Annotated in this window: 65 protein-coding genes and 1 tRNA gene (1 of these 66 only partly in view); 27 read left to right on the forward strand and 39 right to left on the reverse strand. The window is 69.8% G+C overall.

All coding sequences use genetic code 11. The features are described from left to right. On the forward strand, positions 1-595 hold a 595-nt coding region (locus VEB62_RS03210; RefSeq protein ID WP_324795292.1), incomplete at its 5' end, for a S1 RNA-binding domain-containing protein. Positions 596-640: 45 nt separating this feature from the next. Here VEB62_RS03210 and VEB62_RS03215 read toward each other — a convergent pair. Next, complete coding sequence (locus tag VEB62_RS03215) at positions 641-1012, reverse strand: VOC family protein (RefSeq protein ID WP_324795293.1); 372 nt, start codon at positions 1010-1012, stop codon at positions 641-643. Between the two features lie 47 nt (positions 1013-1059). Between VEB62_RS03215 and VEB62_RS03220 the strand changes: the two genes are divergently transcribed. From VEB62_RS03220 to VEB62_RS03230, 3 genes are read left to right on the forward strand one after another with little or no spacing between them, the layout of a single operon-like run. After that, on the forward strand, positions 1060-1779 hold the full coding sequence (locus VEB62_RS03220) for an NUDIX hydrolase (RefSeq protein WP_324795295.1): 720 nt from the start codon (positions 1060-1062) through the stop codon (positions 1777-1779). A gap of 3 nt (positions 1780-1782) precedes the next feature. Continuing rightward, positions 1783-2193, forward strand: a complete 411-nt coding sequence (locus VEB62_RS03225; RefSeq protein WP_324795297.1) for a DUF5990 family protein — start codon at positions 1783-1785, stop codon at positions 2191-2193. Positions 2194-2224: 31 nt separating this feature from the next. After that, positions 2225-4069 (forward strand): sulfotransferase, encoded by a 1845-nt coding sequence (locus tag VEB62_RS03230; RefSeq protein WP_324795299.1) that lies wholly within the window; start codon positions 2225-2227, stop codon positions 4067-4069. 1 nt (position 4070) lies between these two features. Here VEB62_RS03230 and VEB62_RS03235 read toward each other — a convergent pair whose 3' ends face one another. Beyond that, positions 4071-4646: a hypothetical protein gene (locus VEB62_RS03235; RefSeq protein ID WP_324795301.1), complete on the reverse strand. Its 576-nt coding sequence runs from the start codon at positions 4644-4646 to the stop codon at positions 4071-4073. 126 nt (positions 4647-4772) lie between these two features. On the opposite strand from VEB62_RS03235, the gene rpmG reads away from it, so the two are divergent. Beyond that, complete coding sequence (gene rpmG, locus VEB62_RS03240) at positions 4773-4940, forward strand: 50S ribosomal protein L33 (RefSeq protein ID WP_003164451.1); 168 nt, start codon at positions 4773-4775, stop codon at positions 4938-4940. Between the two features lie 79 nt (positions 4941-5019). Beyond that, positions 5020-5199, forward strand: a complete 180-nt coding sequence (locus VEB62_RS03245) for a hypothetical protein (RefSeq protein ID WP_324795316.1) — start codon at positions 5020-5022, stop codon at positions 5197-5199. Between the two features lie 3 nt (positions 5200-5202). Here VEB62_RS03245 and VEB62_RS03250 read toward each other — a convergent pair whose 3' ends face one another. Further along, on the reverse strand, positions 5203-6564 hold the full coding sequence (locus tag VEB62_RS03250; RefSeq protein WP_324795317.1) for a PleD family two-component system response regulator: 1362 nt from the start codon (positions 6562-6564) through the stop codon (positions 5203-5205). After that, on the reverse strand, positions 6561-6947 hold the full coding sequence (locus tag VEB62_RS03255) for a response regulator (RefSeq protein WP_324795318.1): 387 nt from the start codon (positions 6945-6947) through the stop codon (positions 6561-6563). Before VEB62_RS03255 ends, VEB62_RS03250 begins: the two co-directional genes overlap by 4 nt. 335 nt (positions 6948-7282) lie before the next feature. Between VEB62_RS03255 and VEB62_RS03260 the strand changes: the two genes are divergently transcribed. The 3 genes from VEB62_RS03260 to VEB62_RS03270 all read left to right on the forward strand — a co-directional run bounded on the left by VEB62_RS03260 (position 7283) and on the right by VEB62_RS03270 (position 10450). Beyond that, positions 7283-8530, forward strand: a complete 1248-nt coding sequence (locus tag VEB62_RS03260; protein ID WP_324795320.1) for a DNA polymerase IV — start codon at positions 7283-7285, stop codon at positions 8528-8530. Positions 8531-8843: 313 nt separating this feature from the next. After that, a complete protein-coding gene (locus VEB62_RS03265) occupies positions 8844-9302 on the forward strand; it encodes a RidA family protein (protein ID WP_324795322.1) in 459 nt (152 codons plus the stop codon). After that, a complete protein-coding gene (locus VEB62_RS03270) occupies positions 9299-10450 on the forward strand; it encodes a GNAT family N-acetyltransferase (protein WP_324795323.1) in 1152 nt (383 codons plus the stop codon). Before VEB62_RS03265 ends, VEB62_RS03270 begins: the two co-directional genes overlap by 4 nt. Before the next feature lies 1 nt (position 10451). Here the strand turns inward: VEB62_RS03270 and VEB62_RS03275 are convergent, their stop codons facing one another. Continuing rightward, a complete protein-coding gene (locus tag VEB62_RS03275; protein WP_324795325.1) occupies positions 10452-10811 on the reverse strand; it encodes a phage holin family protein in 360 nt (119 codons plus the stop codon). Positions 10812-10915: 104 nt separating this feature from the next. On the opposite strand from VEB62_RS03275, the gene VEB62_RS03280 reads away from it, so the two are divergent. The 3 genes from VEB62_RS03280 to VEB62_RS03290 all read left to right on the forward strand — a co-directional run bounded on the left by VEB62_RS03280 (position 10916) and on the right by VEB62_RS03290 (position 11982). Then, a complete protein-coding gene (locus VEB62_RS03280; RefSeq protein ID WP_324795327.1) occupies positions 10916-11353 on the forward strand; it encodes an HIT family protein in 438 nt (145 codons plus the stop codon). 82 nt (positions 11354-11435) lie between these two features. Beyond that, complete coding sequence (locus tag VEB62_RS03285; protein ID WP_324795329.1) at positions 11436-11846, forward strand: DUF1761 domain-containing protein; 411 nt, start codon at positions 11436-11438, stop codon at positions 11844-11846. A gap of 60 nt (positions 11847-11906) precedes the next feature. After that, positions 11907-11982, forward strand: a tRNA-Thr gene (locus VEB62_RS03290). A gap of 155 nt (positions 11983-12137) precedes the next feature. Here the strand turns inward: VEB62_RS03290 and VEB62_RS03295 are convergent. From VEB62_RS03295 to VEB62_RS03305, 3 genes are all read right to left on the reverse strand, one after another. Further along, positions 12138-12641, reverse strand: a complete 504-nt coding sequence (locus tag VEB62_RS03295; RefSeq protein WP_324795332.1) for a hypothetical protein — start codon at positions 12639-12641, stop codon at positions 12138-12140. Positions 12642-12725: 84 nt separating this feature from the next. Beyond that, positions 12726-14597 carry a ferrous iron transporter B gene (feoB, locus tag VEB62_RS03300; RefSeq protein ID WP_324795334.1) on the reverse strand — a complete coding sequence of 624 codons (1872 nt, stop codon included), beginning with the start codon at positions 14595-14597 and terminating at the stop codon, positions 12726-12728. Then, positions 14597-14908 carry a FeoA family protein gene (locus VEB62_RS03305; protein ID WP_324795336.1) on the reverse strand — a complete coding sequence of 104 codons (312 nt, stop codon included), beginning with the start codon at positions 14906-14908 and terminating at the stop codon, positions 14597-14599. Before VEB62_RS03305 ends, feoB begins: the two co-directional genes overlap by 1 nt. Positions 14909-15051: 143 nt before the next feature. Here VEB62_RS03305 and VEB62_RS03310 point away from each other — a divergent pair, with 143 nt between their 5' ends. Continuing rightward, positions 15052-15543 (forward strand): c-type cytochrome, encoded by a 492-nt coding sequence (locus tag VEB62_RS03310; protein WP_324795339.1) that lies wholly within the window; start codon positions 15052-15054, stop codon positions 15541-15543. 1 nt (position 15544) lies between these two features. Here VEB62_RS03310 and VEB62_RS03315 read toward each other — a convergent pair whose 3' ends face one another. The 4 genes from VEB62_RS03315 to VEB62_RS03330 form a co-directional block, all read right to left on the reverse strand. Then, positions 15545-18772, reverse strand: a complete 3228-nt coding sequence (locus VEB62_RS03315) for an efflux RND transporter permease subunit (RefSeq protein ID WP_324795477.1) — start codon at positions 18770-18772, stop codon at positions 15545-15547. After that, a complete protein-coding gene (locus tag VEB62_RS03320) occupies positions 18772-19893 on the reverse strand; it encodes an efflux RND transporter periplasmic adaptor subunit (protein ID WP_324795342.1) in 1122 nt (373 codons plus the stop codon). Before VEB62_RS03320 ends, VEB62_RS03315 begins: the two co-directional genes overlap by 1 nt. 101 nt (positions 19894-19994) lie before the next feature. After that, positions 19995-20771: a hypothetical protein gene (locus VEB62_RS03325; RefSeq protein WP_324795345.1), complete on the reverse strand. Its 777-nt coding sequence runs from the start codon at positions 20769-20771 to the stop codon at positions 19995-19997. After that, positions 20768-21532 carry a class II aldolase/adducin family protein gene (locus VEB62_RS03330; protein ID WP_324795347.1) on the reverse strand — a complete coding sequence of 255 codons (765 nt, stop codon included), beginning with the start codon at positions 21530-21532 and terminating at the stop codon, positions 20768-20770. The genes VEB62_RS03325 and VEB62_RS03330 overlap by 4 nt, the downstream gene beginning before the upstream one ends. Before the next feature lie 143 nt (positions 21533-21675). On the opposite strand from VEB62_RS03330, the gene VEB62_RS03335 reads away from it, so the two are divergent. From VEB62_RS03335 to VEB62_RS03345, 3 genes are read left to right on the forward strand one after another with little or no spacing between them, the layout of a single operon-like run. Further along, complete coding sequence (locus tag VEB62_RS03335) at positions 21676-22782, forward strand: DUF2336 domain-containing protein (protein WP_324795350.1); 1107 nt, start codon at positions 21676-21678, stop codon at positions 22780-22782. Between the two features lie 46 nt (positions 22783-22828). Next, positions 22829-23602 carry an NAD kinase gene (locus tag VEB62_RS03340; protein ID WP_324795353.1) on the forward strand — a complete coding sequence of 258 codons (774 nt, stop codon included), beginning with the start codon at positions 22829-22831 and terminating at the stop codon, positions 23600-23602. 35 nt (positions 23603-23637) lie between these two features. Further along, a complete protein-coding gene (locus tag VEB62_RS03345) occupies positions 23638-24144 on the forward strand; it encodes an Hpt domain-containing protein (protein WP_324795356.1) in 507 nt (168 codons plus the stop codon). A 52-nt stretch (positions 24145-24196) separates the two neighbouring features. Here the strand turns inward: VEB62_RS03345 and spbR are convergent, their stop codons facing one another. Together spbR and VEB62_RS03355 are read right to left on the reverse strand one after the other, a co-directional pair. After that, positions 24197-25342 carry a SpbR family protein gene (spbR, locus tag VEB62_RS03350; RefSeq protein WP_324795358.1) on the reverse strand — a complete coding sequence of 382 codons (1146 nt, stop codon included), beginning with the start codon at positions 25340-25342 and terminating at the stop codon, positions 24197-24199. Between the two features lie 83 nt (positions 25343-25425). Next, positions 25426-26223 carry a transglycosylase SLT domain-containing protein gene (locus tag VEB62_RS03355; protein WP_324795361.1) on the reverse strand — a complete coding sequence of 266 codons (798 nt, stop codon included), beginning with the start codon at positions 26221-26223 and terminating at the stop codon, positions 25426-25428. A 199-nt stretch (positions 26224-26422) separates the two neighbouring features. Here VEB62_RS03355 and VEB62_RS03360 point away from each other — a divergent pair, with 199 nt between their 5' ends. Then, on the forward strand, positions 26423-27151 hold the full coding sequence (locus VEB62_RS03360) for a TonB family protein (RefSeq protein WP_324795364.1): 729 nt from the start codon (positions 26423-26425) through the stop codon (positions 27149-27151). On the opposite strand, the gene VEB62_RS03365 is transcribed toward VEB62_RS03360, so the two are convergent. Further along, the gene (locus tag VEB62_RS03365; protein WP_324795366.1) at positions 27152-28162 is read right to left on the reverse strand and encodes an NAD(P)/FAD-dependent oxidoreductase; all 1011 of its coding nucleotides are present in this window, start codon (positions 28160-28162) and stop codon (positions 27152-27154) included. 66 nt (positions 28163-28228) lie between these two features. Next, a complete protein-coding gene (locus VEB62_RS03370) occupies positions 28229-30076 on the reverse strand; it encodes a phosphoenolpyruvate carboxykinase (GTP) (protein ID WP_324795369.1) in 1848 nt (615 codons plus the stop codon). A gap of 204 nt (positions 30077-30280) precedes the next feature. Between VEB62_RS03370 and VEB62_RS03375 the strand changes: the two genes are divergently transcribed. Genes VEB62_RS03375 through VEB62_RS03385 form a run of 3 tightly spaced genes read left to right on the forward strand, consistent with a single transcriptional unit; the run spans position 30281 to position 32225 of the window. After that, complete coding sequence (locus VEB62_RS03375; protein WP_324795372.1) at positions 30281-30913, forward strand: DUF938 domain-containing protein; 633 nt, start codon at positions 30281-30283, stop codon at positions 30911-30913. Positions 30914-30968: 55 nt separating this feature from the next. After that, complete coding sequence (locus tag VEB62_RS03380) at positions 30969-31430, forward strand: GlcG/HbpS family heme-binding protein (protein ID WP_324795375.1); 462 nt, start codon at positions 30969-30971, stop codon at positions 31428-31430. Between the two features lie 39 nt (positions 31431-31469). Beyond that, positions 31470-32225, forward strand: coding sequence for a pseudouridine synthase (locus tag VEB62_RS03385; RefSeq protein WP_324795378.1), 756 nt, complete (start codon positions 31470-31472; stop codon positions 32223-32225). 305 nt (positions 32226-32530) lie between these two features. Here VEB62_RS03385 and VEB62_RS03390 read toward each other — a convergent pair whose 3' ends face one another. Together VEB62_RS03390 and VEB62_RS03395 are read right to left on the reverse strand one after the other, a co-directional pair. Continuing rightward, positions 32531-33055, reverse strand: coding sequence for a dihydrofolate reductase family protein (locus VEB62_RS03390; RefSeq protein WP_324795380.1), 525 nt, complete (start codon positions 33053-33055; stop codon positions 32531-32533). Between the two features lie 37 nt (positions 33056-33092). After that, complete coding sequence (locus VEB62_RS03395; RefSeq protein ID WP_324795383.1) at positions 33093-33764, reverse strand: glutathione S-transferase family protein; 672 nt, start codon at positions 33762-33764, stop codon at positions 33093-33095. A gap of 51 nt (positions 33765-33815) precedes the next feature. Between VEB62_RS03395 and VEB62_RS03400 the strand changes: the two genes are divergently transcribed. Then, positions 33816-34256: a MarR family winged helix-turn-helix transcriptional regulator gene (locus VEB62_RS03400; RefSeq protein ID WP_324795385.1), complete on the forward strand. Its 441-nt coding sequence runs from the start codon at positions 33816-33818 to the stop codon at positions 34254-34256. Positions 34257-34461: 205 nt separating this feature from the next. On the opposite strand, the gene VEB62_RS03405 is transcribed toward VEB62_RS03400, so the two are convergent. Further along, the gene (locus VEB62_RS03405) at positions 34462-35208 is read right to left on the reverse strand and encodes a MauE/DoxX family redox-associated membrane protein (protein WP_324795388.1); all 747 of its coding nucleotides are present in this window, start codon (positions 35206-35208) and stop codon (positions 34462-34464) included. Between the two features lie 70 nt (positions 35209-35278). On the opposite strand from VEB62_RS03405, the gene VEB62_RS03410 reads away from it, so the two are divergent. Beyond that, positions 35279-35695, forward strand: coding sequence for a MerR family DNA-binding protein (locus VEB62_RS03410; protein WP_324795391.1), 417 nt, complete (start codon positions 35279-35281; stop codon positions 35693-35695). A gap of 87 nt (positions 35696-35782) precedes the next feature. On the opposite strand, the gene VEB62_RS03415 is transcribed toward VEB62_RS03410, so the two are convergent. The 10 genes from VEB62_RS03415 to VEB62_RS03460 form a co-directional block, all read right to left on the reverse strand. After that, positions 35783-36055: a hypothetical protein gene (locus tag VEB62_RS03415; protein ID WP_324795394.1), complete on the reverse strand. Its 273-nt coding sequence runs from the start codon at positions 36053-36055 to the stop codon at positions 35783-35785. A 126-nt stretch (positions 36056-36181) separates the two neighbouring features. Further along, on the reverse strand, positions 36182-36838 hold the full coding sequence (locus tag VEB62_RS03420) for a glutathione S-transferase family protein (RefSeq protein ID WP_324795396.1): 657 nt from the start codon (positions 36836-36838) through the stop codon (positions 36182-36184). Position 36839: 1 nt separating this feature from the next. Next, positions 36840-37403 (reverse strand): DUF5655 domain-containing protein, encoded by a 564-nt coding sequence (locus tag VEB62_RS03425; RefSeq protein WP_324795399.1) that lies wholly within the window; start codon positions 37401-37403, stop codon positions 36840-36842. Between the two features lie 129 nt (positions 37404-37532). Beyond that, on the reverse strand, positions 37533-37874 hold the full coding sequence (locus VEB62_RS03430) for a GIY-YIG nuclease family protein (protein ID WP_324795402.1): 342 nt from the start codon (positions 37872-37874) through the stop codon (positions 37533-37535). Positions 37875-38033: 159 nt separating this feature from the next. Further along, a complete protein-coding gene (locus tag VEB62_RS03435) occupies positions 38034-38189 on the reverse strand; it encodes a hypothetical protein (RefSeq protein ID WP_324795404.1) in 156 nt (51 codons plus the stop codon). A gap of 242 nt (positions 38190-38431) precedes the next feature. Beyond that, positions 38432-38761: a hypothetical protein gene (locus VEB62_RS03440; RefSeq protein ID WP_324795408.1), complete on the reverse strand. Its 330-nt coding sequence runs from the start codon at positions 38759-38761 to the stop codon at positions 38432-38434. Further along, on the reverse strand, positions 38758-40290 hold the full coding sequence (locus tag VEB62_RS03445) for an acyl-CoA carboxylase subunit beta (RefSeq protein WP_324795411.1): 1533 nt from the start codon (positions 40288-40290) through the stop codon (positions 38758-38760). The genes VEB62_RS03440 and VEB62_RS03445 overlap by 4 nt, the downstream gene beginning before the upstream one ends. A 105-nt stretch (positions 40291-40395) precedes the next feature. Continuing rightward, positions 40396-40722 (reverse strand): transcriptional regulator, encoded by a 327-nt coding sequence (locus VEB62_RS03450; protein WP_324795414.1) that lies wholly within the window; start codon positions 40720-40722, stop codon positions 40396-40398. Further along, positions 40719-41177, reverse strand: coding sequence for a hypothetical protein (locus tag VEB62_RS03455; protein WP_324795417.1), 459 nt, complete (start codon positions 41175-41177; stop codon positions 40719-40721). The genes VEB62_RS03450 and VEB62_RS03455 overlap by 4 nt, the downstream gene beginning before the upstream one ends. Positions 41178-41256: 79 nt before the next feature. After that, the gene (locus tag VEB62_RS03460) at positions 41257-42027 is read right to left on the reverse strand and encodes an ATP12 family chaperone protein (RefSeq protein WP_414641976.1); all 771 of its coding nucleotides are present in this window, start codon (positions 42025-42027) and stop codon (positions 41257-41259) included. 84 nt (positions 42028-42111) lie between these two features. Here VEB62_RS03460 and VEB62_RS03465 point away from each other — a divergent pair, with 84 nt between their 5' ends. After that, the gene (locus VEB62_RS03465) at positions 42112-42630 is read left to right on the forward strand and encodes a hypothetical protein (RefSeq protein ID WP_324795420.1); all 519 of its coding nucleotides are present in this window, start codon (positions 42112-42114) and stop codon (positions 42628-42630) included. A gap of 2 nt (positions 42631-42632) precedes the next feature. On the opposite strand, the gene VEB62_RS03470 is transcribed toward VEB62_RS03465, so the two are convergent. The 4 genes from VEB62_RS03470 to crcB all read right to left on the reverse strand — a co-directional run bounded on the left by VEB62_RS03470 (position 42633) and on the right by crcB (position 45402). After that, a complete protein-coding gene (locus VEB62_RS03470; protein WP_324795423.1) occupies positions 42633-43196 on the reverse strand; it encodes a hypothetical protein in 564 nt (187 codons plus the stop codon). Between the two features lie 96 nt (positions 43197-43292). Next, positions 43293-43979, reverse strand: a complete 687-nt coding sequence (locus VEB62_RS03475) for an HAD-IA family hydrolase (RefSeq protein WP_324795426.1) — start codon at positions 43977-43979, stop codon at positions 43293-43295. Beyond that, positions 43976-45010, reverse strand: coding sequence for an RluA family pseudouridine synthase (locus VEB62_RS03480; protein ID WP_324795429.1), 1035 nt, complete (start codon positions 45008-45010; stop codon positions 43976-43978). The genes VEB62_RS03475 and VEB62_RS03480 overlap by 4 nt, the downstream gene beginning before the upstream one ends. Continuing rightward, complete coding sequence (gene crcB / locus VEB62_RS03485; RefSeq protein ID WP_324795431.1) at positions 45007-45402, reverse strand: fluoride efflux transporter CrcB; 396 nt, start codon at positions 45400-45402, stop codon at positions 45007-45009. Before crcB ends, VEB62_RS03480 begins: the two co-directional genes overlap by 4 nt. A gap of 47 nt (positions 45403-45449) precedes the next feature. On the opposite strand from crcB, the gene VEB62_RS03490 reads away from it, so the two are divergent. Both VEB62_RS03490 and VEB62_RS03495 read left to right on the forward strand, forming a co-directional pair. Next, the gene (locus VEB62_RS03490) at positions 45450-45890 is read left to right on the forward strand and encodes a DUF2214 family protein (RefSeq protein WP_324795434.1); all 441 of its coding nucleotides are present in this window, start codon (positions 45450-45452) and stop codon (positions 45888-45890) included. A 144-nt stretch (positions 45891-46034) separates the two neighbouring features. Next, positions 46035-47252: a hypothetical protein gene (locus VEB62_RS03495; RefSeq protein ID WP_324795437.1), complete on the forward strand. Its 1218-nt coding sequence runs from the start codon at positions 46035-46037 to the stop codon at positions 47250-47252. Between the two features lie 3 nt (positions 47253-47255). Here the strand turns inward: VEB62_RS03495 and VEB62_RS03500 are convergent, their stop codons facing one another. The 5 genes from VEB62_RS03500 to VEB62_RS03520 all read right to left on the reverse strand — a co-directional run bounded on the left by VEB62_RS03500 (position 47256) and on the right by VEB62_RS03520 (position 51281). Next, the gene (locus VEB62_RS03500) at positions 47256-47765 is read right to left on the reverse strand and encodes a CC0125/CC1285 family lipoprotein (protein WP_324795440.1); all 510 of its coding nucleotides are present in this window, start codon (positions 47763-47765) and stop codon (positions 47256-47258) included. A 60-nt stretch (positions 47766-47825) separates the two neighbouring features. After that, complete coding sequence (locus VEB62_RS03505) at positions 47826-48551, reverse strand: RluA family pseudouridine synthase (protein ID WP_324795442.1); 726 nt, start codon at positions 48549-48551, stop codon at positions 47826-47828. Positions 48552-48589: 38 nt separating this feature from the next. Then, a complete protein-coding gene (locus tag VEB62_RS03510) occupies positions 48590-49039 on the reverse strand; it encodes a hypothetical protein (RefSeq protein ID WP_324795444.1) in 450 nt (149 codons plus the stop codon). A gap of 48 nt (positions 49040-49087) precedes the next feature. After that, the gene (locus VEB62_RS03515; protein WP_324795446.1) at positions 49088-49810 is read right to left on the reverse strand and encodes a hypothetical protein; all 723 of its coding nucleotides are present in this window, start codon (positions 49808-49810) and stop codon (positions 49088-49090) included. Positions 49811-49976: 166 nt separating this feature from the next. Then, complete coding sequence (locus tag VEB62_RS03520; protein WP_324795449.1) at positions 49977-51281, reverse strand: replication-associated recombination protein A; 1305 nt, start codon at positions 51279-51281, stop codon at positions 49977-49979. A 73-nt stretch (positions 51282-51354) separates the two neighbouring features. On the opposite strand from VEB62_RS03520, the gene VEB62_RS03525 reads away from it, so the two are divergent. Both VEB62_RS03525 and VEB62_RS03530 read left to right on the forward strand, forming a co-directional pair. Further along, a complete protein-coding gene (locus VEB62_RS03525) occupies positions 51355-51777 on the forward strand; it encodes a VOC family protein (RefSeq protein ID WP_324795452.1) in 423 nt (140 codons plus the stop codon). 1 nt (position 51778) lies between these two features. Next, positions 51779-52201: a VOC family protein gene (locus tag VEB62_RS03530; RefSeq protein WP_324795455.1), complete on the forward strand. Its 423-nt coding sequence runs from the start codon at positions 51779-51781 to the stop codon at positions 52199-52201. Here the strand turns inward: VEB62_RS03530 and VEB62_RS03535 are convergent. After that, positions 52198-52707 carry the end of a trypsin-like peptidase domain-containing protein gene (locus VEB62_RS03535; protein WP_324795457.1) on the reverse strand. The gene runs 864 nt beyond the window's last position, so only the last 510 of its 1374 coding nucleotides appear in the window; its start codon lies beyond the right edge, outside the window; its stop codon occupies positions 52198-52200. The two genes, VEB62_RS03530 and VEB62_RS03535, sit on opposite strands and share 4 nt — an antisense overlap.

The following is a 52707-nucleotide window of genomic DNA, read 5'->3' on the forward strand; positions in this document are numbered from 1 at the left end:
CCGCGGCCTGATCCGCGGCCTCGGCCTCGGCAAGGACGGGCTGACCGACCGCGAGATCGCCGAACTGCCGACCATCGCCGAACAGGTGACCATGACCGAGCGCCGCTCCATGGCCGCCGAGCGCGCCGCCATGGACCGCTATATGGCCGCCTTCCTGTCCGAACGGGTCGGGGCCACGTTCACCGGCCGCATCACCGGCGTCACCCGCTTCGGCCTGTTCGTCCGCCTGGACGAGACCGGCGCCGACGGCCTCGTGCCCGTCTCCACCCTGGGCGGCGAGTATTTCCACCACGACGACCGCACCCATGCCCTCGTCGGCGAGCGCAGCGGCCAGCGCTGGACGCTGGGCCGCACCGTCGAGATCAAGCTGGTCGAGGCCACCCCGGTCACAGGCGGCCTGGTCTTCGAAATGCTCTCCGACCCCGCCCCGCGCGATCCCAACGCCCCCGCCGCCCGTCTCGGCGTTCGCGCCCGCGGCCCCGGCGGCGGCGCCTTCCCCAAGCGCGGCGCCAACCGCCCCGGCGGTCCCAAGCCGCCCGGCGGCGGCCGTCCCTCCGGCGGTCTCAAGGGCGTCCGCAAGGGCAAGCGGCGGTAACCGGTCCTCCCCCTTGGGGGAGGAATGTAGCGGGCCAGCCTTCGCCTACCCCGCGAACAGGACCAGGTTGCCGTCGGGATCCGCGACGATGAAGGTCCGCGCGCCCCATTTTTCGGTTCGCAGCGGCTGATGGAAGGCGACGCCGGCGCGCCCGAACTCCTCGAACAGCGCTTCCGCGTCGTCGACCGCGATCGTCGCCGCCAGCACGTCGCCCTCGGTTTCGCGAAAGCCCGTCGCGAACGGCTGGCTGTCGACATGCCGGAGGTTCAGCCGCGCGCCGTCCCGGATGACCTGGGCGTAGAAGGCCGGCTCGCCGTGGGCGAAGGCCAGGCTGAATCCAAGCCGGCGCATATAGTGGTCCAGCGCCGCCCCGAGGTTGGTGACGAACAGCTGGGGTTCGGCGAAAAGCAGGGTCATGGCGGGCTCCCGGTAGGCTCGGCCGCCGCCCATGCTAAAGACAACCGATGCCCGCCGCCATCTCACAGCCCTTCGACGCCGCGCAAGACCTGAAGGACGCCCCTCGCACCGGTTCGGCGCAGCGCCCGAAGGACGCCGCCACCCTGATCCTCACCCGCGTGCGGAAGGGTTCGGCCGAGGTCCTGATGGGCCGCCGCGCGCCGGGGCACGTCTTCATGGCCTCCAAATGGGTCTTTCCCGGCGGCCGGGTGGAGCGGGCCGATCCCGGCGCCGCCTCGGCCAGCGAACTGCCTCCCGTGGACGCCGCCCGCCTGACCCGCGAGGTCTCCCCCCGCCGCGCCCGCGCCCTCGCCCTCGCCGCCGTGCGCGAGACCTTCGAGGAGACCGGCCTGCTGCTGGCCGAACCCGCCCCGCCCGCCTCCGTCGCCGGGCCGTGGCGCGAGTTCCGCGCCGCCGGGGCCCTGCCCGACCTCGCCGCCCTGTCCTACATCGCCCGCGCCATCACTCCGCCCGGCCGCACCCGCCGCTTCGACGCCCGCTTCTTCATGGCCGACGCCTCGGCGCTGCTGCATCCCGACCCCACTGCCGGCTCCGGCGAACTGGACGAGATCGCATGGCTGCCGCTGGAGGAGGCCCGCGCGGTCGACCTGCCCGCCATCACCCGCTTCGTCCTCGCCGAGGTGGCCGAACGCCTCGTCCATCGGGACCGCCCCGTGCCCTTCGTGCGCATGGTGCGCGGTCTGCACAGGGTGGAGCACCAGGACTGAGCCATGGCCGACAGCCCGATCACCCTGCGCCTGACCATCGCCGACCCGGTCGCCGGCGTCCGCTACAGCCTGCAGAAGGACGACGCGCCCTTCGAGCCGGTGACCGCCGCAGACGCACCCCTGTCCTTCGACGTGCCGATCCGCCTGTCGAACGACAACCGTTTCCTCGGCCCCTTCGTCCGCCGCGAGGGGCCCGACCGACGCTTCGTCTACATCCGCATCGGCATTTCGGCCGGCGATCACGCCAGCCCGTGGAGCCGCCGCGCCAAGATCGACATCCACGACATCCCGCCCGCCGTGCTCGATCAGGCCCGGGCCGGCCGCATCCTCGAGGCCACCCTCCCCGGCCGCGGCATGGACGGCTCGCCCGCCTGCGCCACCGTCCGGCCGGTCGCGCCGTGGCGCGCGCTTTGACCCGGACCCCGGCCGCCGGTATGCCCACGGCATGAAACTCGAGGCCCCGTTCATCAAGCTGCCGTTCCGGTTCGACGCCGCGCGGCTGCAGGAAGAGATCGCGGCCCTGCCCGCCGGCGGCTGGGTGCGCCACCCCAACAACCTCGACGGCAACAGCGCCCTGCGCCTGATCACCGTCGGCGGCGGCGAGAACGACGACGTGGCCGGCGCCATGGCCCCGACGCCCCACCTGCTCGCCTCGCCCTATCTGCAGCAGGTGCTGGCCCATTTCGGCGTGGTCTGGAGCCGTTCCCGCCTGATGAAACTGGGCCCCGGCGCCACCGTGCCGATGCACACCGACATCAATTACCACTGGTACCACCGGGTCCGGCTGCACATCCCGATCGTGACCACGCCCGACGTCAAATTCTTCTGCGACGACCAGGTCGTGAACATGGCCGAGGGCGAGTCGTGGATCTTCGACAACTGGCGCACCCACAAGGTCGAGAACAACTCGGACATCGAGCGCGTCCACCTCGTCGCCGACACCACCGGCAACAGCCGCTTCTGGGACATGGTCCACGCCGCCGCCACCAGCGAGATCGCGCCGCAGACCGTGCCGTACCAGCCCGGCGCCCGGGTCGGCATCGCCACCGAGCAGCACAACGTCTACCGCGTCATGCCGCCCTCGGAGGTCGACGATCTGCTGCGTGACCTCGTCGGGGAGACGATCTCGCTCAAACCCGGCGAGGCCGGCCGCGAGGAGATGGGCCGCTACGAACGCATCCTCTACGGTTTCCGCCAGGACTGGCGTCAGCTGTGGTCCCTGTTCGCCGACAGCGACCGTGGCATCCCCCATTACCGCAAGCGGCTCGAGATGCTGCTGCAGCAGGTCCAGAGCCTCGGCGACGATCTGCGGGTTCGCTCGAACCACATGCCGGTCCTGCGCGTCATCGGCCAGCGCATCGGCGCCTATGCCGTGAACCCCGAGGTCACCGGCCTGGGCGGCGCTTCCGCGGCGCCCGTCGCCGCCACCGCGCCCGCTGCCCGTCCGGTCGTGCGCACCCCCGACTACGACCGTCCGGTCATCATCGTCGCCGCGCCCCGCTCGGGCAGCACCGCCCTGTTCGAGACCCTCGCGGTCACCCCCCAGCTGCACAATCCGGGCGGCGAGGCCCACTGGCTGGTCGAGGGCTTCCGCATGTTCCTGCCCGGCGCGCCCGGCGTCGACTCCAACCGCCTCACCGCCGACCGCCTGACCCCCGAGATCGCCCTGGCCATGAAGTCGCGCCTGGCCGGGAAGCTGGTCGACGCCGCCGGCGCACCGGCCGACGCGCCGTCCATCCGCCTGCTCGAAAAGACGCCCAAGAACGCCCTGCGCATCCCCTTCTTCAACGCCCTGTTCCCCGACGCCCGCTTCGTCTTCCTGTGGCGCGAGCCCGAGGAGAACATCTCCAGCATCATCGACGCCTGGCGCGCCGGCGGCTGGGTCACCTATCCGGACCTGCCCGGCTGGGACGGCCCCTGGTCCCTGCTCCTGCCGCCCGGCTGGCAGGCGCTGAAGGGCAAGCCCCTGCCCGAGATCGCGGCCTACCAGTGGGCGACCACCAACCAGACCATCATGGACGATCTGGAGCAGCTGCCGGCCGACCGCCGCCACGTGGTCCGCTACAGCGACTTCCTCGCCGATCCCGCCGCCGTCATCCGCGGCGTCTGCGACTTCGCCGGTCTGGAGTTCGACACGGCGCTGTCGGAGCGCACCGGCGGCGACCTGCCCCCCTCGCGCCACACCCTGACCCCGCCCGAAGCCGGCAAGTGGAAGAAGAACGCCGCCGAGGTCGAACCGCTGATCCCGGGCCTGACGCCGCTGCTGGACCGCCTGCGCGCCTTCCGCTGAGCTAGTCCGCCACCGGCCGGGTCAGGTCGAACTCGACCCGCAGGAAGCGGCCCTCCGGGCGGCGCAGCTCATAGGCGAACATCCGTCCCGGATGCACCTCGACGGCCCAGACGTTGGTCGTCGAGACGGTCGCCCCGCCGGCGACGAACTGGTCGATCGACTCCTGGTCGACGGGGAATTCCTGCCGTTCGGCCGTCCCCTCGCCCGCCGTGTCGCCGCCGTACATGTGATAGCCGTGGATCACGCCCTCGGGGTCGCGATGGTCGTGCTTGAGCCGCAGGCCCGTCGCCGTCCGCGTCACGATCCAGCGCCGCGACCGGTCCTCGCCCACCGCGAACGGAATCCCCACCTCGCCCGCCGAGCAGTCGCGCACATGCATCAGCAGCCGGTTGCTGGCGAAGTTGGCGTCGGCCGGATCGGTCGTGACCACCCGCCCCTCGAACCTCTGTCCGCACAGGGCGTTCAGCCGCGCCATGAAGGCGTCCTGCGGATCGGCCGGCTCCGGCGTGCTTGCGCAACCCGCCAGCAGCGGCGACAGGGACAGGGCGGCGAGGGCGGCGAGGGCGAGGTGTTTCATGCCCCCACCCTGACCCGCTCCGGGGCCCGGCTCAACGCGTATCTGGCCCGGTTGACTTCCGGGCGCGCCTGAGTATGTTCCGCGCCTCTCATTTCAGCGGCTTTCGCCGTCGCAAAGGTAATTCCGATGGCCAAGCCGGCTTCCATCAAGATCCGCCTGAACTCCACCGCCGACACCGGCTTCTTCTACGTCACCAAGAAGAACGCCCGCACCATGACCGAAAAGATGGTCGTCAAGAAATACGACCCGGTCGTGCGCAAGCACGTCGAGTTCAAGGAAGGCAAGATCAAGTAAGGGTTCGCCCCCGCTGGATTTTCGGACGCCCGGTCGCAAGGCCGGGCGTTTTTCGTTGTCCGGCGTGCTAGGCTGCGGAATGAGCGATCCCGACGACGGCCAGCCGGATGCGTCCCCGGAAACCCCCATCCAGCGCGCCCTCCGCCTGAAGCAGGCCGTCATCGACGCCCGGCCCAAACCGCCCCGCGGCGGCCGCTTCCAGCGCGAGCAGGCCGCCAGCATAGCGACGGGCAAGTCCAAGCCGTGGATGAGCCGGTAGGCCCTAGGCCGCCCGCGCGATCACCTGGTTCCGGCCGCGCGACTTGGCCTCGTACACCCCCTCGTCGCCCCGCTTGAGCAGGGCGTCCGGCGTGTCCCCGGCCACGCTGGCCGCCACGCCGACCGAGACGGTGACCGTCAGCCCCTCCGTCCCGCCCATGATCGGGAACGGTTGGCCCCCGATGTCGCGGCGGATGCGGTCGGCCACCCGCGTGGCGTCCTCCAGGCTCGCGCCTGGCATCACCACCACGAACTCCTCGCCGCCCAGCCGGCACGGCAGGTCGATGGCCCGCACATTGGTCGCCAGCCGCACCGCGAACTCGCGCAGCACCTCGTCGCCGGCGTCGTGGCCGAAGCCGTCGTTGACCAGCTTGAAATGGTCGATGTCCATGACCAGCACGGCGACCGGGTCCCCGCCCTGCGCCGCCCGCCCGACCAGCGCCTGCAGCTGGCCGGCCATGTAGCGGCGATTGTGCAGTCCGGTCAGGGCGTCGGTGACCGCCATCTCGAGGCTGTAGTCCAGCTTCTCTTTCAGGAAGTCGGCGTAGCGCTTGCGCTTGATCTGCGTCCGGGCCCGAGCCATCAGCTCCTCGGGATCGACCGGGCGCGGCAGGATGTCGTTGACGCCCAGCTCCAGCGCCTTGAGCAGGCGCGGCCGGTCCGAGGCTTCCACCACGGCCAGGATCGGCGTCCGCCGCGAGGCCTCGCTGGACCGCACCTGGGCCACGAACCGCAGGCCGTCGAAACCGGCGCTCGAGACGTTGACGATCATCAGGTCGATCGGCCCCCGCGCCGCGATCAGGGCGGCGGCCGGATCGGTCTCCGCGACGGGCCGGTGCTCCTTGGCCAGGTGCTCGATCATCTTGGCGGTCTGCAGTTCGCTGTCGTCGACGATCAGCACCCGCCCGCCGGAGCCGCGCAGCCGCCCGGCCCCGTCCGAATCGACCCCCATCCGGCGACCGCTCTCCTCGCGCTCGCGCAGCTCGTCCATCACCGCCTTCAGCCGCACCAGCGACTTGACGCGGGCGAACAGGATGACGTCGTCGATCGGCTTGGTGACGAAGTCGTCGGCCCCGACGTCCAGTCCCTTGATCTTGTCCTCGCGGCCGTCCAGCGCGGTGACCAGCACCACCGGAATGTGTCGCGTCACCGGATCGGCCTTCAGCCGCCGGCAGGTCTCGAACCCGTCCATGCCGGGCATCATCACGTCCAGCAGGATGATGTCGGGCCGCTCGGCCGCCGCGATCTCCAGCGCCGTGGCGCCGTCCATCGCGGTCAGCACCTCATAATATTCGATCGTCAGCTTGGCCTCGAGCAGGCGGACGTTCGGCTCGACGTCGTCGACGACAAGGATGCGCGCTGTCATGGAATGGCTGCCTCAACGGCCCCGAGGTGTTTGCGCACCACCTCGAGGAAATGCACCACCGAGATCGGCTTGGAGATATAGGCCTCGCAGCCGCCCTGCCGGATCCGCTCCTCGTCGCCCTTCATGGCGAAGGCGGTCACCGCGACCACCGGGATGTGGCTCAGCTCCTCGTCGTCCTTCAGCCATTTGGTGACTTCCAGGCCGCTGATCTCCGGCAGCTGGATGTCCATCAGGATCAGGTCGGGGCGGTGCTGACGCGCCAGGGCGAGCGCCTGCAGGCCCTCGCGGGTCTGCAGGGTGCGATACCCCTGGGACTCGAGCAGATCATGAAAGAGCTTCATGTTCAGTTCGTTATCCTCGACGATGAGGACCGTCTTCGACATCATCACCCGGCCTGACTCGCTTCCTGGGAAGCGCGGTTGCGCTGAGGCTTGCTCGCCTTCTTCAGACGCACTCTGTCCCGGCGTCTCTTAAGTTGACGTGAAGCGAAGGGCGAGCGTCCCTCCCGCTATCGTCATCCTCCGGCGAGCGCAGCGAGACCGGGGGACCCAGCGGCGCCGCAGCGAAGCGAAGGCGAAATGCTCGCCACCGGCGCCTTCGACAGGGTCGCGCTCACGCGCGCCGCTGGGTCCCCCGGTCTGCGCCGCTGCGCGGCTTGCCGGAGGATGACGATAGCGGGAATAGAGCCGATACTCCGCCCCGCCATGACCCCGTCCCGATGAAATCCATCTGCCGCGACTGCCTGTGGACCGCCGACGCCCTCGTCGAGCGTTGCGGCGCGTGCGACTCGCGCCGCGTCGTCCGCCACGACGAACTCGCCGACCTCGCCATCGCCCATCTCGACTGCGACGCCTTCTACGCCTCGGTCGAAAAGCGCGACCGGCCTGAGCTGCGCGATCTCCCGGTCATCGTCGGCGGCGGCAAGCGCGGCGTGGTCTCGACCTGCTGCTACGTCGCCCGCCAGTACGGCGTCCATTCGGCCATGCCGATGTTCAAGGCGCTCAAGGCCTGTCCCGACGCCGTCGTCATCAAGCCCGACTTCCGCAAATACGTGGCCGCCAGCGAGGCCATCTTCGGCGCCGTCGGCAAGCTGACGCCCCTGGTCCAGACCCTGTCCCTGGACGAGGCCTGGATCGGCCTCGCCGGCACCGAGCGCCTGAACGGCGGCCCGCCCGCCTTCCAGCTGGTCCGGCTGCAGAAGCAGATCGAGGAGCAGACCGGCCTCACGGTCTCGATCGGTCTCGCCGCCAACCGCTTCCTCGCCAAGGTCGCCTCCGAACTCGACAAGCCGCGCGGTTTTTCGGTCATCGGCTCCGAGGCCCGGGCCCTGCTGGCCCCGAAGCCCGTCGGCATCCTGCCCGGCGTCGGCCCGGTGTTCCGCAAGACCCTGCAGAGCGACGGCTTCGCCACCGTCGGCGATCTGGCCGCCGCCGACGTCCGCGACCTGATCAGACGCTATGGCGAGACCGGCCTGCGCCTGCACGACCTCGCCCACGGCCGCGACGCCCGCGCCGTGAAGCCCGAACACGACCGCAAGGGCATGAGCGCCGAGACCACCTTCAACGAGGACCTGACCCGCGCGGAAGATCTCGAGGCCGAGCTCTGGCCCCTGTGCGAGAAGCTGGCGTCCAAGGCCCGCCGCGACGGCGTCGCCAGCCGCGTCATCGTGCTCAAGCTGCGCCGCACCGACTTCAAAATCGTCACCCGCCGCGTCACCGTGCCCGAACCGGTCCAGACCGCCCGCGCCCTGTTCGCCGCCGGCCGCGAGCTGATGGCCCCCGAACTGGGCCGCCCTTACCGCCTGATCGGCATCGGCATGGGCGATGTCCAGGACGCCGTCGAGAGCCCCGCCGCCCTGTTCGACACCGCCGAGGCCCGCGCCCTCAAGACCGAAACCGTCATCGACCGCCTGAGGGCGAAGTTCGGCGCCGGCGCGGTGGTGGCGGGACGGGCGCTGAAGGGGTGACGATAGCGGGTGGGGGCGATGACGCTGTGCTGGCAATTCGCGGAATTATAGTCGACTTCGCTGGAAAACATCCCGCGCTGCCAAGGGCTTGGCCTTTTCTCGATCCGATTTGCCCGCCACAGGAGCCGGCCGCCGCACAATACCGCCGGTGTTTGGCAGCCGAACCGCCGCCCGCGCCGCCCGCGCCGCGTTCCCGGAGTCAGACTCTTCAGACTGTTCAGACCCTGTTTTGAGTCTGAACCACCTCGCCGGCCGCATCGACGCCGCCCTTCCCTCGCGCTAAACCGCCCCCAAACCGCACCAGGAGCCTTCCATGACCGTCGCCGCCCGCCTCGCCGAACTCGGCATCCAGCTGCCCGAACCGGCCAAGGCCGTGGCCAACTATGTCCCGTACGTTCTGACGGGAAACCTGCTCCACATCTCCGGCCAGCTGTCCAACGACGCCTCGGGCGGCATCAAGGGCACGGTCGGCGCCGACGTCACGCCCGAGCAGGCGCAGGCCGGCGCCCGGCTGTGCGGGATCAACCTGCTGGCCCAGATCTCCGCGGCGCTGGACGGCGACCTCGAGCGGGTCGTCCGGGTGGTCAAGCTGGGGGGCTTCGTCCAGGCCGCTGGCGACTTCGAGGCCATCCCCGCCGTCATCAACGGCTGCTCCGACCTGATGGTCGAGGCGTTCGGCGACAAGGGCCGCCACGCCCGCTCCGCCGTCGGCGTCTACAAGCTGCCCCTCGGCTTCGCCGTCGAGGTGGACGCCATCGTCGAGGTGCGGTGACCTTCACCCTGCGCGTAAACGATCGGGTCGCCGACATCGGCCGCGACGCCTGGGACGCCTGCGCCTCCCCGTCCGGCGACCCGTTCGTCTCCTTCGACTTTCTCGACGCCTGCGAGGCCTCCGGCAGCGCCGTCCCGCGCGAGGGCTGGGCCGGCCGCCACCTGTCGCTTCACGACGAAACGGACCGCGTCATCGGCGTCATGCCGCTCTGGCTCAAGGGCCACAGCCAGGGCGAATACGTCTTCGACCACAGCTGGGCCGACGCCTACGAGCGCGCCGGCGGCCTCTACTATCCCAAGCTGCTGGCCGCCGTGCCCTTCACCCCGGTCACCGGCCCCCGCTTCCTCGCCCATCCCGACGCCGACGCCGGAACCGTGCGCGAGGCGCTGCTGCAGGGCGCGCTGGCCTTGACCGACCGGCTCGGCGTCTCCTCCCTGCACATCAACTTCCCCACCCACGACGAGTGGCGCGCCCTGGGCGAGGCTGGCCTGCTCCAGCGCCAGGATATGCAGTACGTCTGGCGCAACGGCGGCTACCAGACCTTCGACGACTTCCTCTCGGCCCTGTCCTCGAGCCGTCGCAAGACCGTCCGCCGCGAACGCCGCGAGGCGCAGGCCGGGCTCGACATCCGCGTCCTCACCGGGGCCGACATCGAGGAAGCCCACTGGGACGCCTTCTTTGCCTTCTACATGGACACCGGCTCGCGCAAATGGGGCCGGCCCTATCTGACCCGCGACTTCTTCGGCCGGATCGGCGCGACCATGGCCGACCGCATCGCCCTGGTCATGGCCTTCCGTGACGGGATCCCGATCGCCGGGGCGCTGAATCTGATCGGCCGCGACGCCCTCTACGGCCGCCAGTGGGGCGCGCTGGACGACGTGCCCTTCCTCCACTTCGAGCTCTGCTACTACCGGGCCATCGAGTTCGCCATCGGGCGCGGCCTGTCGCGAGTCGAGGCCGGGGCCCAGGGCGAGCACAAGATCGCCCGCGGCTACCTGCCCTCCCCGGTCTGGTCCGCCCACTGGATCGCCGACCCGGCCCTGCGGGCGCCCGTCGCCGACTATCTGGAGCGCGAACGCCCGGCCGTCGACGCCGAGATCGACGCCATGGCCGCCGAGCTGTCGCCCTTCCGCAAGGACCTGGGATGACTCAGTCGATCCGCCGTCCGTCGCCGCCGATGAACCAGCCGGCGATCCAGCTCACCACGCCGGTGACGATGGCCGCGCCGATGCCGGCCCACAGGCCGTCAACCGTGAACCCGCCCAGCAGCACCGCCACCAGTCCGATCACCGCCGCGTTCACAACCAGCAGGAACAGACCGAAGGTGATGATCGTCAGCGGAAAGGTCAGGACGGTCAGGATCGGCCGCACGATGATGTTGGCGATCCCCAGCAGGATCGCGGCCAGCAGCAGCGTGGGCGTATCACTGAACCCGACGCCGGGCACGACCTGCGCCGCCAGCCACAGGGCCAGGCAGGTGACGAGAAACTGGACGATGAACCGCAGCATGGCCGACTCCTTCTGGACCTTGACCATAACACCCGAACGCGGCCGGGGCTCCCCTCTCCCTGTCCCCGTTGCTAGCCTCGTCTGAACGCCGCCCGGAGCCGCCCGTGACCCTGCAAGCCCCCTACGACCCCGACAACATCTTCGCCAAGATCCTGCGCGGCGAGATCCCGGCCGTGAAGGTCTGGGAAGACGATCACGTCCTCGCCTTCATGGACGTCTTCCCCCAGTCCGAGGGCCATGTCCTGATCGTTTCGAAGACCTCGACCGCCCGCACCCTGCTGGACATCGAGCCCGACGCCCTGGCCCGTCTGATCGCCGCCACCCAGCGCACCGCACGGGCGGTGGTCGCGGCGCTGGATCCCGACGGTTTCCAGATCATGCAGCTGAATGGCGAGGCCGGCGGGCAGACGGTCTTCCACCTGCATTTCCACGTCATCCCGCGCTGGTTCGATCGCCCCATGAAGGGCCACGGCCACGCCCCGATGGCCGAGCCGGAGGCCCTGCGCGCCCTCGCCGATCGCATCGCCGCCGGCCTTGACTGATCAACGTTCATTGACGGGCGTCGCGGCGAGGGTAGCCTCCGTCCGGTAGCGGACTCACCGCACGCCTTGGGAGGGGCGATCCATGAACGCGAAACTCAACTGGATGGGCATCATCGTGGCGACCGTGGTCGCCTTCTTCATCGGCTTCCTCTGGTACGGCCTGATCTTCGAGGCGACCTGGCTGGCGCTCACCAACACGACCAAGAGCGAAGACATGTCGATGCTGCCGATGGCGTACGGCTTCGTGCAAACCTTCGTCACCATGGTCGGCCTTGGCTGGTTCATTGCTCGCGACGGCGACGCCGGCTGGATGGCCGGGCTCAAGATCGGCCTCGTCGCCGGCGTCTGTTTCGCCCTGATGACCTCGGCCTACGGCTTCCTCTACGGGACCGCGCCGATCGGCCTGCTGCCCATCGACTGGAGCCATCTGCTGGTCATCTACGCCGTCGGCGGCGCCATCATCGGCGGACTGAAGATGAAGCCCAAAACCTGACGGACGTCGCGCTTGCGTCAACCGCTGCTCGCCAGCATAAGAGCCGCCGTCACGACGGGCGCCGGTTTAGCTCAGCTGGTAGAGCAGCGGTTTTGTAAACCGAAGGTCGCGGGTTCGATTCCTGCAACCGGCACCAGTCCTGTCAGAGCCTGCGCTCGCCGCAGCCCCGGCACACGAATGTGCCCTTGCGGCTCCGGCTCGTATCCCACTGGTGACGACAGAACAGCCCCCGGACGAGCGTGAACAGGCTTCGACTGCGGCGGGCTGACGGGGCGATCGTCCCGGCGGGGCTCAGCATCGGTGCGCCGATCGGGCGTCATGCAGGCGGGCGAAATGCCCGGCCGCCTCCGCGCCGAACAGCACGGGATCGGCCGAATGCGCGTCTTCTATCACGGCAAGCACGGCGTCGATCGCCTCCTCCCGCGTCGGCTTGGCCCCCTCGACCAGCCGGTCCAGCAGGCCGAGCAGCATGTCCCGCCGTTCGCGCGCCTGCGTCTTCAGCGCCCTGGCTCCGGGTCGTAGCATTTTCGGAGACCTCACGGCGGCGCGCGGCCCAGGCTCTTCGAAATCGATGAAGACGTTCCCGGCGGGCTCGAACTCGGGCAAGGCGTCCAGCGCCAGCGGCGCCTCGGCGACCCCATGCGCCGTGAACGCCGCGGCCCGCGGCTCTGCGGTCAGAACGTCGGCGGCCTCGGCCGCCTGACGCTTGCCGCATCGGCGGCAGCGATCCGAGCGATGGCGCTCGGACCAGTAGAAATCGTGCCTGCAAAGCAGAGGCTTGAGTGGCGACAGCATCGATAGGTTCCCCGGACCGGGGACGAATCGCCGATTTACTTACGATTTGTCAACCATGGTTCTCCCGACGAGGGAGGAACGCGGTTAACCGCCCCCCAGCGCGACCGACACGCGATAAGTGACCAAGGCCGCGAGATAGGCCAGGCCGAACATATAGGCGACCATCACCCACATCCATTTCCACGAGTTGGTCTCGCGCTTGACCACGCCCAGCGTCGCCACGCACTGCGGCGCGAAGATGTACCAGGCCAGGAAGGCCAGACCGGTCGCCAGCGACCACTGCCCGGCCAGCGTGGTGGCCAGGACCGCCGTGGCGGTCTCGGGGTTGGCCACGGCATAAACGGTGCCGAGCGCGGCCACCGCCACCTCCCGCGCCGCCATGCCGGGGACCAGGGCGATCACCATCTGCCAGTTGAAACCGATCGGTGCGAAGATCGGCTCCAGCGCCTTTCCGATCATGCCGGCGAAGCTGTAGTCGATGGCCGGCGCCGTCGCGCCTTCGGGCGGATAGGGGAAGGTCGACAGCGCCCAGACCAGCACCATCAGCGGCAGGATGATCCGCCCCGCCCGCTCGAGAAATATCCGGGCCCGGAGCCACAGATTGAACGACACGCTGCGCAGATCCGGTGTCTTGTAGGCGGGCAGTTCCATCATGAAGGGCTCGACCGCCCCCCGCCAGAAGATGCGCCGGATCACGAACGACACCGCCAGCGCGCTGAGAATCCCCGCCGCATAGAGGCCAAACATCACCAGCCCTTGCAGGTTGGCGAAACCCCAGACCGTCTGGCTCGGAATGAAGGCGGCGATGATCAGGGTGTAGACCGGTATCCGCGCCGAACAGGTCATCAGCGGCGCGACCATGATGGTCGTCAGCCGGTCGCGCTTGGAGTCGATCACCCGCGCCGCCATCACACCCGGAATGGCGCAGGCGAAACTGGAAAGCAGGGGGATGAAGGCCCGCCCATGCAGCCCCGCCCCACCCATGATCCTGTCCATCAGGAACGCGGCCCGGGCCATGTAGCCGAAGTCCTCGAGCAGGATGATGAACAGGAACAGGATCAGGATCTGCGGCAGGAAGACCAGCACGCTGCCCACCCCCGAGATCAGGCCGTCGACGATCAGGCTCTGCCAGATGCCGTCTGGAACGGCCGTCGCGACCCAGGCGCCCAGCAGGCCGAGCGCGCCCTCGATGCCGTCCATAAGCGGCGTGGCCCAGGTGAAGACCGCCTGGAACATCACGAACAGCAGGGCCAGCAGGATGACCAGCCCGCCGACCGGGTGCAGCAGGACGGAGTCGATCCGTCCGGTCAGCGTATCCGGCCGCTCGGGCGGCTGGACGCAGGCCTTCATGATCCGCTCGGCTTCCCGCGCCGCGCCCCGCAGGGCGGCGGCGTCCGGCGGAGCCCACGCCATCCCGGCGGTCGGGGACCAGGTCCCGGCCGCGGCCCCGATGGCCGAGACCAGTTCCTCAATGCCGCGCCGGCGGGTGGCGACCGTGGTCACGATCGGCAGGCCCAGTTCGGCGGAAAGCTTCTCCAGATCGATCCGCAGCCCCTGACGCTGGGCGATGTCGTACATGTTCAGCGCCAGCACCATCGGTCGCCCGACGGCCTTCAGCTCCAGCACCAGCCGCAGCACCAGACGCAGATTGGTGGCGTCGGCCACGCAGACGATGACGTCCGGCGGCGTCTCGCCGGCCAGCCGCCCCAGCACCGCGTCGCGAGTCACTTCCTCATCCGGGCTGCGGGCGCGCAGCGAATAGGTGCCGGGCAGATCGAGCACCGACAGGGTCCGTCCGTCACCGCCGCGGATGAAGCCTTCCTTGCGCTCGACCGTCACGCCGGCGTAGTTCGCCACCTTCTGGTGCGCGCCGGTCAGGGCGTTGAACAGCGCCGTCTTGCCGCTGTTGGGATTGCCGACGAGCGCGACGCGCGCGCTCCGAACCGCCATATCCATCAGGCGGGAACCTGCGCCGCGGCGGCGGGAACCGCGACCGCGGCAGCCGCGGCATCCATCCGGACGATCAGCCCGGCCGCCTCGTGCCGGCGCAGCGCCACGCGCATGTCGTCCACCTTCATGGCGATCGGATCGCGGCCCAGCAGCCCTTCGTGCAGGAGTTCGATCCGCGCGCCCTCGACGAAGCCCAGTTCCAGCAGCCGCCGCTCGAGCTCCAGCGCATGCTCATCGTGATGGCAGTGATCGCCCACCTGGACGATGACGCCGCGATCACCGCGCCGGGCCTGGCTGAGTCGAATGGTGTCGGACATGACGCTCACGCAACGGCGCGACCGATGCGCCTATCTGACAGTGATTATCAGGTGCGATAGCCGTCCGTCCACCCTGCTGAAGCGTCGCAGGCCGTTGTCGTCGGGCCGGGTTGCGCTATCACTGGCCCGTTACGGAGGCCTCGATGAATCGCCCTGTCCTGATCGCCCTCGCCGGCTTCTGTCTCGCGTCCTGCAGTGAGGGCGGAGACGGCGGCGACGGCGCCGCGTCCGCCCCGCGCCGTCCGGCTCCCACAGCACCGGAAAAGGCGGCTCTGCTGGCCGCCCTGCCCGCGCCCTATAATCAGGCTGATCTCGACAACGGTCGGCGTGTTTTCGCCCGCTGCCGCTCGTGCCACACGATCACTGAGGGCGGGCCGAACATGACCGGACCCAACCTGTACGGCGTCTTCGGACGGGCGGCGGGCGGCCACCCCGGCTACAACTATTCGACCGCCGTCCGACAGGCGGGCTTCACCTGGGACGCGGACCGGCTGGACCACTGGCTGGAGAACCCGCGCACCTTCCTGAAGGGCACGAAGATGAGCTTCGCCGGCATCCCGGACGCCACCGACCGCCGCGACGTCATCGCCTTCCTCAAGGTAGAGACGGGCTACACGCCGCCCGCCCGGCCCTGATCTACTCCGCGGCGGCCTGAACCGCCCGGTCGTTGGCCGTGCTCTCCTGCGCCTCCCACTCCTCGATCTTTCGGGCGGTGTACTCCGGCGACCTGGTGAAGCGCGCCAGCACGCCATAGATCACCGGCACCACGAACAGGGTCAGCAAGGTCGCGAACATCGCTCCGGCGAAGATGACCACGCCGATGGTCTGGCGGCTCCCCGCCCCCGCCCCCTGCCAAAGCACCAGCGGCAGGGCTCCGAAGGCCGTGGCGATCGAGGTCATGATGATCGGGCGCAGGCGCAGGGTCGACGCCTCCACGATCGCCTCGTGGATCGACCGGCCCTGGTCGCGCAGCTGGTTGGCGAACTCGACGATCAGGATGCCGTTCTTGGCCGCCACGCCGATCAGGATGATCAGGCCGATCTGGCTGTAGATGTTGAGGCTCGACCCGGCCATGACCAGTCCGAACAATCCTCCAGCGGCGGCCAGCGGCACAGTCAGCATGATCACCGCCGGGGTGATCCAGCTCTCGAACTGGGCCGCCAGAACGAGGAAGACCAGCAGCAGGGCCAGGCCGAACGCCGCGGCGACCGCACCGCCCGCCTCCTGCTGATCCCGCGCCGCCCCGCCCCATTGGGTCGTGACCACGCCCTGCGGCTGCTCGCCGGCCACCCGGGTCAGGAATTCGGTGGCGTCGGCGATGGTCGTTCCCGGGTTCAGGTCCGCGCTGAGGCTGATGGCGCGCTGACGGTCCAGCCGGCGACGATCGGGCGTGTCGCCTGATGTCTGGGTCGTGACGACGGCGGACAACGGCACCAGCTGCCCGCCACCCGTCTCCACATACAGGGCCTCGAGATCGCCGACGTTGCGCCGGTTGGCCCGTTCCGTCTGCAGGATGACGTCGTACTCCTGCCCGCCGCGCAGGTAGGTGGTGGCGCGCCGTGACCCGAACATGGTTTCCAGAGTGCGGCCGATCGCCTGGGATGAGACGCCCAGGGCCGCCGCCTTCTCGGGGTCGACATCCACCAGAAGGCGCGGTGCGTTCGGCTCATAGTTCAGCCGCGGCCGGGAGAGGCCGGGATTCTCGAGCGCCGCCGTCAGGACAGGCTGGAGCCAGGTATAAATATCCTCGTACTCGGAGCCGGTGACGACCATCTCGACCGAGTTGGAATTGGCGCCGCCACGCTGGAAGGCCCCCGGAACAGAGGCGTTGACCTGGGCATCGGTTTGCCCGCGCAACTTGCCGTTCAGGTCCTGGGCGATGTCGTCGGCCGACCGCTCTCGCTCGGACCAGTCCTTGAGCGTCAGGACCGCGTTACCCGAGTTGAAGCTGCCGCCGCCGAAGCCGGGCGCGGAGATCAGATAGCTGTCGACCTCGCCCGCCTGCCGGTATTCCTCGAGGATCGGCTCGAGGCCCAGCATGATGCGTTTCGTATAGTCGAAGCCGGCGCCCTCCGGTCCCTGAATCCGGACCATGACGCGGCCGCGATCCTCGTCCGGCACCAGTTCGTTGGGCAAGGTGAAGAACATCACCGCCGCGCCGGCGGCCACGAACAGGATCAGGGCCGCAACGCCGACCACGGCGATGCGGCGCCCAAGCAGGGCATCCAGCGAATTCCTGTACGAATTCTTCAGCGCCTCCATGGCCCGGTCGACCCGGCGCGCCAGCCAGCCGCTTCCCGCCGCCGGCCGAAGAATCTTCGAGGCCAGCATGGGGGACAGGCTCAGCGCCAGGAAGGCCGAGAAAGCCACCGCCGCCGCGATCGCCGCGGCCAGCTCCACGAACAGACGGCCGACATAGCCGGGCAGGAACAGCAGCGGCGCGAACACGGCCAGCAGCACCACCGTCGTAGCCACCACGGCGAAGAACACCTGACGCGCCCCGCGCTCGGCCGCCACCAGCGGCGGCTCGCCGTGGTCGAGACGACGCTGGATGTTCTCGGTCACCACGATCGCGTCGTCGACCACCAGGCCGATGGCCAGGACCAGCGCCAGCAGGGTCAGCAGGTTCAGCGAGAAGCCGAGCGGCGCCAGAACGATAAAGGTCGACAGCAGGCAGATCGGCGCGACGATCGAAGGGATGAAGGCCGCTCGCAGCGTGCCCAGGAATATGAAATTGACCAGCGCCACCAGCACCAGTGAAATGCCGATGGTGATCCAGACCTCGTCGATGGCGTGCGAGGTGAAGACTGAATTGTCGGACCCCACGACCAGTTCGGCGCCCGCCGGCAGACTGGGCCGGATGCTCTCCAGCATCTCGGTGACGCCGTCGGAAATGGCGAGGTCGTTCGACTGGGCCTGACGGGTGATGGCGAGACCGATCTGATCCAGTCCATTGCCCCGGAACAGGCGGCGGTCCTCCTCCGGCGCCTCCTCGACACGCGCGATGTCGCCCAGCCGGGTGACGTAGCTGGCCACGCCCTGGATGGCGCCCGTCGCGCCGCTGGGCAGCGCCGTGGCACTGGAGGTCTGGCCGCCCTGGCCCGTGGTCGCGGAGGCCGAACCGTCGGTGCCGATCGGCAGCTGCCGGAAATCGTCGGCGCGGGCATACGTCCGCGCGACCCGGACCGTATAATCCTTCTGTCCCGACTCCAGCGTGCCGGCCGGGAGTTCGACGTTCTGGCTGGTCAGGGCGGTCTCGACGTCGCTGACGGTCAAGCCGCGCGCGGCCAGCGCCGCCGGATCCAGCCAGATGCGCATCGAGTAGCGCTGCTCGCCGTAGATCTGGACCTGGGCCACGCCCGGCACGGTGGCCAGCCGATCGATCAGGTAGCGGTCGGCGTAGTCGGTCAGCGCCAGCCGATCCATCGAACTGGAGCGCAGGAACAGGATCATGATCGGCTGGCTGTCGGTGTCGGCCTTGGCGACCGTCGGCGGGTCGGCCTGTTGCGGCAGACGGCCGACCACGCGTGAGACCCGGTCGCGGACATCGTTGGCGGCAGCGTCGATGTCGCGGTCGAGCGAGAATTCGATCGAGACATTCGAGCGGCCGTCGCGGCTGGTGGAGTTGATCCGCTCGACGCCCTGGATGCCGGCGATCTGCTGCTCGATCGGCTCGGTGATCCGGCTCTCGATGACCTCGGCCGAGGCCCCCGCGTAGGTGGTGCTGATCGAAACGATCGGCGGATCAACGTCCGGCAGTTCGCGCACGGGCAGGAAGAAGAAGGCCGCCGCGCCGATGACGCACAGCACGATCGCCGCCACCGCCGCGAAGACGGGGCGTCGGACCGCGACGTCGGACAGCATCATGGCCGCTCGCCCCTGGCCGGAGCGGCCGTGCGGGCGCCGGCCACGCGAACCGGCGCGCCCGGCTGGATGCGGTTCAGGCCCGAGCCGACCACGCGGTCGCCGGCCTCGAGGCCGGACAGGATTTCGACGAAGCCGCCCTCCACCGCGCCGGTTTCGACCTCGACGCGCTGAGCCGTCGAGCCGCGTTCGCCACGCGCGATCCGGTAGACGAAGGCCCCGTCGCCCTCGTACTGCACCGCGGCTTCGGGCACGGCCGGCGCGGTGCGCACGCCCTGCTGCACCGCGACCCGCACCAGCATGCCCGGCCGGATGCGGCCGCCGGGGTTGGGAATCTCGGCCCGCGCGGTGGCGGAACGGGTCTGCTCGTTTACCCGCGTGTCGATCAGGGCGATGCGCCCGCCAAAGCCCTGCTCCCCGAACGCGTCGGCCGTGGCCATGATCGGCGTGCCCTGACGCAGGAGGCCGAGATAGCGTTCAGGCACCGGGAAATCGACCCGAACCACGTCGATGTCATCGAGGGTGGTGATGACGCCGCCCGGGTTGACCAGGGTGCCGGCGGTCACCGTGCTCAGGCCCAGCACGCCCGCGAATGGCGCGCGGATGACCCGGTCGCCGCGCCGCGCCTGGGCCGCCGTCAGGGACGCGCGGGCGGTCTGCAGTTCGGACAGGTATTGCTCGGCCGTGGCGCGCGGCGCGATGCCGCGATCGGCCAGATCCTTGTAACGGTCGTACTGACGCTGGGCCTGGTCGACCCGAGCCCGCGCCTCGATGATGCCCGCGTCTTCCTCACGCGCCTGCAATTCGACCAGCGGCGTGCCCGCGGCGACGCGCTGGCCGTCGGTGAACAGGACGCGGGTGATCAGCTCGCTGGTCGAGGAGGTGATGTTGACGGAGCGCCGGCCCCGCGCCACGCCCAGGACCCGTATCTCGTCGGTGAACTGACGCGGGGTGGCCACCGCTTCCGAGACCGTCTGGCCCCGCCCGCCGCCCGGTCCGCCCCGCCCGCCCGGTCCGCCGCCCTTCTCGTCCCCGGCGAAGGCGATACGGAGGATCACGGCCACGACCATCACGGCGAGCAGGACCGCGGCGGCGGCGAGGAAGAAGTGGCGTTTGATCACGCGGCGCAGGCTCCGGGCGAGGGACGAGCCGACTTAGCGGCTCCCGCCGTCGACGCAACTAAAGTCTCTGCAACGTTCAGTGTTTGGGAATCCGTCGCCGCTCAGAAGCGGCGCCAGAAAGCGATCACGGGTCCGCTCGCATCCGGCGTTTCCCGGCCCGCCACGGTCTGCCTCCACCCCGCCTGCACGCTCCAGTTGCCGAAATGACGGACGACGGTGGACTCCACGGACAGCCATCGGGGGCCGTTTTCGTCCGCCAGACCTCCGAAGGCCTGGTTCAGCAACAGCCAGTCCTCTCCAAGGTGGACGCCGTGGGTGAGGTCGATACGGGTTTCGTCCGGCAGGCCCTGCCGAACCCGCCGCGCCACCTGCCCTTCGAGGAACGACCTGCGGGGGGAAATGGCTGTCCCGCCTGTGAAGTTTCGGCCGACGGAGAGCCGCATCTCCCAGTCGCTGTCCCCCTCGCCGGGGGCGGCATAGCCGGCATTGCGGCCCTCTCCGCCGTCTGCGTAGCCGACGTAGAGGCTGACCGCGGTCTTCGGCTCCCGCCAGACCCGCCACGTCACCCCGATCTCGATCGGACCCCGCCCCTCGAAGTCGACGAACGCGTCCTCGCCCGACTGCCAGTCGCCCTTCACCTGAAGGGTCAAGCTGTCGGTCAACCCGTACTCGGCGAACACGCCCACTGCGGCGTCCCGGCGTCGGGCCGGCAGATCGACCGGCGCCCCGTTCGGGTCAAAGCCCTGATAGGCGGTCATCTGCTCGACCTTCAGGATGACATGGGACTTGCCCTTGGGCTGGGTCCAGGCCCCGGCGGCGGCCGGCGTGCCGAGCGCCGCGACCGTGAGTCCGATCAGCAGCCCCCCGAAGCGGCTCACACGTCGTAGCCCGGCGACCTTCGATCGAGCATTCGCAAAGCGCCCGGCCAGGCGAGCGCCGAAATGAAGCCGATGCCCCTGCCCTGCTCGCGCGTCTCGGCCTGGGCCGCCTCGGGCGCGATCAGCACGTGTTCGCGCCCGCCCGAGAGCGCCGCCACCTGCTGGGCGCAGGCCCGCTCGAGGAAGAACATCCCGATCCACGCCTGGGCCGCCGTCTGGCCCACCGCCAGCGTGCCGTGGTTGCGCAGCAGCATCAGCGGCTTGTCGCCGAGGTCCGCCACCAGCCGCTCGCGCTCGTCGTGGTTCAGCGCCACTCCTTCGTAGCCGTGATAGGCCACCTGGTGCTGCAACAGGCAGGCGTTCTGGCCGAGCGGCAGCAGGCCTTCCTGCTGCGCCGCCACGCCCACGCCGGCGACGGTGTGCAGGTGGATGACGAAATGGGCGTCCTCGCGCGCCGCGTGGATCGCGGAATGGATCGTGAAGCCGGCCGGGTTGATGAAGTTCGTCGTCTCCTGGACGATGGTCCCGTCGAGATCGACCTTGACCAGGGAGGAGGCGGTGATCTCCTCGAAATAGTAGCCGTACGGATTGATGAGGAAGTGTTTCTCCGGTCCCGGCACGCGGGCCGAGATATGGGTGAAGATCATGTCGTCCCAGCCGTGCAGGGCCACCAGGCGATAAAGCGCGGCCAGCTCGACGCGGGTGGTCCACTCGGCCTCTGAAACACGGGATTTCAGCGAGGCGGGCGCTCCATCGGCCATCGTCAGGGCTCCTCAAGGTTGCGTACGGCGGCGCACGCTCGCGCCGCGCGGGGCCGCCGTCAAGATTCAGCTTCCGTTAACCCTGCCTTAGCGGCCTGCCGCTAAGCTTGGACAAGCCGAATCGTCGTGCGCCGGAGATCCCCTTGACCGTCGCTCTGTTCCGTTCTCCTCCCCTCGCCTCGCCGCCGGCCTATCCGGACTTGCTGGCCCTGGCGCGCAACCCCAGCGCCGACGCGCGCGAGAGACTGCTGCTCGGCGTCGTGGCCCTGTGCGACGCCCGGCCGCCGACGGGCGAACTGTCGCCGGTCCTGGGCGAAATCTTCCTGACGCTGGCGCGGCAGGCGGAGCGGGAGGTGCGAAAGGCCCTGTCGGAGCGCCTCGCCCAGGCCGAATGGGCCCCGCCCGCCCTGATCAACGTCCTGGCCCTCGACGAGATCGAGATCGCGCGCCCTGTTCTGGCAGCCAGCCCCCTGTTGCAGGACGATGATCTGCTGCGCGTTCTGGTCGAGGCGACGCTGGAGCATCAGATCGCGATCGCCCGCCGGCCGTATCTCGGCGGTCGCGTCGCCGACGCGATCATCGAGCGTGGCGAGCCCGCGACCCTCACCGCCCTCGCCTTCAACCGCACGGCCGAGATCAGCCTCGACGGGATCCGGCGACTGGTCGAACAGTCACGCCGCGTCGCGGCGCTCCGCGGCCCGTTGACCCGCCATCCGCGGCTGACGGAACAGCTGGCCGAGGAAATGTACCAATGGGTGGGCGTGGCGTTGCGCCAGTCCATCTGCGCCCGCTTCCGGGTCGACGAAACCAGGCTGGCTCCGCTGATCGAGCAGTCCGTCTATGACGCCCGATCCGGAACTGTGACCCCTGTGCCAGCCAACGATCCGGATCGGGACGAGATGGAGCGACGGCTCGTCGCCAAGCTTCAGGCCGCCGGCCAGCTGCGCGCCGGCTATCTGGTTCGCGCGGTCCGCGAGCGCCGGCTCGGACTGTTCGTCCACGCCCTGGCCGCCCTTGGGGGTTTCTCGGTCGCCCAGATCCGCGAAGCGCTGGCCGCCCGCAGCCCGGAGGCGCTGTTCTACGCCTGCGCCTCTGCGGGCGTGGACCGCGCGGTCTATCCCGCGCTGCTGGTGGAAATTCGCCTGCTCAACGACGGTTTCCCCGGCGATCTCGGTGAACGGGTCTGGTTGCGCGGTGCGATCTCCACCGCCTCCGCGGCGCGCTCCTTCCGGGCGCTGATCAGGGGCTGAGCACGGGTCGTTTGACTTCGCCGCGCCGCTCGGCTTGCGTAGGCGCGTGAACCAGCCCGAACTCCGCATCGCCTTCGCCGCCTCAGACCGTCCCGAGGCCGCCGCCGCCCGGGACCGGCTGGTCGAGCTGTACGGCTCCGCGGACGCCGCCACGGCCGATGTCATCGTCGCCCTGGGCGGCGACGGGTTCATGCTGGAAACCCTGCACGCCAATCTGCAGCGGCGCACCCCGGTGTTCGGCATGAACCGCGGCTCCGTCGGTTTCCTGATGAACGACTACAATGAGGAGGGTCTGCCGGAGCGGCTGGCCACCGCCGGCCGGGCGGTCATCCACCCGCTGCAGATGGACGCCAGCACCGAAGCGGGCGCCGTGCAGACCGGTCTGGCCATCAATGAAGTGTCCCTGCTGCGCCAGACGCGGCAAAGCGCCAAGCTGCGGATCACCGTCGACGACCGGGTCCGGCTGGAGGAACTGTCCTGCGATGGCTGCCTGGTCTCCACCGCTGCGGGTTCGACGGCCTATAATCTGTCGGCCCATGGGCCGATCATCCCGCTGGACGCCCGGGTTCTGGCGCTGACGCCGATCAGCGCCTTCCGTCCCCGGCGCTGGCGCGGGGCGCTGCTGCCGCATACCGCCAAGGTCTGCTTCGAGGTGCTGGAGTCAGACAAGCGCCCGGTCAGCGCCACCGCCGACAGCTTCGAGGTCCGGGAGGTCGCGCGGGTTGAGATCCGGGAGCGCCGCGACATCGCCCTGACCATGCTGTTCGATGCCGGCCGCTCGTTCGAGGAGCGCGTGCTGGCGGAACAGTTCGCCTCCTGACGACGTGCACGGGTTCTTAAGTGTGCCCTGTCACCATGTCCGAGGTTTGTCTTCAGGAGCTCGCCGTGAGCAATTCCGCCCAGGTCATCCGCCCGCCCAACACGCTGCGCCTCAAGGTCGGCGGCGCCTTCGGCGGTATCGACGCGAGTGCGATCGCCAAGGCCGAAGAAGCCCTGAAGGCGATGTCCTCCCAGTTCGGCCAATGGCTGCAGGATGAAATCGTCAAGCTGGACAAGGCCCAGACCGACATCCGCACCCAGGGCTACGACGCCCAGACGGCCGAGGCCCTCTATTTCCGCGCCCATGATCTCAAGGGGCTGGGCGCCACCTACCAGTATCCGCTGGTGACCCGGCTGGCCGGATCGCTGTGCAAGATGATGGACGATCCGGTCAAGCGGATGGCGGCTCCGCGCAACCTGATCGACGCTCATATCGACGCCATCAAGGCCGTGGTCCGCGATCAGATTCAGACCGACGACCACCCCATCGGCCGGGCCCTGGCCGAGAGCCTTGAAGCGGGCGTGGCCGACCACCTGGGCTGAGCAAGCCAGACGAACCGAAGCGCCCGCCCACCGGCGGGCGTTTTCAATTGGATCAGGCCGCCGCTGCGCCGATCGCCGCGCGGACCGGTGCGGGCTCGTGGTCCAGCCGTTCCATCAGATAGGCCAAGTCCTCACGCGGGGCGTTCGGACGCTGGGTCAGGAAGCGTTGAAGCATCTGCTGACGGAACTCGTCGCCCGCCGTGTCCGCTCCTTCGGCCTGAAGGGTTCGCCAGGTGTCCACGCCGGCCCGGAAGGCCTGGAACAGCCGGGGCGGCAAGCCGGCCCGATCGTAGATCGCCTTCAGCCCCAGCGGGCCCGCGTCGTGGATCATCAGCCAGGCGCGCGGGTGGGGCGTGCCGGCCAGCTCAGCGAGGCCGTATTCAAACAGCGCCATCTGGCCCCGGGCCAGAGCCCGCAACAGCAACGAGCCGGTCAAAGCCCGGCGGGCGTTCAGGCCGGCTGTGAAGGCGGCGAGGTCGGCGTGGTTCGACGCCTGGTCGACCAGATCGACCGTCGCCCGCTCCCGGGCGAAGGCGGCGAGGCGAATGGCCGTCTCCGGAGCCACGGCATGGCGGGTGACCAGATGTTCGCGCACCGCGTCAGAGGCCAGTTCAACCAGCCGTTCCGTCACCGACAGCGGCAGCACCTGACGATAGGCGATAGCGGCCACGATCTCGGAAGAGGCGCCGAATCGGTCGACGCACCGTCCGAGCGCCGCCTCGGCGATGTCGGCGTTGTCATTCGCGGCCAGCGTTCTGACCGCCTGCTCGCAACCCAGCTCGGCCACGACCGTGGCCACATCGCGTCCAACCACCGGTCGGCCGGCGACCGCGACCTGACGGAGCGCCGAACCGGCCTGAACGATCTCGATCAGGTCCTCGTCGGTGAAAGCCGGTGAGAAATTGATCAGCGGCAGCGCCACGCTGTCCACATCGGCCGCCAGCCGGCGGGCCACGTCGCGGGGAATCAGGTCGGAGGCCTTCAGCGTCACGGCCATGGCCCGACGCACCAGTTCCGCTGCGTCATGGGCCAGCATGCGCAGGATTTTCTGCGCCGCCTCGCGCTCGTCTCCCGTCAGCGCCGCCTTGTCCATGTTGCGGCACAGCTTGTGGGCGGCGGCGGCGCGTTCGTCCTCGTCCGTCGCCTTGATCAGGCGGCGAATGTCGATCTCGGTCAGGCGGACACGGTAGGCGGTCATGGTCGGGCGCTCTGGGTCAGGCTTTGCCGTTCAGCATTGAACGGTCATCCCTAACGGGCCGTTTACCATCGCCGGATTCGCGGTCAGACGCTTGAACTGGCTTCCGGAGCGAACGCGCCGCCGAAGCCGCCGCCCTTTCCATCCCCGTCCTGCCCCAGCAGAAGCGCCAGCAGGCTCTGATCCTGCTTCAGCCGATCCAGCCGCGCCGCCAGCATCCGGTCCCGCTCCGAAAGCTCCGGGACCTTCTGGACCGAGCCTGCCGAAGCCGCCGGCGCGCCCTCGCCCGCCGTCCGTTGCAGATTCGCGTGCACCTCGGCGACGGTCGCCGGACGGCCGTCTCTGTAGAAGATCGAGCGGTTGGCCGAGGCGGCCTCGGGGAAGATCGAGGCGGCGCTCACGCCCGGCCGCCGCTCCATGGCTTCCATCAACTGGGCCGCGCCTGCGGGACCGAGGAAGTGAGCCGCATACAGATCGCCCGCGCCTGGTTCGCGGCCGGTCCGGCCCCGCAGATAGGCGGCGTTGGACGCGGTCAGCTCGGCGGCCATCGTCGAGGCGGCCTGGGCGTCGAAGCGCAGGTCCAGCACGACATTGCGGGCCGACCCCTCCACCCGCCACCGACCGTCCGAACTGCGATGGATCAGGTCGGCGTACTGGCCATAGCCGTGCTTGGCGCCATGAGCCTTCACCGTGCCCAGCCAGGTCTGCTCGATGAACTGGAACAGTCCGGCGGCGGAGGACGTCCGGGCCCGCGCCGACGGGTTCATGGCGCTCTCGCGCCGCGCCGTCTTGATCAGGAAGTCGGCGTCCACGCCGGTCGCATTCGACGCGCGCCGGATGGCCGCCTCGACCCCGCCAGAGGATGGAATCGCTCCGATGCTCATGCCCATGACGCTGCGGCTTCGTAGTTAATCAAATCCTAACAGCGGCAGCGCTGTCCACAGACCCTTAACCTTTGGCGGCGGGGCGCGGGTCGGTCCGTGTCGGTTTCATGGCGAAGCTCGCCGCAAACTTGCCCGAACGGAAGCGCTCAACTTGGCCGTGGGACGCTGCGGGGGCGGCGAACGACAGGGATGAACGGCCATGATGATCAGAACCGCGGGCGGCCCCGGACTGGTGAGCCCCTTCGACTACAACGAGCGCAAGACCCCATGCTTCTCCCGAACGACGTGGGTCGCGCTGGCGGTTGTCGCCGCCGGCCATGTGGGGCTCGGGGCGGCCCTCTATTACCAGCGTTTCGAGCTCGATCTTCCCCCGGCGGCTGCCCCGGCGCCCTTCGACATCGAGATCATGACGCCGCCGAAGCCGACGCCACCCGAAGCGAAGCCCGCGCCGGCCCAGGCGCCGAACACGAAATACAATGACCTTCCCGCTCCCCCGACCGCCACCGACGTCGTCAACGTCGTGCAGGGCGAGACGGTGACGGGCGCCACCGTTATCAACAACACGGAGACGGCTCCCGAGGCGATCGAGACTGGCACGACGACCGAGCCGGTCCGGGAGCCCCCGGCCGTGATCACCAACCCCCGGTGGGAGCGGCAACCCTCGGCGGAACAGCTGATGCGCGCCTATCCGGACCGCGCCCTTGAGGCTGGCGTCGGAGGCCGGGCCACGATGAACTGCCTGGTGCAGCCCAACGGCCGGGTCGCTGACTGCAATCTGACCGGCGAAACGCCGGGCGGCCATGGCTTCGGACGGGCGGCGCAGGGGCTGACCCGGCATTTCCAGATCAGTCCGCGCACCGTCAACGGAGCGCCCGAGGGATCACGGGTGAACATCGCCATCCGCTTCAACCCTCCTCCGGCGGAGTGATCAGGCGAACCTGAGCGGATCGAGGGCCGCGGCGTCCGGCGCGGGCGGCCGACCCTCGATCCCGTCGGCCACGACGGCCGCGACAAGCGGGCCGAGCAGCCAGCCGTTGCGGCGCGGCGCCAGGGCCAGATGCAGCCCGATCTCGCCGGACGCACCGGCGAGGGGCAGGCCGTCAGCGACCGCGCCGCGGATGCCGACCCGGCTCGGACCGGCCTCGCCCGCCGCGCCCAGCAACGCCAGTCCGGCCTCCACTCGCGTCTGCGCCTCCTGGGCGTCGGGATCCAGATCGCGGCGGCCCGGCTCCATGGTCGCGCCGACCACGGCGCCGCTCGCCGTGGGAGCCACATAGAGGCCGGGGGCGCGCACCGCGCGGCGGGGCGGCTCCATGGCGATGGGCGTCAGCTGGCCCCGGATCGGCTGGATCGCGTCCACGAGCGCCGCGACCTGCTCCGGCAGGCCCGGGATCGCGGCGGCCGCGCCGGTGGCCAGCACCACGGTCGGCGCGAACCATGTGCGGCCCCCTTCCGCCTCGATCCGCCAGCGCCGCGTGTCCGCGGTCAGGCGCGCCACCCGGCCCCTGACCGAAGTGACGCCGGATGTCCGCGCGAGAGCCGCCAGCGCCGTCGCGGGTTCGATGCGCCAGTCGTCCGGCGTGGTCAGGCCGCCCCTTGCGGCCCTGGCCTCGAATCCCAGGCTGAGCAGACGGGCGATGGCGGCGGCGGCGTCCGGTCCGCGCCATTCCGCCCCCTCGCGGTGCAGGGTCAGTCCGTGCGCCTCGGCGAAAGCAGGCCACAGGTCGCGGGCGCGCTTCAGCAGGGCGGCCCGGTCGGCCGACAGGTCGTCGAGCAGGGACTCCAGCGCCGGGGCGAGCATGCCGGCGGCGATCGACGAGGCGTTGGCGCCGCCAGGGTCGATCACCGTCACCGCATGGCCCCGGCCCGCCAGTTCGGCGGCGGTGCACAGGCCGAGCACGCCGGCGCCGATGACGATCACATCCGGGGAAGAAGTCACAGGCGATCAGATCGACCGCCCGCGAGCCTTTTGCAAGCGCAACGACGCGGCTGTTCGCAGCTTGAGCTACTCCGCGGCGATGGCGGCGGCGCGGTTCCGTTCGATCCGGGCCGTCAGGGCGGCGTGCTGGTCCCACAGGGCCTGGGGCAGGCGGTCGCCGAACATGCGGTAGAAGTCCGGTATCAGCGCCGCTTCCCGCGCCCAGAGGTCGGCGTCGACGTCGAGCAGAATCGACAGGTCATCCTCGGACAGGCTGAGGCCCGACAGGTCGAGCGACTCGCGCGTCGGCACGCGACCGACCGGCGTGTCGACCGCCCCGGCCTCGCCATCAAGCCGTTCGGCGATCCACTTCAGCACGCGGGCGTTGTCGCCGAAGCCGGGCCAGACGAACTTGCCGTCCTCGTTCTTGCGGAACCAGTTGACGAAATAGAGCCGCGGCAGCTTCGAGGCGTCCGTGCGGTCCTTCATCGACAGCCAGTGGGCGAAATAGTCGCCCATGTTGTAGCCGCAGAACGGCAGCATGGCGAAGGGGTCGCGGCGCAGTTCGCCGACCTTGTTCTCGGCGGCGGCGGTGCCTTCCGAGGCGACCGACGAGCCCATGAAGACGCCGTGGTCCCAGTCGTAGGCCTCGGTGACCAGCGGCACGGCCGAGGCGCGACGGCCGCCGAACAGGATGGCGTCGATCGGCACCCCCTTCGGGTCTTCCCACTCGGGGGCGATGGCCGGGCATTGGCCGGCGGGGGCGGCGAAGCGGGCGTTGGGATGGGCGGCGGGCTCGCCCGACGACGGATCGTGCGGCTTGCCCTTCCAGTTGGTCAGGCCCTCCGGGGCCTCTTTCGTCAGGCCTTCCCACCAGACGTCGCCGTCGGCCGTCAGGGCGGTGTTGGTGAAGACCGTGTTGCTGGCCATCGTCGCCAGGGCGTTGCCGTTGGTGTTCCGGCTGGTGCCGGGAGCGACGCCGAAGAAGCCGGCCTCGGGGTTGACGGCATGAAGGCGGCCGTCGTCGCCGATGCGCATCCAGGCGATGTCGTCGCCGATGGTTTCGGCCTTCCAGCCGGGCAGGGTCGGCTGGAGCATGGCCAGGTTGGTCTTGCCACACGCCGAGGGGAAGGCGGCGGCGACGTATTTGGCGCGGCCCTTCGGATCGGTCAGCTTGAGGATCAGCATGTGCTCGGCCAGCCAGCCCTCGTCGCGGGCCATGACCGAGGCGATGCGCAGGGCGTAACATTTCTTGCCCAGCAGGGCGTTGCCGCCGTAGCCCGAGCCGTAGGACCAGATCTCGCGGCTCTCGGGGAAGTGGACGATCCACTTCTCGTCGTTGCAGGGCCAGGGCACATCGGCCTGGCCCTCGGCCAGGGGCGCGCCAAGGGTGTGGACCGCGGGGACGAAGACGCCGTCGTCGCCCAGCACGTCCAGGGCCTGCTGGCCCATCCGGGTCATAATGCCCATCGACACCGCGACATAGCCGCTGTCCGTGATCTCAACGCCGAGGGCGCTGATCTTCGAGCCGAGCGGCCCCATCGAGAACGGCACGACGTACATGGTCCGGCCGGCCATGCAGCCGTCGAACAGACCGTTCAGACGTTCGCGCATCTCGACCGGGTCGGACCAGTTGTTGGTCGGGCCGGCGTCGATCTCGTCCGCCGAGCAGATGAAGGTCCGGCTCTCGACGCGGGCGACGTCCTTCGGATCGGAGGCGGCGTAGTAGCAGCCGGGGCGTTTGGTCTGGTCCAGCGCCTTCAGCGTGCCGCGGGCGATGAGGTCGGCGACGATGGCCGACTTCTCGGCCTCGGAACCGTCGCACCAGTGCACGCGCGCGGGCTTGGTCAGGGCGGCGATCTGCTCGACCCAGGCGACGAGGCCGGCGTGTTTGGTCGGAGCCGGACGAAGGCCGGGAATGGCGGATACGGTCACGCGAACTCTCCTGAACGTCTGCCCGGCGATCTACGCCGCCGTGGCCCTCCCTTGCGTGAGATCACGCAATGTTTCAGCCGGAATGACACCGAAGCGGACGGGAGGTCAACCGCTGCAAGTTTCAACCTCCCGCGAGCGGCGAGCGGCGCCTCGGCCGCATAATTCCGGTCGCGGCCGGGGGCGGCGCGGAGTATCGGAACCGCCATGCAGACCATGGACGCGATCGCCGCGACTCCCGAAGGCGCCCTCGCCTCACCCGCGGCGGCGCGCAACGCCGGGCCGATTCTCGAGGTGCTGAAGGCGCATCTGCCGGCGCGGGGACGGGTGCTGGAGATCGCCGCCGGCTCGGGCGAGCACGCCGTGGCCTTCGCAGGCGCCCTGCCGGGCCTGGAGTGGACGCCCGCCGATCCGTCGGCCGAGGCCCGGGCCAGCATCGCGGCCTGGGCCGGGGCGGCGGACCTGCCGAACCTGCGGCCCGCCCTGGCGCTGGACGCGCTGGACCCGGCGACGTGGCCGGAGGGGCCGTTCGAGGCGGTCGTCTGCATCAACATGATCCACATCAGCCCGTGGGCGGCGACGGAAGGGCTGATGCGGCTGGCGGGGCGAGCGCTGCCGGTCGGCGGTCTGCTGGCGACCTACGGGCCCTACCACGAGGCAGACGTCCCGTTGGCCCCGTCGAACGCGGCCTTCGACGAGAGCCTGAAAGCGCGGAACCCGGCCTGGGGGCTGCGCGACCGGGACGCGGTGACAGCGGCGGCGAAGGCGGAGGGACTGGCGCTGACGCGGCGGGTCGGGATGCCGGCCAACAATCTGATGCTGCTGTTCCGGCGCCTTTGAGCTTGCCCGCGGGGTCCGAACGTGAGGAGGTGGCCCTGTTGCAGTGGAGCTTGTCATGAAGCGCATCGCGGCCGTGATGGCCCTTCTCGTCCTGTCGAACCCGGCCTGGGGCCAGAGTTCGCCGTCGTATGGCGAGCCGATCCGGCTGGACGCGGCGCAGGCGATCATCGACCGGGCCGTGGCCGCCGCCGCGGAGCGCGGCTTCCGCATGGCGGTCGCGATCGTCGAGCCGTCCGGCGAGCTGGTCGCCTTCGCCCGGATGGACGACACCCAGTACGGCTCGATCTTCGTGGCCCAGCGCAAGGCGGAGACGGCGGCGCGGTACCGGCAGCCCACCTCGGCGATGGAGGAGCGGACCCTGGCCGGGCGGACGGTGACCCTGGCCAATCCTGACAGCCTGCCGATCGCCGGCGGCGTGCCCATCGTGGTCGACGGCCGGATCGTCGGGGCCATCGGCGTCTCCGGGGCCTCGGCGGCCCAGGACAACGAGGTCGCCCTGGCGGCGCTGACGCCCTGAGCCTTGCCCGGGAGCGGTCGGGAGCCCTAGGGAAAGGCCATGTCCTTTGCCCGCACCTATGACGGCGCCGAGCCGGTCCGGATCAACAAGTGGCTGGGCCAGTCGGGCGTCTGCTCGCGGCGCGAGGCGGACGCCCTGATCGCCGACGGTCTGGTCTCGGTCGATGGCGAGGTGGTCACTGACGCGGGCCGCAAGCTGGCGCCGGGGCAGACCCTGACGCTGAACGAGCGGGCCACGGCGGCGCTGGCCGAGGGCGTGACCATCGTGATGCACAAGCCGATGGGCTACGTCTCGGGCCAGCCGGAGCCCGGCAAGATCCCGGCGGTGCGTCTGCTGACCGAGGCCAATCGCGTCGGCGAGGGCGCGGTCCCGGCGGCGGACGCCTCCCTGCCCCCGATCGGACGGCTGGACGAGGATTCGCGGGGCCTGCTGCTGCTCTCGTCGGACGGGGTGGTGGCCAAGGCGGTGATCGGACCGGAGTCGGACCTCGACAAGGAATACCTGGTCCGGGTCGCCGGCGACGTCACCGAAAAGAAGCTCAAGATCCTGCGCCACGGCCTGATGCTGGACGGCCGTCAGCTGCGCCCGGCCTATGTCAGCCGGATGGAATCCTTCCGGCTGAAGTTCATCCTGCGCGAGGGCCGCAACCGGCAGATCCGGCGGATGTGCGAGATGGTCGATCTGGAGGTCGTGGACCTGATCCGGGTGCGGATCGGACCGCTGAAGCTGGACAACCTGCCTGAGGGCAAGTGGCGGATGCTGACGGCGGACGAGCGGGCGGCGCTGGTCGGCTGATTCCGGCCACCCTGGGTGACCGGGTTGGCAGGGTTCCTGACTGAAAAATCGCGGCGGGCTATTCTGAACATTCGCGCGCCTGCCGCGAGCGGGGGGAGCGCCTCGCCCGGACGGCGCGACGGCGGAGTTTCATGCTGTCAAAGACCAGGCCCGACGGGCATTCGGCCATTATGCACGGCCGTGCGTCAAAGGCGGACGCATGCCTCGGAGCGGGCCGGCCCGATCATGACCGGGACTGTCGGAATGACCCGCGAAGTGTCGGGATGACAGGGTACGGGAAGACAGGGTTTTTGGGCGCGGGACCGTCAGGCCGGCACATAGGTGAGTTCGATCGCCTCTCCGCCGATCCGGCGGTGCGTGACGAGGCGGAGCGGCGGCCGGGGGCCGGCGAAGAACGGATCGCCACCACCCAGCACGACGGGATGGAGGCAGAGGCGGTACTCGTCGATCAGGCCGGTCAGGGCTTGCGCCAGCACCGGCCCGCCAACGTAGAGCTCGCCCTCGAGCTCCTGCTTCAGACGCTGGACCGTCCCCTCCACCTCGTCCGCGACAAGCGTGGCGTTGGGACCGACCGAGGTCAGCGTGCGCGAGACGACCCATTTGGGCTCGGCGCGCCACACCGCCGCGAACTCCCGAAGATCCGGGGTCCAGTCAGGATCGTCCTGCTCCCAGTAGCGCATGATCTCGTACAGGCGGCGGCCGTACACGCTGCCGGCCGAGCCGCGCACCTGCTCGATGAAGTGGCGGAAGAGGACGGCGTCCGGCCCGAACTTTTCATAATCGACGTAGCCGTCGAGCGACACGTTCATTCCAAAGACGAGCCGCGCCATGCCGCAATCTCCAGTCCCGTTCCTGTGATGGTGTGATCTAGCCCGCGACCAGTTCCGGCCGAGCCGCTTCCGCGGCCCTGAACGGCTTCAGCTGGTCGGCGAGGGCGCGCTGGAAGGCGGGGCGGGCCTCGGCGCGGGCGACGTAGTCGGCGAGCGCCGGATAGTCGGCGAGGATGGTGGTGTGGCGCAGGTCGCGCAGCACGTGGGTCATCAGGATGTCGGCGGCGCTGAAGCGGTCGTTGGCGAACCATTTGCGATCGCCCAGCGCCGTCTGGAGATCGGCCAGACGGCGACGCACCAAGGTTTCGACTTCGGGCCGGCGTTCCGTCGCCCAGGCCTTGTCGGCATGGAACAGGTCGATGCCGGCCAGCTGGCCGACGAACGGCTCGACGCTGTTCATGGCGGCGAACAGCCAGGTCATGACCATGGCGCGGCCGGCCTCGTCAGCGGGCATCAGGGCGTCGGAATGCTGGGCGATATAGAGGACGATGGCGCCGCTCTCGAACATCTCGACCTTGCCGTCGCGAAAGGCCGGCACCTGGCCGAAGGGCTGCAGGGCGCGATACGCCTCGGTCGCCTGGTCCTCGAAGCCGATCAGGTGGTCGTCGTAGCCGAGGCCCGCCTCTTCCAGCGCCCAGCGGACGCGGATGTCGCGGACCGATCCCTGGGCGAAGCGCGGCACCCATTTGAAGGCGGTGACCTTGATCATGACGGGCTCCTGCTGGTTGACGGATAGGTTGATATCAACATATTATCGGGCATGTCAAACATGCCGGCCGCCTTCGCCGCCACGCTGCACATCCGGGACCATTGCCTGTGCCTGCACGCCCAGCGGGCGGCGCGGGCGCTGTCGCGGCGGTTCGACCTGGCCTTTCGCGAACTGGGGATCACCAGCGGCCAGTTCTCGCTGCTCAACTCCCTGAACCGGCCGGAGCCGCCGACGATCGGCGCGGTGGCCCGGTTGCTGGCCATGGACCGGTCGACGGTGACGGCCAACCTCAAGCCGCTGGAGCGGATGGGCGCGGTCGCGGTGTCGGTCGATCCGGAGGACCGGCGCGGACGGCGGGCCGCCCTGACCGACGCCGGCCGGGCGCTGCTTGCCAAGGCCACGCCGATCTGGATCGAGGAGCACGCCGCGGTGGAGGTGGAGCTGAATGGCGAGGGGGATGCGCTGCGGGCCGGGTTGCGGCAGGTGGCGTAGCCCCCTCGCCGCTATCGTCATCCCGGGCGAAGCGCAGCGGAGACCCGGGACCCAGCGGCGCCGCGACGGCGGCGAAACACCGGATGTGAAAGGCGCGATGCACCTGTGCTCCCGACAGGTTCGCGCTCGCGCGCGCCGCTGGGTCCCGGATCGCGCCGCTGCGCGGCTTGTCCGGGATGACGATAGCAGGGAGGTGCGGCAACGCTTAGTGCGCGAACGCCAGCATCCACACCGCCATCGCCACCATCATCAGGTTCTCGGTCAGGGAGACGAAGCCCAGCGGGACGTTGGACGAGCCGCCGACGCAGGCGCATTTCAGTTCGCGCCTGTCGATATAGACGGCCTTGAACACCGAGACCGCGCCTATGCCGCCGATGAACAGGGCGAGCGGGGCGGACAGCCAGGTCAGGGCGCCGGCCAGCATCAGCACGCCGGCGCCGAGCTCGGCGAAGGGGTAGACATAGCTGTAGGGGACCCAGCGGCGCGCCAGCAGGTCGTAGTTCAGGAACATGGTCGAGAATTTCTCGACGTCCTGCAGCTTGAGCATGGCCAGCAGACACATGGCCGCGGCGATGAAGGTCGGCAGGACCGACACATCGAGCGGCGTGCCGAAGCGCAGGTACGCCACCGCCAGGGCGATCAGGGCGGCGACGGCGAACACCACCAGCACCGGCGTGTAGCTGGTCGCGCCCGGTTCGGGGACCTTCTGGCCGAAGTAGCGGCGCAGGTCGTCGTAGCCGCCGATGCGGACGCCGTCGATGAAGGTCTGGGGCGTGGTCGGGACGCCGTGTTCAGCCTTGAAGGCGTCGGTTTCCTCGCGGGTCTTCAGGTGGTGGTCCTCGATCTGGTAGCCCTTGCGACGCAGCAGCCAGCGGGCCTTCTGGCCCGAGGGGCAGAGGTGGTCGGGCATGACCATGCGGTAGAGGACGGCGGTCTTTTGAGGCGCGGACATGGGGTTTCTCCAGTTGCCGATAACGGTCCGCGCCCTATCTGGGGTCCGTACCATGGTCCGGAGTCAAGCGATGTCCCCTTCCCTTTCCGCCATGACCATCGCGCGGCTGGCCGAGGCCGGCGGCGTGGGGGTGGAGACGGTGCGCTACTACCAGCGGCGCGGCCTGCTGGAGACGCCGCCCCGGCCGGAGGGATCGGGGCTGGGCGGCAGGGTGCGGCGCTACGGGGCCGAAGACGTGCGGCGCCTGCGCTTCATCCGCTCGGCGCAGGCGGCCGGGTTCACCCTCGAGCAGATCGGGGAGCTGCTGGTGCTGGACGCGGGGGAGGACCGGTCGCGAGCCCTGGCGCTGGCCGAGGGGCGGCTGGTCGAGCTGGACGCGCGGATCGCGGAGCTGGAGGCGGCCCGGGCGGCGCTGCGACGGCTGGCGGGGGCCTGCGCGGGCGGCGGCAAGGGCCCGTGCCCGATCCTGGAGGCGTTCGAGGGGTAGAGGCCATCCCTTCCGGCGCGCCGCGCCGCAGGGAGTTCCCGCAGGACGGGGCCGCCCGGCGTGGGCGGCCCGTCCGCTTCCGGTGGCCTAGATCGGCTCCATCCCCCCCTCGCCGCAGTAGAAGGCCGGGTAGGCGTCGTAATAGCCGGAGGGCACATAGGCCCGTTGCACCCAGCGGTGCTCGCCCCAGCCGCCGCAGCCGCTGTCGGTGACCGTGCCGCCGTACTGGGTCTTGGCCGCGTCGTGGTACCAGTCGTAGGTGTAGCCGGTGTACTCCGGGGGATAGTCCAGGGCCATCGAGCCCAGGGCCGCCAGCGCCACGGCCGAGACGACGGCCACGCTCCTGATCGTTCTCAACATGCATACCTCCCTGAAATGCGCCTGTTGCGCGAATTCAGGGAATGGCGACCCGGGCCGCGACAGCAACTCAAAGTTTCGTGTCGTAAAAATTCATGACTAACGGTTGCGGCGCGCCCCGAGGGTTCGTCAGGCGATCTCGTCGACGGTTGCGCCCAGCCGCTCCGCATACAGGGCCAGGGCCCGCTTCCACGCCGGACGGGCCATGGCGCGGGCATAGAAGGCCTTCACGTTGGGGTAGCCGTCCATCAGGTCGGTGTGGCGGAGCTGGCGCAGCACCGAGGCCAGCAGCAGGTCGGCGATGGTGAAGTCGTCGGCGGCGATCCAGTCCCGGCCCTCGAGCTGACGGTTGAGGCCGTCGAGCACGCGACAGGTCCAGCCGGTCAGGAAGTCGCGCACGTCGCCCGGTTCGCCCATGGCCCCCATGTCCATCAGCTTGAGCGGCTGGATCGGGCCCTCCACCGTGGCCTGGGCGGCGAGAACCCACTGGATGACGCGGGCGCGGCCCTGCGGGTCGGCGGGGATCAGCCGGCCGGACCTCTCCGCCAGATGGATCAGGATGGCGGCGGATTCGGAGATCGTGAGATCGCCGTCGGTCAGGACCGGGATCTGGTTGAAGGGGCTGATGGCCGAGAATTCCGGGCCGGTGGTTTCGCCGCCGGTGTGGTCCCAGCCACGCACCGTGTACGGCAGCCCCATCTCCTCCAGCGCCCACTGGACGCGCAGGTCGCGGGTCTCGCCATGGACGGCGGGATGGACGCGGCCGAAGGCGTGGAGGGTGATCATCCTAGGCGGCGGCGTCGAAGGCCTGTTTGAGGACGGCGAGGACCTCCGTGTCGACGTCCTCCGCCCTGGTCAGCGCGACGGCGAACTGGCACATGCCGCCGGGTTTCTGCGCCACGATCCGGTCGCTGGCGACGTCGGACTTCAGGTTGAGGCCAAGTTCGGCCCGATCCGCCGTCTTTGGGCCCAGCATGGCGAACTGCTTCTTTCGGCGGAGCGCCACATAGCCCTTTTTGGGCGCGATCTCGAACGGCCCCCAGGGGGTGATCGCCGCCATGATCGCGTCGTGCACGGCGCGCAGGTGCGCCTTCTTGCCGGCGTAGATCTCGTCGAGCGCATCGGCGCCCGAGGGCGCGGCCCCGGCCTTCGGATCAGCGGAGGCGGCGTGGGCCAGGCCGTTGGCGTCGCCGTAACCGAGGCCATAGGTCTCCATCAGCCAGCTGCGGATCTCGCCGTGCTTCGCCTTGCCCGAGCCGGCGATAGCGGCGCGCAGGGTTTCCAGGCTCTGGCCGGTTTTGGCCTCGATGTTGCGCAGCTGGGTGGCGCGCGCCTGTTCAGGAGTGCTCACCGGTCATCCTCCATGATCGCCCTGGACGAGGTCGATGAGTAAAGCGCGACCGCGCCCGCCTGACCAGAGCGCCGCGCAGCCATGGGCGCCGGCTGGCTCGCTGAGCGCGCCGGGATGACGAAGGCGGGATCAGTCCGGCTCTTCCGGCGGAAGCCAGTTGGGATCGCTTTCGGGAAACCAGTCGGCGGCGAGATCGGGCCAGTCGGGATTGGCGTCCTCGATCAGCTTCAGCTTCCAGTCGCGCTTCCATTCCTTGATCTGCTTTTCGCGCCTGATGGCTTCAGCGACCCAGACAAACCGCTCGAACCAGACGAGGCGGGTGCAGCCGTAAGTCTTGCTGAACCCCTCGAACGCGCCTGTTCGATGCCTCCAGACCCGCGCGGCCAGGTTGGCCGTCATGCCGGTGTAGAGCGTCCCGTTCCGCCTGCTGGCCATGATGTAGGTCGCGATGAAGGTCCGATGCGTCGGCATCAGCACAACCTATAGCTTTACCCTCCCGTCGTCATCCCGGCGAAGGCCGGGACCCAGCGGCGCCGAAGGCGATCTGTTCCGGCACGGCGTCCGCGACAGGGTCGCGCTCGCGCGCGCCGCTGGGTCCCGGGGTCGCTGCGCGCCCCGGGATGACGACAGTTATTTGAGGAACGGCTCCACCTTCTTCTCCAGCAGCGCCACCAGCTCGGGCTGCATGAAGGCGTAGTCGTCGGGGATGTCGAGGCAGATGACGCGCTTGCCTTTCAGATGCGCCCCGAAGCGTCGCTGGAGTTTGTCGCGGTGGGCGCGCTCCATGACGAAGATGAGGTCAGCCCGGTCGAGGTGGTCGGGCGTGACCGGCTCCTCCGCATCGGGCGCCAGGCCGGCGGAGGCGGTCTCGACGCCGGGCCGGTTCGCGAAGACGCGCTCGGCCGTGGGGGAGCGGAGGCGGTTGCGGGCGCAGAGGAAGAGGAGGTTGGTCAGCGGGCTCTCGGCCTCTCAACCAGGTTCAAAGACGCTGACCGCCTCGATTTGGACGGTGAGAAGGTGTGAAGTCTTCACTCGTCAAGGAAACCAGCTTCGCGAGACCACTCGTGCATCGCTTTGGACAACTCGCTAGCGGTGGAGAAGATGGAAGTCGCTGGCCACTGTGAATCTCCGGGCGACGCGCCCCACACGAGATGCACAATCGCATAGCGGCCGTCGTTGAGCGCCGCCACGACATCATCGTTGGCAGCGCTGCGACCTATGACGCTCGGATCCAATCCCCACAGCGGATGGCCAAGCGTGACCTCGAACTTCAGACGCCGCGTCAATCCTTCCCGGTCTTGCGAACCAAGATCGAACGCCCAAGGCAATACAGAAGCGATATCGGAATGAGGTGTCATAGCGGAATATTATCGTGCTTCTTCCACGGGTTCTCCTGCTGCTTGTTCTTCAGCGTCCGTAGCGCCCGGATCAGCCGCCGGCGCGTTCCGTGCGGCATGATCACGTCGTCGATATAGCCCAGCCCCGCCGCCACGAACGGATTGGCGAAGCGGGCCTTGTACTCGGCCTCGCGCGCCGCCAGCGCCTCGGGGTCGCCGGCCTCCTTGCGGAAGATGATCTCGACCGCGCCCTTGGCCCCCATGACCGCGATCTCGGCCGAGGGCCAGGCGTAGTTGACGTCGCCGCGCAGGTGTTTGGAGCTCATCACGTCATAGGCGCCGCCATAGGCCTTGCGGGTGATGACGGTCAGCTTGGGCACGGTGGCCTCGGCGTAGGCGAACAGCAGCTTGGCGCCGTGCTTGATCAGGCCGCCGTACTCCTGACGCGTGCCGGGCATGAAGCCGGGCACGTCGACGAAGGTGACCAGCGGGATGTCGAAGGCGTCGCAGAAGCGGACGAACCGCGCAGCCTTGCGGCTGGAGTCGATGTCGAGGACGCCGGCCAGGACCTGGGGCTGGTTGGCGACGACGCCGACGGTCTGGCCGTCGAGGCGGCCGAAGCCGGTGACGATGTTCTTCGCGAAGTCCGGGCCGATCTCGAAGAACTCGGCCTCGTCGACCGTCTTCAGGATCAGCTCCTTGATGTCGTAGGGCTGGTTCGGATTGGCCGGAACCAGGGTGTCGAGGCTGGGCTCGTCGCGCTCGGGATCGTCGTAGGAGTCGCGGACCGGGGGCTTCTCCCGGTTGGACAGGGGCAGGAAGCCGATCAGGCGGCGGACCTCGCTGAGAGCCTCCAGATCGTTCTCGAAGGCGCCGTCGGCGACCCCCGACTTGCCGGCGTGGACCCGGGCGCCGCCGAGGTCCTCGTGGGTGACCACCTCGTTGGTGACGGTCTTCACCACGTCGGGGCCGGTCACGTACATGTAGCTCGTGTCCTTCACCATGAAGATGAAGTCGGTGATGGCGGGGCTGTAGACGTCGCCGCCGGCGCAGGGACCCATGATCACGCTGATCTGGGGGATGACGCCGCTGGAGAGGGTGTTCTGGAGGAAGATGTCGGCATAGCCGGCGAGGCTTTCGACGCCCTCCTGGATGCGGGCGCCGCCGGCGTCGAACAGGCCGATGATCGGGGCGCCGTTGGTCAGGGCCATCTTCTGGATCTTGACGATCTTGGCGGCGTGAGCCCCCGACAGGGAGCCGCCGAAGACGGTGAAGTCCTTGGAGAAGACATAGACCAGACGGCCGCCGATCGTGCCCCGGCCGGTGACCACGCCGTCGCCGGGGATGCGCTGGTCGCGCATGCCGAAGTCGTGCGAGCGATGCTCCACGAACATGTCGGTCTCCTCGAAGGAGTCCTCGTCGAGCAGCACCTCGATGCGTTCGCGCGCGGTCAGCTTGCCCTTGGCGTGCTGGCTTGCGATGCGCGTCTCGCCGCCGCCGAGGCGGGCCGCGGCGCGGCGGGCTTCGAGCTGTTCGAGGATGTCTTGCATGGTCGGGTCTCCCTGGGCGCGAGGCTTAAGGAGAGGCGGGTGCGGTGGCAAGCACCCCCTCCACCGTCCTTCGGACGGTCCCCCTCCCCCTGCGGGGGAGGATTTCTAGCCCGCAAACCCCTCGCCGAGCAGGGTCGGCGCGGTCAGCCCCGCCAGCCGCTGCAGCTCGGCCACATGGGCGGCGAAGGCGGCGCGGCCGACGGAGGTCAGCGACAGCCAGGTGCGCTGGCGCCCCGCATGGGCCTGTTTGCGCAGCCTGATGTAGCCCGCCTCCTCCAGCTGCTTGAGGTGTTTGGACAGCACCGAGTCGGACACGGCGATGGCGTCGCGGACCATGGCGAACTCGGCCTCGTCGGCGGCCGACAGGATGGCGCAGATCTGCAGCCGGCCGGGGGCGTGGATGACCGGGTCGAACTGCGGGACCCGGCTCATTCCCCCGCCCCCATCTCGGCCCGGTAGACGCGGCGCCACAGGCGCGAGCCGGCGAGGGCCAGACCGAAGGCGACCGCCGCGGCGCCGCCGCCGATCAGGGCGACCGGGAGGTCGGCGGCCGTCCGCCTCAGATAGACCAGGCCCAGCATGACGGCGGCGAGGATCAGCCCCATGGCGATGGCGACCCACCGGGCCCGGCGCGGCGACACGCCGGTGATGCGCAGGCCGGTGCGGCGGCTCTCGTGCTGGAAAACGCCGACCAGGGCCAGGACGCCGAGGGTGCTGGCGAGAACGTTGGACGGGTTGTCGAGGGCCTGGCCCCCGATCATGCCGGCGACGATGGCGGCGTAGGTCAGGTCATAGCGCCAGCCGCCGGTGGCGACGCGGTCATGCACGGCGCGGCGTGAGCGGGCGATGGCCTCGAGGGCTTCGGCGGGGGTCGGGTCTTCGGACATCAGCGGGTTCTCACTTTCTGATCTGGAAAGTGATGGCGACTTTCCAGATCGTCAAGTGATAATTTTCCACACTGGAAAGTTAGCCCTCCAGCGCCCGGAACCACCGGTCGATCAGCGCCGCCTCGGCCCGGCGGGCGGCGGTGCGGTCGGCGGCCTCGGCGTCGACGCCCCACTGGCGTTCCTGGAAGGCCTCGTCGAGGCGGCTGAGATCGAAGGCGGCCTCGCCGGACAGGACGGCGCGCTGGACGGCGAAGGCGAGGACGGCGGAACCCAGCAGGGGCGTGGCCATGGCCAGGCCGGTCAGGGCGAAGTCGTCGAGGCGCAGGGCCAGTTCGCGCACGCGGGCGATGGCGGCGGGGTCCTGGGGCCGGTGGACGACGCCCTCGGCCGGTTCGAGCACCACGCCCAGCTCCAGCGCCGCCCAGTCGCGCCACGGCGTCCATTCGCGGGCCTGTTCGACGGCCAGCGCCGTCGGGTGGTCCGCCAGATAGCAGAGCAGGTCCGAGCCGGCGAAGGCGGCGATCTCGTCGGCGACCGGCTCGCGCGCCCGGCTGACGCGGTCGATGGCGGTCGAGGCGAGGCGGGTGGCGGGCATGGTCCCCGGCTCGATGAACTCGCCCTGGGCGGCCCATTCGTCGGCGACGAGGCGGGCGGCGGCTTCGGTCGGCAGGCGCAGCGGGGCGTGGGCGGGGGTCTTCGGCGTGCGGCCGTCGAGGGTCACGCTCCAGCCGCCCTCCCCTTCCGCCACGTCGACGGCCTTCCAGAAGCGCTTGAGGCGCTCCTCGGACTCGCGGAAGCCCTTGCGGGCGGCGACGTTGGGATCGAGCGACATGGAGAGGGGCGGTTTCATCGGCGCTGTCCTTATACGCTCGGCGGCCTGCTTGCACGTGGAGCGTCGCGCCGGATCAGACGTTGGGACCCGATGGAGACCGTGATGAAGACTCTGATCCCGCTCGCCGGGCTGGCCCTGCTGGCGGCGGGGTGCGAGGCGCCGACGTCCACGCCCCGTGATGTGGCGCCGGCCGACAGCCGGCCCGCTACGGGAACGCCGGTCCCGCCGCAGCCGCCCGGCGGCCCCGCGGCGCCCGCGGCCGCGCCGACGATCCTGTCGGGGCTGAGCCGGGCCGACTTCGAAAACCGGCTCCGGAACGGCGCGGGCTGCAGCCTGTCACGCGGCGGCGCGGAGCTGGTGGTCGCGGTCATCGGCGACGCCGTGGCAAGGGTGGACGGCGAGGTGGTCGACCTGACCGGCGCGCCGCTGAGGGAGATCAGCGACATGGCGCGCGGAGGCCGCTTTGAAGGCGGCGGCGCGGTGATCCGGATCGACGCCGCCCCCGACCTCGGCGAGGCGGTCGCCGGGCCGGAGAGCTCGCTGAGCCGCCCCGTGCGCGTCACGGCCACCTCGGGCGGCCGACACGAAACCTTCGACGCGGTCTGGACCTGCGCCAGCTAGGCTCAGCGACGGGTGTCGACCGCGATCCAGTTGACCTCCCAGGTCGCCCCGCCGTCGGCCGAAAAGGCCTGTTCGAAGCGCGCGGAATCCGCGGTGATGTCGGAAATCACGAACCGGACCAGAATGGCCCGCCCCGCCCAGGTGTCCTGGCCGAAGAAGACGCCGCGGCCGTCCCTGAACTCGCCGAACACGGGCGGGCTGAGCACGCCGCCGCCGGCGAAATTGAGGCTCCACTGCCGGGCGTCCGGATCATAGAGACGCAGCGAGACGCCTTCGATCCGCCCCGCCGGCCCCTCGACCGACAGCTCAACCAGATTGCCGCCGCCCAGCACCGGGCGGACCACGGTGGTCCCCTGATACTCGACCCAGGTCGTGGAGCCGCTGAGCGGCCGCTGCAGGCGCGACAGCCGCGTGGTCCATTCGCCGATTTCCCAGTCGAAATCCCGCCCTCCGTCGCGCTCGGCCGCCGCCGGAGGCGGCTGTTGCGCCAGCGCCGGAGCCGTCATCGCCGCAAGAGCCAGAACCAGAGCACAGAGAACAGATCCCGCGCGCAGGAAACCGGCCATCGTCTTCTCCTGAAAAAGCGGTCCCCGGGCCGCTGCAGGAGCTTCGCCTGTCCGCGGAGCCGAGTCACCCCCGGGCGGTGGACTAACCGCGAAGGCTCAGGCGACTCTCGAGACGGGAGCGCGGGCGGCGAAGCCGTCCAGTACGACGCACAGTTCGCCGAAGGTGCCCGCGACATGCCGCGCGCCGGCCGCCTTCTGCTCCTCGACCGTGTGGAAGCCCCAGGCGACGCCGAGCGGCAGGACGCCGGCGTTGATCGCCATCGTGATGTCATGGGCGGTGTCGCCGATCATGACGGTGCTCTCAGGCTCCGCGTCGCAGGCGGCCATGGCCGCGTGCAGCATGGCGGGATCGGGCTTGCCGGGGCCGTCCTCGGCGCAATGGGACGAGATGAACAGATCGGCCCAGCCCTCACGGGCCAGGTTGCGCGCCACGCCGCGGCGATTCTGGCCGGTGGCCAGGGCCAGACGCCAGCCGTCGCGGTGAAGCCGGCGCAGGGTGGCCATGGCCTCCGGATAGAGCGGCTCTTCGTGCCCCGCCTCGTACATGCGGTTGAAGCTGGCGCGGAAGCCGGCGATGAAACGGGCCAGATCTTCGGGGCTCAGGCCCGGCTCCAGCACCGCCATGGCGTGATCGAGCGACAGGCCGACGATCTGGCGCACGCGGTCGTAGTCCGGCTCGGGCAGGCCGATGTCGCGCGCGGCCTCGCAGGCGGCGCGGTGGATGGAGGCGCGACTGTCGACGAGGGTGCCGTCGATGTCGAAGACTGCGAGGGGGCGGGTCATCGAATCCGCCTCACGCCCTCGAACGGATCGCTCTCGTTGCCCTCGGCCTCCTCGAAGCCGAAATGGGCGAAGCCGGCCTTCATCTCGGGCGACAGCGGGGCCTCGACGATCAGCTTGCCGCCGGAGGGGTGGTCCAGCTCGATGCGGCGGGCGTGGAGCTGGAGCTTCAGATTGCCCGACAGCTCGCGCGACTTGTCGTCGCCGTATTTGGGATCGCCGAGGATCGGATGGCCGATGGCGGCCATGTGGGCGCGCAGCTGGTGGGTGCGGCCGGTGAAGGGGCGCAGGGCCATCCACGAGGCGCGGTGGGCGGCGCGGCTGATGGTGGCGAAGGCGGTCTCGGCCGGCTCGGCCCGGGGGTCCTTGCGGTCGGCGGGGCGCATCATCTCGAAGTCGTTGATACCGGTCTTCTTCAGCGGCATGTCGATCTGGCCGGCGGCGGGCTTGGGATTGCCGATGACGATGGCCCAGTAGGTCTTCTTCGCCTGACGCCGGGCGAAGGCCCCGGCCAGACGCTTGGCCGCCTCGGGACCCTTGCCGAGCAGCAGGACGCCGGAGGTGTCGCGGTCGAGCCGGTGCACCAGCCGCGGCCGTTCCATCCCCTCGCCCCAGGCCGACAGCAGGCGGTCGACGTGGCGGCTGGTCTTGGTGCCGCCCTGCACAGCCAGGCCGTGGGGCTTGTTGATGGCGATGACCATCTCGTCCTCGTAGAGCACGAGGGATTTGGCGAAGCGGATGTCCTGCGCGCTGAGGGTGTGGGCGTCGCCCGCCTGACGCGAGGTGTCGTCGGGGATCGGCGGCACGCGCACCGCGGCCCCGGCGGTCAGGCGGCCTTCGGGCTTGATGCGGGCCCCGTCGACGCGGATCTGGCCGCTGCGGGCCATCTTCTGCACCTGGATGTTGGACAGGTGCGGCCAGCGCCGGCGGAACCAGCGGTCCAGCCGGATGCCGTCCTCGGCCTCGGCCACATAGAGGGTCTGGACCTCGCGTTTGGGCGCGTCGGGCGCGTCCTGGATGGGTTCGTCAGTCAAAGGGCGGCTCCGAAGGCGCGGCGGGCGACCATCAGGCCGATGAACAGGGCGGCGATCGACAGGACCACCGACAGGGCGACATAGCTGCCGGCCATGGCGAATTGGCGGCGCTCGATCATCAGCGCCGTCTCCAGCGAAAAGGCCGAGAAGGTGGTGAAGCCGCCCAGCACGCCGACGGCGGCGAACAGGCGGATGGACTCGGTGTGAAGCCCGCCCCGGAAGGCCAGCCAGCCGGCCAGCAGGCCCATCAGCAGGCCGCCGACGATGTTCACGGCGAGTGTGCCCCACGGCCAGGCCGAGGCCGGGAACAGGCGGAAAGCCCAGACGCCGACGCCGTAGCGCGCCATGGCTCCGAGCGCTCCGCCGGCCGCAACGATCAGAAGTCGTGTCATAGTGCGGGGCTTATACTGGACTCGGCGGCAAAACGAAGGAGGCCCGTGTGCTCGACCTCATCCTCGCCATTCTCCACCACCTCGCCGTCTTCAGCCTCGTCGCCACGCTGGCGATGGAGGGGGCGATGCTCCGGGCGCCGGTGGTCGACGTGTCCCGTCTGGCCAGGCTGGACGCGCGGTTCGGGATGACAGCGGGGCTGGTGGTCGTCATCGGCGTCGGCCGGGTGATCTGGGGCGGCAAGGGCTGGGCCTTTTACGAGGCCAATCCGTTCTTCTGGGCCAAGATCGCCATGTTCGCGGCGATCGGCCTGGTCTCCGTCGCGCCGACGCTGCTGTTCCTGCGCTGGCGCAAGGCGGCGGCGGGCGACGCGGGCTTCGTTCCGCCGGCGGACCAGCTGAAGCGGGCGCGGCTGGCGGTCGGACTGCAGGCGCTGCTGCTGGTTCCGCTGCTGGGCTTCGCGGCGGCGATGGCGCGCTGGCCGTTCTGACCGAAACTTCACTTGCCGGACGGTTCGGTTAACGGCGATACCGGGAGCCGACGGCGCGGCTTCGCGTCGTGAGAGAAGGGCCTCGACCCGCCCCGGCGATCTGCCAGGCTGGCCGACCGAGATCAGAGGACCGCCGGAAGCGCCATGTCGCACGACGACCACAGCCAGGCTCACCACGCCCACGGGGCGCCGCTCGACGGCGGCCACGGCGGGCAGGGCTTCGACGCGCGCCTGTCTGCACCGCTGGGCGACGCCAATCCGCCGCCGCCGGGGGCCGCCGATCACGCCGAGCGCGCCATTCCCCCTTCCGGTCCGCCGCGCGGGCTGGGGCCGTCGCGCTCCGACGAGGGCATCACCCGGCCGATCAGCGACAGCGACTATTTCTCCACCGATCCGGCCGTGGTGGCCAACATCTCGGCCCACATCGACGAGTATTTCAACCAGCCGCTGGACATCTTCCCCTTCTGGGAGACCGAGGGGAAACCCGACCGCTTCCACGTGCTGTTCGCGCGCCAGATCGAGGAGCGGTTCCCGGCCGAGCAGGACATCCGCAGCCGCATCCACGCCTATGGGCGTACGGTGTTCAGGGCGCTGTGCGTGCACGTCGCGGTCAAGCGGCTGAACCAGGCGCTGGCCCTGGTCGGGCTGATGCTGCTGGCCACCTTCGGCCCGACCCAGTTCGCGCAGTGGACCGGAACCAACCCCATGGGCCTCGCGCTGGCCGGAGGCGGCATGCTGCTGGTGCTGGGGGGCTTCTGGGCCCTGAACGCCATCCTGTTCATCCAGTACCGGTTCCGGCTGGAGAACGACTCCTACGAGCTGTCGCGCGAGATCGTGCAGCGGACGCGCGAGATCCAGAACCTGTTCACCAACGCCCGCGCCCTGTCGGACCAGGCCGAGACCCAGTTCCAGCAGGACGGCAAGGGCTGGGGCCAGCGCGCCATGTTCCTGACCCGGCTGACCATGTGGCTGGGCGCGCGCATGGAGTACCTCGAGAAGCACGTGCAGATGGAGCTGTGGCGGGTGCGCCGCGAACGCTACTGGATGCGCTGGTTCGCGCGGCTGACGACGCCGCTGGTGCTGCTGGTCTGGCTGGCCGTGTTCGCGCTGGAGCCGGCGCCGGAGGGGCGCGAGGCGGCCTTCCGGGGCCTGCAGGCCGTGGCGGTGCTGATCGGCGGGCTCGTGACCTGGCTGTCCTATTTCCGCTGGCGGACGCCGGTGACGGCGATCCAGGACAAGCTGGGCGTCGACGGCTGGGTCCGATACGCCTCGCTGGACGTCGACAACGCGGTCGGCGAGCAGGTGCGGCGCGACAAGGAGCGGCTGGTCGAATACCGGGCGCTGACACGCGGCGGGCGTTAACGCCTAGAGGAGACGACCGCGCAGGCTGTCCTGCACCCCGCGGGCGTCATAGGCGTTCGGGCGGTCGGGGCGCTCGCCGTTGCCCATCACCACCTCCAGCGAGGTCGAGGTCGGCGAAGGGCCGCTGAAATTCAGGCCGACGCCGACGCCGACGCCGGAACTGCGGTAGTTCCCGTAGCGGCCGCCGTAACTGCTGGAGCCGTAGCCGACGCCGACGCTGGGCCGGAAGCCGCCGGCGCTGTCGGGCCGGCCGTCGGTCCAGCGCTGGGTGACCTCGAACCAGTCGTAGCCCTGCGCCGTGGTCAGTTCGGCCGCCCGCAGCAGGGCGTAGTCGGCCACCGGCCCGGGATGACCGACGCCGTTGTAGGTGACGCGGAAGCGGTTGGATTCAATGCGCTGCTCGACATAGCCCTGTCCGCCGGCGGAGACCTGCGGGCCGTAGGGGGCGAGGCTGGCGCAGGCCGACAGGGCGAGGCCGGCGGCGGCGAGAATTGGCAGGGTCAGGCGGTTCATGGCGGAGCTCCGGGCGTGCTGCCGAAAAAGCGCGTCACGGGCCCTGTTCGTTCCGTCGCCCTAGAGCGCTGCCGCGGCCTTCAACGCCTCGAAATCCGCCGGCAACGGGGCCTTCACCGTGCGGTCGCCGCCCTCGGGGTGGGGGAAGGTCAGCTTCGCGGCGTGCAGCATCAGGCGCGGCGCGGCCCGGCCGGCGAAGGTCAGGGCGCCGCCGTAGCGGGGGTCGCCGACGAGCGGACGGCCCACATGGGCCATGTGCACGCGCAGCTGGTGCATCCGCCCCGTCAGCGGCTCCAGCTCGACCAGGGCGCCGTCCTCGGAGGCGGACAGGGTGCGGTAGCGGCTTTGCGAGCCCTGGGCGCCGGGGGCGTCGAAGGCGCAGACGCGCATATAGCTCTCGCGCCCGATCTCCTGCCGGACCAGCGGGGCGTCGATCATGCCGGAGCGAGGCTCGGGCGCGGCGGAGACGAGGGCCAGATAGGTCTTGCGGAAGCGGCGCATCTGCAGCGCCTTGCCGAGAAAGCCGGCGGCCGGCTTGGTCTTGGCCGCGAGGATGACGCCGGAGGTGTCGCGGTCGAGCCGATGCACCAGTTCGGGCCGCTTGCCGTTGGAGCGCATGAAGGCCCAAAGCAGATCGTCCAGGGTGTGCGCCTTGATCCGCCCGCCTTGGCTGGACAGGCCCGCGGGCTTGTTGAGGACGAGCACCTGCGGGTCCTCGTGGATCACCCACGAACGGACGGCGGCGATCTCGTCTTCGGAGAGGGATACGGGGGAGCGGTCGGTCACCGCGCGTGCTTACGCGAACCGCCCTCCCCCGTCAGCCCTCAGCGCAGCACGCCCTTCTTGCCCATGGTCCAGGCGTACCAGAGGAAGAACAGCGCGCCGGCGGTGATGCAGGCGTAGGTGATGACGCCCTTTTGTCCCATCGAGGCGCCCGCCTCGGACAGGCCGTAGCTATAGACCAGGCTGATGGCCAGGCCGATCAGCGAAACCAGGAACAACTGGACCGCCCAACGCGACCGGAACAACAGGGCCAAGGTCCCCAGGAAGGCCCCCCAGGTGCCGGCGAACCAGGCGACATAGGTCCAGGCGGGCATCGCGGCCATCAGCGCCGCCTGTTCCGGAGTCACCTTCATCATCTCGAACCAGGCCTCGCGGTTGACCATGGTCATCGCGAAGTCGGTGGCCCCGAAGCCGTTCCAAAGCAGGCTCACCACGCCCACCACCCACAGGTGCCAGGGCGTGCGCGTGGTCATGGAAGTCGTGTCGGTCATGGTCCCCTCCCAAGGATTCCGATGCGGGAGAATGATCCGAAAACACCGTTACGGCAACGGTTGCGTGGATACCGGGGTCGAGCGGCCGAGCCAGATCGCCCGGGCGTTGAGCAGAAGCCAGAGCATGACCGCTCCGCCGGTGGAGATCGCCCAGCCTCCGGTTTGCCATGCAACGAGAACCGCGAGCACCGCGAGACCGGCGGGGGCAAGATACATCAGGCTGACGACAAGCGAGGTTCCCCACCGCCGCCCGACCACGGACCACAGGACGACAGGATCTCGCCGGGTGAACAGGATCGGCGCGAGGGCCAGAGCCAGAACGACCGGCAGCAGGACGATGCCGACGCCGACCGCGCCCATCAGGGGAATGGCGAGGGTATCGGCCCATTCTGGGACCTGCTCGCGCCCCACGGCCTGAAACGCCGAAGCGAACAGCCCGGTCACCAGCAACGCCAAGCTGAGGGGAACCACGACGGTCACCCGCCTCGTCGCACGCCAGCCGCCGACTGCGGCCACATACAGCAGCAGCGACCACGCCATCGCCGCATAGCCCAGGTCGGCGTAGAGCCATTTGGGCGTCTCGTATCGGTCCTGGAGCGCATGAAAATCGCGCGACGCCCGATCGAAGGAGTCCATCCCGCCTGTCCCGCCCGTATCGTCGTACAGGCTCTCGCGAATCCCCTTCAAACCTTCGAAATAGGCGTTCGCATCCGTGTGCCAGGGCGTCGTCGCCGCCATCGCGATCAGCCCTCCGCCGAGGACGACCAGCACCAGCGCCGCCCTCGTAAGCCACCGCCCGTCGCCCCGCGTTGCCTTCGCCGCCATCCGCTTTCCCTCCTGTGATCAAGGTCTCCACCCTGATCCAGAGCGCGGTGAGCGGCATGAGCAAACCCTGAGCATTCACCGAATAGCGCGGTGTCGCGATGGGAAAGCGACGCTAACCCTGGTCGTCGCCCGCCCGCAGCGCCGCCCAGCGCTCGAGCCGCTCCTTGACCTTGGCCTCGTGGCCCTCGCCCTTGGGCGCGTAGAAGACGCGGCGCTCCATGCCGTCGGGGAAGAAGTTGGCGCCGGAGAAGCCCTCGGGGGTCGAGGGGTCGTACTGGTAGCCCTTGCCGTAGCCGAGCGACTTCATCAGCTTCGTCGGAGCGTTGCGGATGTGCGCCGGCGGCATCAGCGAACCTGTCTCGGCCGCCGCCCGCTTCGCCGCCTTGAAGGCCTCGTAGACGCCGACCGACTTGGGCGCGGTGGCGAGGTGGACCACGGCCTGGGCCAGGGCCAGTTCGCCCTCGGGAGAGCCAAGGAAGTCGTAGGTGTCCTTCGCCGCATTGGCGACCAGCAGGGACAGGGGGTCGGCCTCGCCGATGTCCTCGACCGCCATGCGCACGATGCGACGGGCCAGATAGAGCGGATCCTCGCCGCCGTTGAGCATCCGCGCCAGCCAGTAAAGGGCCGCATCCGGGTCGGAGCCGCGAACCGATTTATGCAGCGCAGATATGAGGTTATAATGCTCTTCTCGACTCTTGTCGTAAGCCGGCGCGCGCTTCTGCAGGACGCCGGCGAGCGCCTGGACGTCGAGCGGGTCGGCCGAGGTCAGGTCGAACAGGACCTCGGACATGGTCAGCAGGTAGCGGCCGTCGCCGTCGGCCAGGGCGAGCATGGCCTGACGCGCCTCCGGAGTGAGCGGCAAGGTCTTGCCCTCCTGCGCCTCGGCTCGAATCAACAGTTGATCGAGAGCCGCGTCGTCGAGCCGTTTCAGCACATAGACCTGGCAACGGGACAGCAGCGCCCCGTTCAATTCGAACGAGGGGTTCTCGGTCGTGGCCCCGACGAGGGTCACGACCCCCTCCTCCACGAACGGCAGGAAACCGTCCTGCTGGGCGCGGTTGAACCGGTGGATCTCGTCGACGAACAGCAGGGTCGACTGGCCGGCGGCGCGGCGCATGCGGGCGGCCTCGAAAGCCTTCTTGAGGTCGGCGACGCCGGAGAAGACGGCGCTCAGCGACTGGAACTGGTAGCCGGCCGCCTGGGCCAGCAGACGGGCGATGGTGGTCTTGCCGGTGCCCGGCGGTCCCCACAGGATCATCGAGCCGAGCCGCCCCGCCTCGACCATGCGCCGGATCGGCCCGCCCTCTCCCAGCAGATGTTCCTGGCCCACCACCTCGTCGAGCGTGCGGGGGCGCAGGCGGTCGGCCAGCGGCGCGTCGGGGGGATGGATGCCGGAGGCTTCGAACAGGTCGCTCATGGAGGATCAGAGATAGGCGTAACCGTCGCGGTTTTCACGCGTTAGTATGGTCAGGCTCAACGGAGACCGCGCCATGGCCGAGGACCACAACGCCCAGGGGCCGACCACGGGCGTCGCCCCGCACCTGACCATCCCGTCGCGCGGCGGGCAGGCGGCGATCGAATTCTATGTCCGCGCTTTCGGGGCCGAGGAGCTGATCCGCCATCTGGCCGAGGACGGCGAGCGGCTGATGCACGCCCATCTGCGCATCAACGGCGGCAGCGTCCTGCTCAATGACGAGTTCCCGGAATACGGCGGCGAACAGGACATCGTCCCCAAGGGGGTGACCATTCACCTGCAGGTCGACGACGCCGATGAATGGTGGAACCGGGCCCTGCTGGCCGGCGCGGTGCCGGTGTTTCCGCTGGACGACCAGTTCTGGGGCGACCGCTACGGCCAGCTGAAGGATCCGTTCGGCCACAGCTGGTCGATCGGGAGTCCGATCAAGGCGAAATAGCATGGCCTACGTCCCGCCCGATCCGCCGGTCGTCCCCTATCTGATGGTGGGCAACGGGCATCGCGCCCTGGACTGGTATGTGCGGGCCTTCGGCGCGCGGGAGGTCAACCGCTACGACATGGAGGACGGCCGCCTGGGCCACGCCATGCTGACGCTCGCCAACGGCGGCTCGATCTATGTCGCCGACGAGTTTCCGGAGATGATCGGAAAGATCGGGACGCTGGCGCCGGACAGTCTGGGCGGGACGACGGTCACGGTGGCGCTGGCGGTCGACGACGTCGACGCCTGGCTGGAGCGGGCCCGGGCCGAGGGGGCGTGCACGATCCGCGAGCCGGTCGACGAGTTCTACGGCCGCCACGCCAAGCTGCGTGACCCGTTCGGCCATGTCTGGTCGCTGACGGGACCGAAACGGGACCAAGGCTAGCGGATCACGCCGGTGATGCGCCGGCCGCGCCGCTCGATGACGACCTCGGAACCGCGAGCCAGATCGGCCAGCTGGTCGACCGAGGTCACGGCGCGGCCGTTCACCGCCATGATGATGTCCCCGCCCTGCAGGCCGCTCCGGTTGGCGTAGCTGCCGCGCTGGACCCGGCCGACGATGACGCCGGTCGCGAAGGGATCGCCGCCGAGGCTGTCGGCCAAGGCCGGATTGAGCGCGAGCACCTGCGCCCCGCTCAGAACACCGGACCGGATGACGGTGGCCCGGTCGATGTCCGCATCACCCGGCAGCGGCTGCACCCGGGCGTTCAGCGTCTGGGGCCGTCCGTCGCGCAGCACGCTGACCTGCACGGTGTCGTTCGGCGCGCGCGTGCCGACGCGGAAGTTGAGACCGCCCTGATCGTTGACCTCGGCGCCGTCGATGGCGGTGATGACGTCCCCTTCCCGCAGGCCGGCGCGGTCGCCCGGGCCGCCGGCGTAGACGTCGGTGAC

Origin of the sequence: Brevundimonas sp., assembly GCF_035626975.1 — a bacterium.
Classification (GTDB): Bacteria; Pseudomonadota; Alphaproteobacteria; order Caulobacterales; family Caulobacteraceae; genus Brevundimonas.

Coding starts and splice junctions, on each gene's coding strand:
- VEB62_RS03495 (WP_324795437.1), top strand. CDS start 46,035: ATGTCGCACGACGACCACAGCCAGGCTCACCACGCCCACGGGGCGCCG.
- VEB62_RS03530 (WP_324795455.1), top strand. CDS start 51,779: ATGGCCTACGTCCCGCCCGATCCGCCGGTCGTCCCCTATCTGATGGTG.
- VEB62_RS03285 (WP_324795329.1), top strand. CDS start 11,436: ATGAACGCGAAACTCAACTGGATGGGCATCATCGTGGCGACCGTGGTC.
- VEB62_RS03260 (WP_324795320.1), top strand. CDS start 7,283: ATGAAATCCATCTGCCGCGACTGCCTGTGGACCGCCGACGCCCTCGTC.
- VEB62_RS03305 (WP_324795336.1), bottom strand. CDS start 14,908: ATGTCCGACACCATTCGACTCAGCCAGGCCCGGCGCGGTGATCGCGGC.
- VEB62_RS03400 (WP_324795385.1), top strand. CDS start 33,816: ATGTCAAACATGCCGGCCGCCTTCGCCGCCACGCTGCACATCCGGGAC.
- VEB62_RS03330 (WP_324795347.1), bottom strand. CDS start 21,532: ATGGCCGATGGAGCGCCCGCCTCGCTGAAATCCCGTGTTTCAGAGGCC.
- VEB62_RS03405 (WP_324795388.1), bottom strand. CDS start 35,208: ATGTCCGCGCCTCAAAAGACCGCCGTCCTCTACCGCATGGTCATGCCC.
- VEB62_RS03390 (WP_324795380.1), bottom strand. CDS start 33,055: ATGGCGCGGCTCGTCTTTGGAATGAACGTGTCGCTCGACGGCTACGTC.
- VEB62_RS03310 (WP_324795339.1), top strand. CDS start 15,052: ATGAATCGCCCTGTCCTGATCGCCCTCGCCGGCTTCTGTCTCGCGTCC.
- VEB62_RS03415 (WP_324795394.1), bottom strand. CDS start 36,055: ATGTTGAGAACGATCAGGAGCGTGGCCGTCGTCTCGGCCGTGGCGCTG.
- VEB62_RS03435 (WP_324795404.1), bottom strand. CDS start 38,189: ATGGAGCGCGCCCACCGCGACAAACTCCAGCGACGCTTCGGGGCGCAT.
- VEB62_RS03520 (WP_324795449.1), bottom strand. CDS start 51,281: ATGAGCGACCTGTTCGAAGCCTCCGGCATCCATCCCCCCGACGCGCCG.
- VEB62_RS03410 (WP_324795391.1), top strand. CDS start 35,279: ATGTCCCCTTCCCTTTCCGCCATGACCATCGCGCGGCTGGCCGAGGCC.
- VEB62_RS03235 (WP_324795301.1), bottom strand. CDS start 4,646: ATGAAACACCTCGCCCTCGCCGCCCTCGCCGCCCTGTCCCTGTCGCCG.
- VEB62_RS03430 (WP_324795402.1), bottom strand. CDS start 37,874: ATGCCGACGCATCGGACCTTCATCGCGACCTACATCATGGCCAGCAGG.
- VEB62_RS03525 (WP_324795452.1), top strand. CDS start 51,355: ATGGCCGAGGACCACAACGCCCAGGGGCCGACCACGGGCGTCGCCCCG.
- VEB62_RS03230 (WP_324795299.1), top strand. CDS start 2,225: ATGAAACTCGAGGCCCCGTTCATCAAGCTGCCGTTCCGGTTCGACGCC.
- VEB62_RS03265 (WP_324795322.1), top strand. CDS start 8,844: ATGACCGTCGCCGCCCGCCTCGCCGAACTCGGCATCCAGCTGCCCGAA.
- VEB62_RS03385 (WP_324795378.1), top strand. CDS start 31,470: ATGTCCTTTGCCCGCACCTATGACGGCGCCGAGCCGGTCCGGATCAAC.
- VEB62_RS03440 (WP_324795408.1), bottom strand. CDS start 38,761: ATGACACCTCATTCCGATATCGCTTCTGTATTGCCTTGGGCGTTCGAT.
- spbR (WP_324795358.1), bottom strand. CDS start 25,342: ATGACCGCCTACCGTGTCCGCCTGACCGAGATCGACATTCGCCGCCTG.
- VEB62_RS03380 (WP_324795375.1), top strand. CDS start 30,969: ATGAAGCGCATCGCGGCCGTGATGGCCCTTCTCGTCCTGTCGAACCCG.
- VEB62_RS03250 (WP_324795317.1), bottom strand. CDS start 6,564: ATGACAGCGCGCATCCTTGTCGTCGACGACGTCGAGCCGAACGTCCGC.
- feoB (WP_324795334.1), bottom strand. CDS start 14,597: ATGGATATGGCGGTTCGGAGCGCGCGCGTCGCGCTCGTCGGCAATCCC.
- VEB62_RS03315 (WP_324795477.1), bottom strand. CDS start 18,772: ATGCTGTCCGACGTCGCGGTCCGACGCCCCGTCTTCGCGGCGGTGGCG.
- VEB62_RS03460 (WP_414641976.1), bottom strand. CDS start 42,027: ATGAAACCGCCCCTCTCCATGTCGCTCGATCCCAACGTCGCCGCCCGC.
- VEB62_RS03220 (WP_324795295.1), top strand. CDS start 1,060: ATGCCCGCCGCCATCTCACAGCCCTTCGACGCCGCGCAAGACCTGAAG.
- VEB62_RS03225 (WP_324795297.1), top strand. CDS start 1,783: ATGGCCGACAGCCCGATCACCCTGCGCCTGACCATCGCCGACCCGGTC.
- crcB (WP_324795431.1), bottom strand. CDS start 45,402: ATGACACGACTTCTGATCGTTGCGGCCGGCGGAGCGCTCGGAGCCATG.
- VEB62_RS03500 (WP_324795440.1), bottom strand. CDS start 47,765: ATGAACCGCCTGACCCTGCCAATTCTCGCCGCCGCCGGCCTCGCCCTG.
- VEB62_RS03470 (WP_324795423.1), bottom strand. CDS start 43,196: ATGGCCGGTTTCCTGCGCGCGGGATCTGTTCTCTGTGCTCTGGTTCTG.
- VEB62_RS03345 (WP_324795356.1), top strand. CDS start 23,638: ATGTCCGAGGTTTGTCTTCAGGAGCTCGCCGTGAGCAATTCCGCCCAG.
- VEB62_RS03510 (WP_324795444.1), bottom strand. CDS start 49,039: ATGACCGACACGACTTCCATGACCACGCGCACGCCCTGGCACCTGTGG.
- VEB62_RS03355 (WP_324795361.1), bottom strand. CDS start 26,223: ATGAGCATCGGAGCGATTCCATCCTCTGGCGGGGTCGAGGCGGCCATC.
- VEB62_RS03360 (WP_324795364.1), top strand. CDS start 26,423: ATGATGATCAGAACCGCGGGCGGCCCCGGACTGGTGAGCCCCTTCGAC.
- VEB62_RS03395 (WP_324795383.1), bottom strand. CDS start 33,764: ATGATCAAGGTCACCGCCTTCAAATGGGTGCCGCGCTTCGCCCAGGGA.
- VEB62_RS03455 (WP_324795417.1), bottom strand. CDS start 41,177: ATGTCCGAAGACCCGACCCCCGCCGAAGCCCTCGAGGCCATCGCCCGC.
- VEB62_RS03245 (WP_324795316.1), top strand. CDS start 5,020: ATGAGCGATCCCGACGACGGCCAGCCGGATGCGTCCCCGGAAACCCCC.
- VEB62_RS03445 (WP_324795411.1), bottom strand. CDS start 40,290: ATGCAAGACATCCTCGAACAGCTCGAAGCCCGCCGCGCCGCGGCCCGC.
- VEB62_RS03375 (WP_324795372.1), top strand. CDS start 30,281: ATGCAGACCATGGACGCGATCGCCGCGACTCCCGAAGGCGCCCTCGCC.
- VEB62_RS03295 (WP_324795332.1), bottom strand. CDS start 12,641: ATGCTGTCGCCACTCAAGCCTCTGCTTTGCAGGCACGATTTCTACTGG.
- VEB62_RS03450 (WP_324795414.1), bottom strand. CDS start 40,722: ATGAGCCGGGTCCCGCAGTTCGACCCGGTCATCCACGCCCCCGGCCGG.
- VEB62_RS03475 (WP_324795426.1), bottom strand. CDS start 43,979: ATGACCCGCCCCCTCGCAGTCTTCGACATCGACGGCACCCTCGTCGAC.
- VEB62_RS03275 (WP_324795325.1), bottom strand. CDS start 10,811: ATGCTGCGGTTCATCGTCCAGTTTCTCGTCACCTGCCTGGCCCTGTGG.
- VEB62_RS03215 (WP_324795293.1), bottom strand. CDS start 1,012: ATGACCCTGCTTTTCGCCGAACCCCAGCTGTTCGTCACCAACCTCGGG.
- VEB62_RS03255 (WP_324795318.1), bottom strand. CDS start 6,947: ATGTCGAAGACGGTCCTCATCGTCGAGGATAACGAACTGAACATGAAG.
- VEB62_RS03465 (WP_324795420.1), top strand. CDS start 42,112: ATGAAGACTCTGATCCCGCTCGCCGGGCTGGCCCTGCTGGCGGCGGGG.
- VEB62_RS03420 (WP_324795396.1), bottom strand. CDS start 36,838: ATGATCACCCTCCACGCCTTCGGCCGCGTCCATCCCGCCGTCCATGGC.
- rpmG (WP_003164451.1), top strand. CDS start 4,773: ATGGCCAAGCCGGCTTCCATCAAGATCCGCCTGAACTCCACCGCCGAC.